Genomic DNA, 55,085 nt, shown 5'->3' with positions numbered 1-55,085 from the left:
ACGACCGCGCGGCCCTCGGCGTCCGAGGCGGCGAGGTCGATCTCCGCGCTGATGCCCCAGTCGTGGTCGCCGTTCGGGTCGTCGAAGATCTGGCGTACCCGCCAAAGGCCGTTCTGCGGCTCCTCCTTGATGACCAGCAGCTTGGGGCCGCGGGCGTCAGGACCGGTGCCGAGGTCCTCGTACTCGTCCCAGTACTTGTCCATCGCCTCGCCCCACGCCTCCGCGTCCCAGCCGGACTCGGCGTCCATCTCGCCGAGTTCCCCGACCTGGTCGAGGGCGGCGAGCTCGACCCGGCGGAACATGGCGTTGCGGACAAGGACCCGGAAGGCGCGCGCGTTGGCGGTGACCGGCTTGACCTCGTCGGCCTTCTCCTGGGCCTCCTCGGCGGTCATCTCCTCGGGGTTGGCCAGTTGCTCCCACTCGTCCAGGAGGCTGGAGTCCACCTGGCGCACCATCTCGCCGAGCCACTCGATGAGGTCCTGCAGGTCCTCGGACTTCAGGTCGTCCGGGATCGTGTGGTCCAGGGTCTTGTAGGCACTGGCGAGGTAGCGCAGCACGATGCCCTCGGTGCGGGCCAGCTCGTAGAAGGACACCAGTTCCGTGAAGGACATCGCCCGTTCGTACATGTCCCGGATCACCGACTTGGGCGACAGCGGGTGGTCGCCGACCCACGGGTGGCTCTTGCGGTAGGTGTTGTAGGCGTGGAAGAGCAGCTCTTCCAGCGGCTTCGGGTAGGTGACGTCCTGGAGGCGCTCCATGCGCTCCTCGTACTCGACGCCGTCGGCCTTCATGGCGGCGACGGCTTCGCCGCGCGCCTTGTTCTGCTGGGCGACGAGGATCTGCCGGGGGTCGTCCAGCGTGGACTCCACGACGGACACCATGTCCAGGGCGTAGGAGGGCGACTCGGGGTCGAGGAGCTCGAAAGCGGCGAGTGCGAAGGTCGACAGCGGCTGGCTGAGGGCGAAGTCCTGCTGCAGGTCGACCGTGAGCCGCACGATGCGGCCCTCGGCGTCCGGCTTGTCGAGCTTCTCCACGATCCCGCCGTCGAGCAGCGAACGGTAGATCGCGATGGCCCGCCGGATGTGCCTGAGCTGCTGCCGGCGCGGCTCGTGGTTGTCCTCGAGGAGGTGGCGCATCGCCTCGAAGGCGTTGCCTGGCCGGGCGATCACCGACAGCAGCATCGTGTGCGTCACCCGGAACCGCGAGGTCAGCGGCTCGGGTTCGGAGGCGATCAGCTTCTCGAAGGTGTTGTCCGTCCAGCCGACGAACCCCTCCGGCGCCTTCTTGCGCACCACCTTGCGGCGCTTCTTGGGGTCGTCGCCGGCCTTGGCGAGGGCCTTCTCGTTCTCGATGACGTGCTCGGGGGCCTGTGCCACGACGAGCCCGGCGGTGTCGAAACCGGCCCGGCCCGCACGGCCCGCGATCTGGTGGAACTCGCGGGCGCGCAGCGTACGCACCCGGGTGCCGTCGTACTTGGTGAGGGCCGTGAAGAGCACGGTGCGGATGGGCACGTTGACGCCCACTCCGAGCGTGTCCGTACCGCAGATGACCTTCAGCAGGCCGGCCTGCGCGAGCTTCTCCACCAGGCGCCGGTACTTGGGCAGCATGCCGGCGTGATGGACGCCGATGCCGTGCCGGACGTAGCGGGAGAGGTTGCGGCCGAACTTGGTGGTGAAGCGGAAGTTGCCGATCAGCTCGGCGATCTGGTCCTTCTCCTCGCGCGTGCACATGTTGATGCTCATCAGCGCCTGCGCCCGCTCGACGGCCTGCGCCTGGGTGAAGTGCACGATGTACACCGGCGCCTGCTGGCTCGCCAGCAGATCGGTGAGCGTCTCGGTGAGCGGGGTGAGCTGGTACTCGTAGGACAGGGGCACCGGGCGGGTGGCCGAGCGGACCACCGAGGTCGGCCGGCCGGTGCGGCGGGTGAGGTCCTTCTCGAAGAAGGACACGTCGCCCAGGGTGGCCGACATCAGGATGAACTGGGCCTGCGGGAGCTCCAGCAGAGGGATCTGCCACGCCCAGCCGCGGTCGCCCTCCGCGTAGAAGTGGAACTCGTCCATGACGACCTGGCCGACGTCCGCGTGCTTGCCGTCGCGCAGCGCGATGGAGGCCAGCACCTCTGCGGTGCAGCAGATCACCGGCGCGTCGGCGTTCACGGAGGCGTCGCCGGTCAGCATGCCGACGTTCTCGGTGCCGAAGAGCTTGCACAGCTCGAAGAACTTCTCGGACACCAGCGCCTTGATCGGCGCGGTGTAGAAGGTGACCTCGTCCCGGGCCAGCGCGGCGAAGTGGGCGCCGGCGGCGATCATGCTCTTGCCGGAGCCGGTGGGTGTCGAGACGATCACGTTCGCCCCGGAGACCACCTCGATCAGCGCCTCCTCCTGGTGGGGGTAGAGGGTGAGGCCGCGCTCCTGCGCCCACGACTCGAAGGCTTCGTACAGGGCGTCGGGGTCGGCGGTCGGCGGGAGCTGATCGATGAGGGTCACGCCCCCATCTTGCCTGGCCTTGCGCCCCAGGGGGGAATCGGCTGCCGGTACGAAGATCACTGCGGCTACGCTGTGTCGCCGACGACGCGTCACCGCACCAGGTCAACTGGACAGCGGCACACGAGAAACGGGGCGGGCAGCGGCCATGATGGGACCAGCACACTCTCTGTCGGGGGCCGCCGCCTGGCTCGGCGTCGGCGCGGCCGCCGCCGCGGCGGGACGCCCGATGCCCTGGCCCGTCCTCCTCGTCGGCGCCCTGATCTGCGCCGGCGCCGCGCTCGCCCCGGACCTCGATCACAAGGCGGCCACCATCTCCCGCGCCTTCGGGCCGGTCTCCCGCTGGATCTGCGAGATCGTGGACAAGCTCTCCTACGCCGTCTACAAGGCGACCAGGAAGAAGGGCGACGCCCGTCGCTCGGGCGGCCACCGCACGCTCACGCACACCTGGCTGTGGGCGGTCCTGATCGGCGCGGGCAGCTCCGCAGCGGCGATCACCGGGGGCCGCTGGGCGGTGCTCGGGATCCTCTTCGTGCACATGGTGCTGGCGATCGAGGGCCTGCTGTGGCGGGCGGCCCGCGGGTCCAGCAGCGACGTCCTGGTCTGGCTGCTCGCGGCGACCAGCGGGTGGATCCTCGCGGGGATACTCGACGAGCCGGGCAACGGCTCCGACTGGCTGTTCACCGACCCCGGGCAGGAGTACCTGTGGCTGGGCCTGCCGATCGTGCTCGGCGCGCTGGTGCACGACATCGGGGACGCCCTGACGGTGTCCGGCTGCCCCATCCTGTGGCCGATCCCGGTGGGCCGCAAGCGCTGGTATCCGCTCGGGCCGCCGAAGGCGCTGCGTTTCCGGGCCGGGAGCTGGGTCGAGCTGAAGGTGCTGATGCCCGCGTTCATGCTGCTGGGCGGAGCGGGCTGCGCGGCGGCGCTCAACCTGATCTGACGCGCCGCTGCCGCTTAGGCCCCGCCGGGCTCGCCCCCGCCGTACCGGCGCTCGAAGCGGGCGATACGTCCCTCGGTGTCCACCGTGCGGGCCTTGCCCGTGTAGAAGGGGTGGCTCTCGGAGGAGATCTCCACGTCGATCACCGGGTAGGTCTCGCCGTCGTCCCATTCGATGGTCTGCTCGCTGGTCGCGGTGGACCGGGTGAGGAAGGCGTATCCGGCGGCGCGGTCCCGAAAGACCACGGAGTGGTAGTCGGGGTGCTTGTCCTGCTGCATGGCGGCTCCTCACGCGGGGCGGTCGGGCAGGGGGCGTCCGGGTCAGCCGGGGGAGGTGTGCTCGTCGACGACGTGCACCGCGGCCTCCTCGGCGGAGGCTGCGGCTCCGTCGATGCCGACGTCGGTGGCGACCAGGGCGCTCTCATCGTCCTCGTGCGCGCCCTCGTCGGGGGCGACCAGGCGGCCGGAGCGGGAGGCTCCGACCTCGTTGTCGAGGGGTTCCCCGTCGGTGCCGTCGCAGTCACCGATGCCGTCACCGTCGGGCACGCCGGGTTCGGGCACTTCCTCGGCGAGCCGCTGGTCCAGGGTCTCCCCGGTCCGGGCTTCGCTCGCCGTCACTCCGGTGTGCTCCACCGCCCACGGCCGCTCGGGAGGGGACCAGCCCCGGTCGAGGGGATCGTCGACACCGTCGAAGTCCAGGGTGTCCTCGACGTCGAGCACGCCGGAGTCCTCCGGGATCTCCGAGGGATCGGGCTGGTAGACGTCATCCCCCCATCCGTCGGCGCTGTCCACGGGTACCTCCATGTGGTGAGGACGGCCTTGTGCCCCCAGCAGGGGCAGTGCGCCGTCGGCACGCCCGGCACCGGTTGCGCGACCCGGGACCCGACGGGTTCCCGGCCGACCCCCGAGCCGGTGCCGCTATCCAGCCTTCCACCCGTGTTCGCTCCCGCGCAACGCCACGGGCCGTGGCCTGGGGCGGCACACCCCGGCCGGCGCGGCCGCGACCACGGTCCGGGCGCGCCCTGCCACGCCCGCCCCGACGCGCCCGCGCGCCCGGGCGGCACCCGCCCCGGCTGCCTGGCCCCAACCTGGTCCGGCTGCCCAGACCCCGCCTGGCCCTGCTGCCCGGCCAACGCCTCGCCCTGCTGCCCGGCGACCGCCCGCCCACTCGCGCGGCGTCCCGTGACCGACCGGCCTACCGCCCGATCCCGTCGCCGGACGCCCGCCGGGGCTCCTCACGGCCGGCGGTCAGGCCTCACCGCCGCGCGCTCACCCGTGCCACGACCGCCACAGGGCCGCGTAGGCCCCGTCCGCGGCGACCAGCTCGGCGTGACTGCCCAGCTCGCTGATTCGGCCGTCCTCCACGACCGCGATCACATCGGCGTCGTGGGCGGTGTGCAGCCGGTGGGCGATCGCGACCACCGTGCGGCCGTCGAGCACCCGGGCCAGCGAGCGCTCCAGGTGCCGGGCCGCACGCGGATCGAGCAGCGAGGTGGCCTCGTCCAGGACCAGCGTGTGAGGGTCGGCCAGCACCAGCCGGGCCAGCGCGATCTGCTGGGCCTGCGCCGGGGTCAGGGCCAGCCCCCCGGAACCGACCTCGGTGTCCAAACCGTCCTCCAGCGCCCGGGCCCAGCCGTCCGCGTCGACCGCGCCCAGCGCCGCCCACAGTTCGGCGTCGGCGGCACCGGTGCGGGCCAGCAGCAGGTTGTCCCGCAGGGAACCCACGAAGACGTGGTGCTCCTGGTTGACGAGGGCGACGTGCGAGCGGACCCGTTCCGCCGGCATCCGGGACAGTTCGGCACCGCCCAGGGTGACCCGGCCGTCCCGGGGCGCGTAGATCCCGGCGAGCAGCCTGCCCAGCGTGGACTTGCCCGCGCCGGACGGGCCGACCAGGGCCAGCCGGGTGCCCGGTGCGACCTCGAGGGACACCTGGCGCAGCACGTCGACGCCCTCGCGGTAGCCGAAGCGCACCCGTTCGGCGTGCACGTCCCGGCCGCCGGGTGCCAGCGAGGCGTCGCCGGCGTCCGGCTCGATGTCCCGGACGCCGACCAGCCGGGCCAGCGACACCTGGGCCACCTGCACCTCGTCGTACCAGCGCAGGATCAGGTTCACCGGATCGACGAGCATCTGCGCCACGAGCGCCCCCGTGGTCAGCTGGCCGACCCCGATCCAGCCCCGCAGCACGAAGACCCCGCCCACCATCAGCACCGAGCCGAGCACGATGACATGGACGGCGTTGATGACGGGGAAGAGCACGGACCGCAGCCACAGGGTGTAGCGCTCCCAGGCGGTCCACTCCTTGATCCGCCGCTCGGACAGGGCGATGCGGCGGTCGCCCAGGCGGTGCGCCTCGACCGTGCGCCCCGCGTCCACGGTCTCGGCGAGCGCGGCGGCGACGGCGGCGTATCCGGCCGCCTCCGAGCGGTAGCCGGAGGGCGCCCGTCTGAAGTACCAGCGGCATCCCACGACCAGCACCGGCACCGCGAGCAGCACGGCCGCCGCGAGCGGCGGGGCCGTCACCACCAGGCCGCCGAGCAGCAGCAGCGCCCACACCACGCCGATGGCCAGTTGCGGCACCGCCTCCCGCATGGCGTTGGCGAGGCGGTCGATGTCGGTGGTGATGCGGGACAGCAGGTCACCGGTGCCCGCCCGCTCCAGCACGCCCGGCGGCAGCCCCACCGAGCGGACGAGGAAGTCCTCGCGCAGGTCGGCCAGCATCCGCTCGCCGAGCATCGCGCCCCGCAGCCGCACCTGCCGCACGAACACGGTCTGCACGAGCAGCGCGAGAACGAACAGCCCGGCCGTCAGGCCCAGATGGAGCTCCCGCGCCCCGTCCGACACCCGCTCGACGAGGCCGCCGAGCAGGTACGGGCCCACCATGGAGGCGACCACGGCCACGGTGTTGACTGCGATGAGGAGGAGGAAGGCCCGGCGGTGCCGGCGGAACAGTTCGGCCACGTAGGCGCGCACGGTCGCGGCCGCTCCCACGGGCAGGGTGGCGGCGGTCGTCGGGGCCGCCGGATCGTGGGCCGGCGGCGCAACGCCGATCATGCGCTCTCCTCGATCTCTTCCATCGTGTCGAAGGCGCCCAGGAGGGCGGCGCCCTGCCCCGGCAGGGCCGCGTCCGCCGCGGCCCGTTCGTCGTCGGTCTCCCGTGTCACCACGGCCCGGTACCGCGGCTCCGCTTCGATCAGTTCGCGGTGCGCGCCGACCGCCAGGACCTCGCCGTCGTGGACGAGGGCTACCCGGTCCGCGTGGTCGAGCAGCAGGGGCGAGGAGGTGAACACCACCGTCGTGCGTCCCGAGCGCAGCCGCCGCAGGCCCTGCGCGATCCACGCCTCGGTGTGCGAGTCGACGGCGGAGGTCGGCTCGTCCAGGACCAGTACCTCGGGGTCGGTGATGAGCGACCGGGCCAGGGCGAGCCGCTGCCGCTGGCCGCCCGAGAGGGAGCGGCCCCGCTCGGTGATACGGGAGTCCAGCGGGTCGGCGGCGTCCAGCGACCCCTGCACCAGTGCGTCCAGCACGTCCCCGCACCTGGCGGCGGCCAGCGCGTCCTCGGCCCGCACGGCGCCGGAGGCCGGGACGTCGAGCAGCTCGCGCAGCGTTCCGGACAGCAGCACCGGGTCCTTGTCCTGGACGAGGACGGCGGCGCGGGCGCTGTCGAGAGGGAGTTCGTCGAGCGGCACCCCGCCGAGCAGTACCGGAGCACCCGCCTCGGCGGGGTGGCCGCCCAGGCGTTCCGCCAGCCGTCCGGCCGCGTCCGGGTCGCCGCACACCACCGCGGTGAGCAGGCCCGCGGGCGCGAGCAGGCCGGTGGCGGGGTCGTACAGATCACCGTGCGGCACCTCGGCCCCGCGCGCTCCGCCGGCGTCCGTGGACCGCCGCAGCGACAGCACGCCGGCGGCCCGTTTGGCCGAGGGGCGCGAGAAGGAGTAGGCCATCGCGATCTCCTCGAAGTGCCGCAACGGGTAGTTGAGCACCATCACCGCGCTGTAGACGGTGACCAGTTCACCGACCGTGATCCGGCCCTGGCGGGCCAGCTGGGTACCGTGCCAGACCACCGCGATCAGCAGCAGTCCCGGCAGCAGCACCTGGATGGCGGAGATCAGCGACCACATCCGGGCGCTGCGCACAGCCGCGTGCCGTACCTCCTGGGAGGCGCGGCGGTAGCGGTCGAGGAACAGTTCCTCGCCGCCGATCCCGCGCAGCACCCGCAGACCGGCCACCGTGTCCGAGGCCAGCTCGGTGGCCCGGCCGGCCTTCTCGCGCTGCACGTCGGCGCGGCGGGTGGCCCGGGGCAGCAGCGGCAGCACGGCGAGCCCGACGACCGGCAGGCCCACCGCGACGACCCAGCCGAGGGCGGGCTGGTAGACGGCCAGGCCGACGCAGACCACGACGACGGTGAGCGCGGCGGCGGTGAAGCGGGAGACCGCTTCGACGAACCAGCCGATCTTCTCCACGTCGCCGGTGGACACGGCGACCACCTCGCCGGCCGCGACCCGCTGGGTCAGCGCGGAGCCCAGCCGGGCCGCCTTGCGGGCCAGGAGCTGCTGGACCCGGGCGGCGGCGGTGATCCAGTTGGTGACGGCGGCCCGGTGCAGGAAGGTGTCGCCGACCGCGATCGCCGCCCCGCACAGCGCCATCAGACCGCCCGCCAGGGCGAGCCGGGTGCCGGAGCGTTCGACGACCGCCTGGACGGCGAGACCGACGCAGAAGGGCAGCGCGGAGACGGCGACGAAGTGCAGCAGGCCCCAGGCGAGTGCCTTGAGCTGGCCGCCCAGTTGGTTGCGCCAGAGCCACCACAGGAGGTGAGGACCCGAACGCGTGTCCGGTACGCCCGGATCGGGATATGGAAGGTCTTGGATTCGCATGACGTCCCAGTGGCTCGTGTCAGGGAGGGCGGGATGGCGGCAGCAAGCCGAGAAAGGGTCGCGTCGCGAAGCGGGGAATTTCAACCGGATTTTCCCGGGAGCCGGCGCGATTCGCCGTGTTCCGGCGGGGGCCTGAGGCCGGTGGCGGGCGAAGGCCGTGACCCGGCAGGGTGAATGTGCGTGGGAGCGCCCGGCGGGCCGGTGGCCGATGCCAGCATGGGCCGCGTGCGGAGCGACAGTGCGCGGTGCGCGGCGTTGGTGGTGACGGCGGCCGGGATCCTGCTCGCGGCCCTGGCGTGCGGATCCCCGGGTGGCGGCGCCCCGGAACCGGACGGCCGGGCCGGGCGGTCCGGCGCGGCCGGAGGCGATCCGCACCGCGTTCCCGGGATCGGCCCCGGGCTGTGGCGGCGTGTCCCGGCCGGCTCCGGACAGGTGGTGGCCGTCTACGGCGACGGCGCCGACTCGGCCGGCTCCACGGTCGTTCTCTACGTCCGGCGAGGCGAGGCGTGGCGGCGCGTACGTGGATGGCGGGCGCACAACGGCAGGAAGGGGTGGACCACGCACCACCGCTCCGGTGACCGGCGCAGTCCCGTCGGTGTCTACACCCTCACCGACGCGGGCGGCGTACTCGGCGACCCGGGCACCCGACTGCCGTACACGCGCGACCGGTCCTTCGCCGCCCCCCGCTGGTGGGCCAGGCCGTACTGGCACGACTTCGACTACGTCATCGCCGTCGACTACAACCGCGTGCGGGGCACCCCGCCGAACGACCCGAGGCGGCCCGAGGGGGAGGACAGGGGCGGGTCCATCTGGCTGCACATGGACCACGGCAGCGGCACATCGGGCTGCGTCAGCATCTCCCGGCAGGCCATGGAGTTCCTGCTGCGCGCGTTGGACCCGGACCGGCACCCCGTCGTGGTGATGGGGGACCGGGCGCACCTGGCGGCGTGACCCGGATCGCGTCACGCCTCATTGCGGGCGGGCCCCGGTCCCCGTAGAACCGGGCCCATGAGAAGACGGATAGTCATGTCCATGCTTGCCGGAGCGACCCTCCTGGCGAGCACGCTCCTCGGCACCGGGGCGATGGCCGCCGAGACGGCGACGCAAGCCCTGGACGCACCCGCCGAGTTCGGCACCGACTGGCACGACCCCGTGACCGCGGCCCCGCCCGTCACCCGGCCGCACACCAAGTCCTGCCAGGTCACCCTGGCCGAGACCCAGTTCCGTGACTTCACCCCCTACCGGGGCGCGTACACGCCGCCGCGGGGCTGCGGCGACCGCTGGAGCAAGGTCGTCCTGCGTCTCGACGGCAAGGTGAAGGGCCGTCAGTTCGACCGTCTCGGCTACCTGCACGTCGGCGGGGCCGAGATCCTGCGCACCTCGACGCCGGAGCCGTCGCCCGACGGCATCGAATGGCACGTGGAGAAGGACGTCACCCGGTACAGCGACGTCTTCCGCGGCCCGCGGGACGTGGAGATGCTCATCGGAAACGTCGTGGACGACACCTACACCGGCGTCATCGACGTCAAGGTGACGCTCACCTTCTACCGGGGCCGCCCCGACGCGCCGGCGCCCGACCGTGTCCTCACCCTCGCCGGCACACCCGACGGCGCCACCCTCACCACTCCGCGCAACAGCGAACGCGTTGTCGCCGAGGTGTACGCGACCGGATCCGGCGGCGGCTGCGAGGAGTTCTGGTACCTGACCGTGGCCGACCCCGCCGCGTACTCCTGCAGGGCCGGCCACGGCCCGTACCGCGAGGTGCAGATCAAGGTCGACGGGCGGCTCGCCGGCATCGCCGCGCCGTACCCCCACGTGTGGACGGGCGGCTGGTCCAACCCGTTCCTCTGGTACGTCGTGCCGGCGCCGCGCGCCTTCGACGTCCGGCCCGTCGAGTACGACCTGACGCCGTTCGCCGGGATCCTCAACGACGGCCGGCCACACCGCGTCGAGGTCTCCGTCCTGGGCGTGCCCGCCGGCCAGTCCGGGTGGAGCGCCCCGGTGAACGTGCTGGTCTGGCAGGACGCGCACCGCGCCCACGTCACCGGGGCGCTCACCCGCACCGCGGCGACCGACGTCGCCGACTCCTCGGTCTACACGCCCGGCGCGGAGAACCGCGTCGACACCGAGGCCGGGCACCAGCTCACCGTCTCCGGGTACCTGAACACCTCGCACGGCCGGGTGACCACCACCGTCACCCGCACCCTCGCCAACACCTCCGCGCACCGCTGGACCGACGGCGAGAACACGGACGGACTCGACGCGTCCTGGACCGACGACGAGACCGTCGCGGCCGAGGGAGCCGGTCCCGCCCGGACGACGCACGCCCACCGGACGTACACGATGAACGGCGCCACCACCGTCGGTACGGACGACCGGCTGCGCACCGTGCTCACCCTGGGCGACCGGGCCACGGTCGTGCGCCGCGAGGGCGGCCGGCGCACCGGGTGGTCGCGGCTCGACGACACCTACAGCGGCGACGCCGCCTACACGGTCGGCGTACCGCGCGATCAGCGGCACGCGATCGGCACGTCCAGCGAGCGCTACCGCCTGTACGGCTCGGCGGGGTGCTACGACCGGTCGCTGACCACGGAGCAGGGCACGCTGACCGAGGACCGCAGCCGCTGCTGAGACCCTCGGCCGTCCCCGCTCCCGAGGCCGGCGGGGCGGGGGCGGCCGCGCGCGTTCAGCAGGGTCTGGCGGCGTCCGAGTCGACCAGGGTGTCCAGGAGCACGCCGAGCACCGCGCGCTCCTTCTCCGTCAGCGGGGCGAGTATCTCCTCGGCGGCGGACCGGCGCGCTCCGCGCACTTCGCGCAGGGTCTCCCGGCCCTCGTCCGTCAGCTCGATACGGGTCACCCGCCGGTTCGACGGGTCCGGCACCCGGCGCACCTTGCCGCTCGCCTCGAGCCCGTCGACCAGCGTCGTCACCGCGCGCGGCACCACTTCGAGGCGCTCGGCCAGGTCGGCCATGCGCGGGGGCGAGCCGTAGTGCGCGAGGGTGCGCAGCAGCCGGGACTGGGCCGGCGTGACGCCCAGTTCCCGTCGCTCCAGATGGCGTTTCTGGATGCGGTGCACCCGGCGGGTGAGCCGCAGCAACTGCTCGGCGAGCACGCCGTCGGGATCGGGGGAGGTCATGCGGGAACAATATCAGGATGCCGTTCATTGTGAGTATAGGTAACAATGAGCTACGATCCGTCAGTCGCCGGCGACCGGTCCCGGCCGCCGCCCGCCACCTCCGTAGGAGCCCATGCATCCCGAACGAGAACCCTCATGGACCCCGCCCGCCGACGCCGGGGAGCAGCCCCGGCAGGTGCGCCGCATCCTGAAGCTCTTCCGTCCCTACCGCGGGCGCCTCGCGGTCGTCGGCCTGCTGGTCGGCGCCTCGTCGCTGGTCTCCGTGGCCACACCGTTCCTGCTCAAGGAGATCCTCGACGTCGCGCTCCCCGAGCGCCGCACCGGCCTGCTGAGCCTGCTCGCGCTCGGCATGATCCTGAGCGCGGTCCTCTCCAGCGTCTTCGGCGTCCTGCAGACCCTGATCTCCACCACCGTCGGCCAGCGCGTCATGCACGACCTGCGCACCGCCGTCTACGGCCGCCTGCAGCGCATGTCGCTCGCCTTCTTCACCCGCACCCGCACCGGCGAGGTGCAATCCCGCATCGCCAACGACATCGGCGGCATGCAGGCCACCGTCACCTCCACCGCCACATCCCTGGTCTCCAACGCCACCAGCGTCGTCGCCACGATCGTCGCCATGGTGGCCCTCGACTGGCGGCTCACCGTCGTCTCCCTCCTCCTGCTGCCGGTGTTCGTGTGGATCAGCCGCCGCGTGGGCAACGAGCGCAAGAAGATCACCACGCAGCGCCAGAAGCAGATGGCCGCGATGGCCGCCACGGTCACCGAGTCGCTCTCCGTCAGCGGCATCCTGCTCGGCCGCACCATGGGGCGTTCCGACTCACTCACCGCGTCCTTCGCCGCGGAGTCCGAGCAACTGGTCGACCTCGAGGTCAGGTCCAACATGGCCGGGCGATGGCGGATGGCCGTGATCACGATCGTCATGGCCGCCATGCCGGCCGTCATCTACTGGACCGCGGGACTCGCCCTGCAGTTCGGCGGCCCGCAGGTGTCGCTCGGCACCATCGTCGCCTTCGTCTCGCTCCAGCAGGGCCTGTTCCGCCCGGCGGTGAGCCTGCTGGCCACCGGAGTGCAGGTGCAGACGTCCCTGGCGCTCTTCCAGCGCATCTTCGAGTACCTGGACCTGCCCGTCGACATCACCGAGCGCGAGCGGGCGGTCCACCTCGACGAGGTCAAGGGCGAGGTGCGCTTCGAGGGCGTCGAGTTCCGCTACGACGGCAAGGGCGCCCCGGTCCTCGACGGCCTGGACATCACCGTGCCCGCCGGCGGCAGCCTCGCCGTCGTCGGCCCCACCGGCGCCGGCAAGTCCACCCTCGGCTGCCTGGTGCCCCGGCTCTACGACGTCACCGGCGGCCGCGTCACCCTCGACGGCGTGGACGTGCGCGACCTCGACTTCGACACCCTCACGCGCGCCGTCGGCGTCGTCTCCCAGGAGACCTACCTCTTCCACGCCTCGGTCGCCGACAACCTCCGCTTCGCCAAGCCGGACGCCACCGACGAGGAGCTGTACGCGGCGGCGCGGGCCGCCCAGATCCACGACCACATAGCCGCGCTGCCCGACGGCTACGGGACCGTCGTCGGCGAACGCGGCCACCGGTTCTCCGGCGGCGAGAAGCAGCGTCTGGCGATAGCCCGCACGATCCTGCGCGACCCGCCGGTACTCATCCTGGACGAGGCGACCAGTGCCCTGGACACCCGCACGGAAGCCGCCGTGCAGCAGGCCATCGACGCCCTGTCGGCCGACCGCACCACCCTCACCATCGCGCACCGCCTGTCCACCGTCCGCGGCGCCGACCAGATCGTAGTCCTGGACGCCGGCCGGGTCGCCGAACGGGGCACGCACGAGGAGCTGCTGGAGCTGGACGGACGGTACGCGGCGCTGGTGCGCCGGGACGCCCGGCTGGAACCGGCGGGCTGACGCGGGCGACCGCCCCCGACAAGCTGACGATATGTCGGGTTTCCGGCAATATGCGTATTAACATACCCGTATGCAGATGAACATCCCGCCACGGAACACGATGCGACTGACGCACCGGGGCAAGCTCGTCCTCGTCGCGACCGGTGCCGTCCTGGCCGGCACCGCCGTGGCGGTGCCGCTGCTGAGCCTGACGAGCGGTCCCACCCAGGAGGACAGGCCCCGCACGCTGGTGGTCTCGAAGGGCGCGCGCGCGAGCCAGGTGTACGAGGCCGTCGACAAGGCACTCGAGCTGCCGCCGGGCAGCACCCTCAAGTCACTCGCCAAAGCAGACCTGAAGCTGCCCAAGGAGGCCGAGGGCAACCCGGAGGGCTACCTCTACCCGGCGGTCTACCCCGTGGCGAAGGGCACCACCCCAGAGTCCCTGCTGCGGAGCATGGTCGACACGGCCAACAAGAGGTTGGACGTCACACCGGTCACCGCCGGAGCGCAGCGCAACGCCATGAACGTCTACCAGACGGTCATCGTCGCCAGCATCGTCCAGGCCGAATCGACAGCCGAGGCCGACATGGGGAAGGTGGCGCGGGTCATCCTCAACCGGCTCCAGCAGGGCGTGCCGCTGCAGGTGGGCTCCACGCTCAACTACGCGCTGAACCGCACCGGCGGCAACGCCGGCCAGCACGCCGACTCGCCGAGCCCGTACAACTCCTACCAGCGCGTGGGACTGCCGCCCACCCCGATCGGCAACCCCGGCCCGGAGGCGATCCGTGCCGTGACCAACGCGCCGTCCGGTGACTGGCTGTACTACATCACGGTCAAGCCCGGGGACACCCGCTTCACCGCCGACTACGCCGAACACCTACGCAACGTGGCCGAGTTCAGCGCGCTGCAGCAGAGCGCCGCGCCGCAGCAGAACCCCGCGCCGCAGCAGAACCCCGCGCCGCAGCAGCCCAGCGGCAGCCCACAACAGCCCGCTCTCACCCAGCCGCCGCGCTGAACCGGGGCAACGTCACGCGGCGGCCGGTCTCAGCGGCTCACTGGCCAGCAGCCGCCGGATGTCCCGGACGGCCGCGCGCCCGGCCCGGTTCGCGCCGACCGTGCTGGCCGAGGGACCGTAGCCGACCAGATGGACGCGAGGGTCGGCCGTCGCCCGGGTTCCCTCGACCCTGATACCGCCGCCGGGCTCCCGCAGTCGCAGCGGTGCCAGGTGGTCGAGGGCCGCCCGGAAGCCGGTGGCCCACAGGATGACGTCGGCCTCAACCCGCTGTCCGTCGTCCCACTCCACTCCGTCCGGGACGATCCGGTCGAACATCGGCCGGCGGTCCAGGACCCCCTCGGCGACACCCCGCCGGACGGCGTCGTTGAGGGGCAGACCGGTGACGGAGACGACGCTCCTCGGCACCAGGCCCTGGCGTACCCGCTCGTCCACCAGCGCCACGGCCGCCCGGCCCGCCTCCTGGTCGAACGGGCCCTCACGGAAGACCGGGGGCCGCCGGGTGACCCAGGTGGTGGCGGCCGCGTACGGGGCCAGCTCCAGCAGGTGCTGGGTGCCCGAGGCGCCACCGCCCACCACCACGACGCGGCGGCCGCTGAACTCCTCGGGTCCGGCGTACTGCGCGGTGTGCAACTGCCTTCCCCGGAAGGTCTCCTGACCTGGATAGCGCGGCCAGAACGGCCGGTCCCAGGTACCGGTCGCGTTGATCAGCGCCCGTGCGGCCCAGTCGCCGTCGGAGGTCTCCACGAGCAGGCGTCCGTCGGGTCCCCCGCTTCCGGGGCGCACGGCCGACACGTCCACGGGGCGGCGTACCCGCAGGTCGAAGGCGTGCTCGTAGCGGTCGAAGTAGGCGCCGACCACCTCGGCGGACGGCCGCGCCGGATCGGCGTCCGTCAGCTCCATGCCCGGCAGGGAGTGCATCCCGTGCACCTTGCCGTAGGTCAGCGACGGCCAGCGGAACTGCCAGGCGCCGCCCGGCCCGGGGGAGTGGTCCAGGACCAGGAAGTCACGGTCCGGCTCGAAACCGGTGCGCCGCAGGTGATAGGCGCTGGACAGGCCCGCCTGTCCAGCGCCTATGACGACCACGTCGACCATGCGCGTCTCGCTCACGCCCCTGCCAACAGCGCGGCGCTCGCCGATCTTCCCGCGTCCGCCGCCTCCCTGACCCTCGCCGCCTGGCGTGTGAAACCCGGCACATGGGTCAGGATGGAGGGCATGTCAGATGCCTTCACCACGCGAATGCTGAACGTCGCCACCGGTTCCCGGGAGCGGGTCGTCGATCTCACCGGCGAATGCGAGGAGTTCCTGCGGGAGGCGGCGGCCGGCCGCGACGGCCTGCTCAACATCTTCGTCCCGCACGCCACGGCCGGCGTCGCGATCATCGAGACGGGCGCCGGCAGCGACGACGACCTCCTCGCCACCCTGCACTCCCTGCTGCCCGCCGACGACCGCTGGCAGCACCGGCACGGCAGCCCCGGCCACGGCCGCGACCACGTCCTGCCCGCCCTCGTGCCGCCGTACGCGACCCTCCCGGTCGTCGGCGGCCACCTGGAGCTGGGTACCTGGCAGTCGGTCTGCCTGGTCGACACGAACAAGGACAACCCCGAGCGCAAGGTGCGGCTGAGCTTCCTCGGCTGAGGCGGGCGACGCGGCGCCGTTCGCTCCACCCCCGCCCCCGGCTCCCATCGGCCCCGGACGGGCTGACCCGGCCCGTGCCCCGTCACCCCGCGCCTCGCCCCTCAGGCACCACCCCAGCCCGCGGCGCACAGCGCGCGGTCGACCTCGTCGGTGCAGCGGGCCGCAGCGAGCCACGCCCGGCGAACCGGTCCGGGTCCGCGGGAAGCAGCCGGCCGAAGACGTCGCGTGAGCGCTGCGCCGCGGCCGCGTGCAGTTCGTCCAGGAGTTGGCCCGCCGTCCCCAGCCCGGCACGGCCCAGCAGCCGCACGTCGGCGTCCGTGTCCCCGGGAAGGACAGCACGAGCCCGCCGTCGCGGGCGGCTCGTAGTCGCCGGCGGCCACCCACCCCGTACATGCCTCCCCGCACGCGCAGTGATCAACTGACGCGAACTGCAGGGGAGGCCACTGACAACGCCCGCGGGGCCGGGGGCGTCAGCCGGCTCAGGCGTCCGGCGCGTCCTTCTCCTTCTTGAGGCTCTTGAGCCGAGCCCCCTCCTTGCGGACCTCGGCCTGGGTGGCGCGCTCCTTCTCCAGCCACTCGGGCCGCTCCTGCTTGAGCGCCTCGATCTGCTCGGTGGTCAGCGCCTCGGTGACGCCGGCGCGCGCGAGACCCGAGACGGACACGCCGAGCTTCGCGGCGACCACCGGACGCGGGTGCGGACCGTCCGCTCGCAGCGCGCGCAGCCACTCGGGCGGGTCGGCCTGCAGCTCGTTCAGCTCGGCGCGCGTGACCACACCCTGCTGGAACTCGGCGGGGGTGGCGGGGAGGTACACACCCAGCTTCTTCGCCGCGGTCGCGGGCTTCATCGTCTGGGTGCTCTGCTGCGAACTCATGAGGTCAAGGGTATCGGCCGGGTGCGGGGCGGCCGACCACGGCCGGTAGCCTGGCCTGGTGACAGGCTCGGAGGAATCACCGTCGTTCCGGCTCGCGTACGTCCCCGGAGTGACGCCGGCCAAGTGGGTGCGGATCTGGCGGGAGCGCCTGCCCGGCGTCCCCCTCACCCTGCTCCAGGTCCCCGCCCCGGAGGCGCCCGGGCTGCTGCGGGCGGGAGAGGCGGACGCGGCCTTCGTCCGGCTGCCGGTCGACCGCACGTTCTTCAGCGCGATCCCCCTGTACACCGAGGCCACGGTGGTCGTCGTGCCCAGGGACCACCTGTTCGCGGCGGCCGACGAGGTGACCCTGGCCGACCTTGCCGACGAGGTCGTGTTCCACCCCCTGGACGACGTCTTCGACTGGGCCGCCCCGCCCGGCGAGCCCGCCTTCGAGCGCCCCGCGACGACGCCCGACGCCGTCGAGCTGGTGGCGGCCGGGGTCGGCCTGCTGATCGTCCCGCAGTCCGTGGCCCGGCTGTACCACCGCAGGGACCTCACCTACCGTCCCGTCACTGACGCGCCGCAGTCGAGCGTCGCCCTGTCCTGGCCCGAGGAGGCCACCACCGACCTGGTGGAGGACTTCATCGGCATCGTCCGCGGCCGCACGGTCAACAGCACGCGGGGCCGTCCGACGGAGAAGGCGGAGGCGGAGCAGCGGCGCGGGCGGCCCCAGCAGGGGGGCGGCCGCCAGAAGCCGGCGGCCGGGAAGTCGGCCGGCTCCAAGCCCGAGAGCCGCACCGCGCGGGGCCGGACCGGCTCCGGGGGCGGGGGCAAGCCGGCCAAGCGGGGCAAGCCGCGCCGCAAGTCGTAGCCCGCCATCACCCAGCGGGGGGGGGGGCGACTTCCGCGCGCCTCGCTCCCGTTCCCTGGCCGGTCCGGTTCTCCGTCGCCCCCGGCCGGTCCGTCTTCTCCGCGACCCGCCTCAGGACCCGGGCCGGACCGGTTCCTCCGCGCCGCCCTCCGCGGAGCCCCGCCGGACGCCGTCCGCGACCCACGCCGGGCCGGGGTGCGCCTGGCGCTCGCGCATGTCCGCGACCGCCAGGGTCAGCGCGATCATGATGATCCCGACGGCGGTGAGCAGTCCCATCTGGATGGCGGTGCCGGGCCCGCCCTCGGCCTGATGCGCGAAGTACACCGCGCCCACCACCGCGATCCCGGCCGCCGAGCCGACCCGCTGGCCCGTCTGGAGGACACCGCCGGCCGCGCCGGCCAGGTGCACGGGGACCCGGGTGAGGGTGAGGGTCGTGTTGGGGGAGACCGCCAGACCGGAGCCGATCCCGCCGACGAGCAGCGGCAGCGCCGTCGCCCAGCCCACGTTCCGCCCCGGCACCAGCTGCACCGCCACCACCACCCCGAGCAGCCCCAGCGCCACCCCGCCCAGCCCGATGACGACCAGTCTGCGGCCGAAGCGCACCACCAGCCGGCCCCCGGCGGCCGCGCCGACCGCCGAGGCCGCCGCGAACGGCAGCACGGTCAGGCCCGCCGCCAGCGCGCTGTAGCCGACGGTGTTCTGCAGGAACAGCGTGTAGACGAAGAAGACCGTGGTGAAGCCCGCGAAGTAGGTGAGGCTGATCAGGGCGCCGAGCGTGAACGACCGCAGCGCGAACAGCTCCAGGTCGACCAGCGGAGCCCGCCCGCGCCGTCCCTGCCGTCTCTCCCACGCCCAGAACGCGCCCAGCAGCAGCGCCGCCACGGGCAGCAGCGCCCACTTCAGCCGCCCGGTCCACTGCTGCTCCTGCACCAGCGGCAGCATCAGCGCGAGCACCCCGCAGCCGAGGAGCAGCACTCCGAACAGGTCGAACGTCTCCCGCTTGGCGGCGGTCGCGGGATAGCGCGGGAGCAGCCGCAGGCCGGCGGCGAGGGCGGCCACCCCGATCGGCAGGTTCACGAAGAACACCCAGCGCCAGCCCTCCTCGGTGCCCACGGCGTCGATCAGCACGCCGCCCGCCAGCGGCCCCACCGCCGTCGAGACCCCGATGACGCTGCCGAGCAGCCCGAAGGCCCTGGCCCGTTCGGAGCCTTGGAACATCTGCTGGATCAGCCCCGAGGTCTGGGGCGCGACCAGGCCCGCCGCCGCGCCCTGGATCAGCCGGAACACCACCAGCCAGGACGGCCCCGGGGCGAGTCCGCAGGCAGCCGAGGCCAGCGTGAACAGGGCCAGCCCGAGCAGGAAGGCCTGGCGCCGGCCGCGCATGTCGCCCAGCCGGCCCGCCGGGACCAGCGCGAGCCCGAAGGTCAGGGCGTACCCGGAGACCACCCAGGACTGGGCGGCCTCCGAGGCGCCCAGTCCGTGCTCCATCGAGGGCAGTGCCACGTTCACGATCGAGGTGTCGAGCAGCGAGATGAAACCCGCCGTCAGACAGACCCCGAGCGCCTTCCACCGCCGGTCGTCGGGGGTGGGCCCTGCCTGGACTGTGGTCATGGGGTCACGCTAAGCAGCCGTCCGGTCCGGCGCACCCCGGGAGCCGCTCCGCGCGCCCCGGGAAACGCCCTGACCGCCTCAGCGCGGGCCGGCGGTCTCCATGAGCCACGCGTACGCCGACTGGGCCGTGAACTCGGCCTGGCCGCCCCGCACCAGCAGCGCGGCCGTGGCGAACTCCGGCGCGTCGGCCTGTGCGGCGACGTACGGGACGGCGATGCAGCGCATCCCGGCCGCGTGCGCCGCCGCCGCGCCCGGTGCCGCGTCCTCGACGACGACGCAGCCGGCCGGAGCCACGCCGAGCCGGCGGGCGGCCTCGAGGAAGACGTCTGGGGCGGGCTTGCCGCGGGGCACCTCGTCGGCCGAGACGACGGTGCGCAGCTGGGCGGCGAGGCCGGTGCCGGCGAGGATCGCCTCGATCGCCTCCAGGGAGGAGCCGGAGGCCACGGCCGTGGGCACGCCCTCGGCGGCCAGCAGCTCCACGAACTTGCGCATCTCCGGGTACGCGCGCGTGCCCGTGCGGGCCAGCTCCAGATAGCGCCGGTTCGTCGCGTCGAACAGCTCCCGCGCCGAGGCGCGCAGGCCGTAGCGCTCCCGCCAGAGGACGGCGGACTCCCAGGTGCTGATTCCGACGTAGCCCTCGTGCTCCGTCCAGGTGAAGTCCGGCACGCCGTGCTCGGCCAGGGTCCGCCGGGCCGCCTCGTAGTAGTTCGGCTCGCTGTCCACCAGCGTTCCGTCGAGATCGAAGACGACCGCAGGGGTACCGGGCTCGCTCATGGCGTCCAGCATGCCAAGCGTCAGCCGCGGTCCGCCCGCCCGACCGACTCCACCAACGGGAGCAGCCGGTACGGCACACGCTCGCGAAGGGCCACCTCCGTGCGGGTGCGCACCACGCCCGGCAGGCTGATCAGCTTCTGGATCACGTCCTCCAAATGGGCGTTGTCCCGCCCCACCACCCGGGCGAGCAGGTCGCCGCCCCCCGTGATCGAGAAGGCCTCGACGATCTCCGGCACGGCGGCCAGCGCGTCGCCCACGTCGTCCAGGTGGCCCTGGGTGACCTCGACGTGCACGAAGGCCAGCACCGGGTGGCCGAGCGCGGCGGGGGACAGCGAGGGGCCCGTCCCGGTGATCACACCGTCGCGCTCCATACGGTCCAGCCGGGCCTGGAGGGTGCCCCGGGCGACGCCGAGGATGCGGGCGTACTCGCGCACGCTGGTGCGCGGCTGCTCCAGCAGCAGCCGCAGGATGCGGGTGTCGAGTGCGTCCACGCTCATGAGGTACGACTGTACCAATGGCTCACTCGTGAGCGGACCGCGTGTGCCGTCCGACCTGGTCTGTTGGCATTCCGGGGGCCTCTTCTGCCAGGTTCCCCGCTGGGCCATTGGACCAGTGATCCGGCCGACACTTGAGCCAGGGACCCCGGTGATGCTCTCATGGACACGTCGATGGCGCTGCGGATCCCCGCGGCGCCTTTTCTGTGCCGGTGCGCCGCCCGGCGTTCGAGGCGTTCCGGTCGTACCGGTGTGCCAGGGGGAGGGGTAAGTGCTGAAGAGGGTGTTCGTGGCCGCGGACCCGGGGCGGACGCGGCTGCGTTTCGCCGCGCGGGCCGTGCTCGGCATCGGGCTGGCGGTCGCCGTGTGCGGGCTCGTGGGGCAGCCCCTCGCCGGCCAGGTCACCGGCGGTCTCGCCGCACTGCTCGCCCTGTTCACCGTCGCCGACGCCACCGTGCGCGGGCAGGCGGTCACCACCGCGCTGCTGCCCGTGGCCGGCCTGCCCGTGCTCGCCGCCGCGGCCGCGCTGCACGACTTCCCCGTCGCGCGGGACCTGGTGTTCCTCGCCGTGGTCGGCGCCGGCGTGTACGCCCGCCGCTGGGGTCCGCGCGGCCACAGCCTCGGCGTCTTCGCCTTCATGACCTTCTTCATGGCCCAGTTCCTGCACACCACGCCCGGACAGCTGCCCGCGCTGTACGCCGCCGTCCTGCTGTCCGTGCTCAGCGCGGCCGCGGTGCGCTTCGGCCTGTGGTGCTACGAGCGCGGGCTGCCCCCGGCCGCGGCGCTTGCGCCTCCAGCGGGCGCCGGCCTGGCCCGGGTGACCACGCGGCAGGCCGTGCAGGCGACCGCGGGCGCGGGCTTCGCGCTCGTCGCCGGCCAGCTCATGTCCGGGCAGCGCTGGTACTGGGCGGTGGGCGCCACCTGGTGGGTCTTCGTGAACACCGCCTCGCGCGGCGAGACGCTGGTCCGCGGCTTCCGGCGGGTGCTCGGCACCGTCATCGGCATCGGCCTCGGCTTCCTCGCGGCCGTGCCGCTGCACGGCGCTGCCGCGCCCACCGCCGTCCTCGTCGCCGTCGCCGTCTTCGGCATCTTCTACACGGCCGCCGTCTCCTACACCTGGATGATGCTCTGGGTGACGGTGCTCGCCGCGTCGCTCTACGGCCTCCTCGGCGTCCTCACCCCCGGCCTGCTCGCCCTGCGCCTGGCCGAGACCGGGGTCGGCGCCCTCGGTGCCGGGCTCGCCGTGCTCTTCGTGCTGCCCGTGACCACGCACGCCACCACCGACGCCTGGATCCAGCGCGCCCTGCGCTGTGTGCACGCCTGCACCGCCGAGGCCGCCGCGCGGCTCGCCGGATCGCCGACGGCCGACCCGGCGCCCCACGTGGCCGAACTGGAGCAGCTGCTCGGCCGGGTGCGGCTCTCGGTCGCCCCGCTCGTGCACCCGCTCAACCCGATGCTGGGCCGCAAGCGGCGCGCCCGCCGGGTGCTGGCCCTGCTCGACGACTGCGCGCGCGAGATCCGCGGTCTGGTCGCGGTCGCGGCGGACCCCGTGGCCTCCCACGACGCACGCCTGGCCGCCGCCTGCCGGCGGGCGGAGACCGCCGTCGAGGCGCTCACCGAAGGCGGCTCCGAGCAGGTCCACCGGCCCGCCGAGGCCCCGGCCGAGCCCGCCCTGGCCCATCTGCACGGCCTGGAGCGGGCGCTCGCCGAGTTGGCCGAGCCGCTGCTGGCGCCCTCCGGCTCACGGCTCGTCGGCGCCTGAGGGGAAACGCACTCTGTTGGTCTAGACCGACGCTGACCGACTGCTACCGTCGGCACCACTCGCGCGGACCGAGAGGGGACAGCGGTGACAGCAGTCGGCAGGCGGCACAGGGCGTTCATCGGGTCGTTCACGGCCGCCGGCGGCCCCGGACTGGTCACCGCGGCGGTTCACCCGGCCACCGGCGCGCTGACCCTCACCGGGAGCCTCGGCGCCGTGCCCGACCCCGCCTACCTGGTCCTCTCACCGGACGGCGCCATGCTGTACACGGTCAGCGAGACCGCCGAGGGCGCCGTCGCCGCGTACCGCGTCGGCGGGGACAAGCCCGAACCCGCAGGCCAGCCGGTGCCGGTCGGCGCCGCCGGCCCCACCCACCTCGCCCTGCACGCCGGCCATCTGCTGACCGCCAACTACGGATCCGGCAGCGTCACCGCGGTACCCGTGCGCCCCGACGGCACCCTGGCCTCCGAACCCTCCGGACTGCTCCAGCACACCGGATCCGGCCCGCACGACCGGCGCCAGCGCGCCCCGCACGCCCACCAGGTGCAGCCCGATCCCAGCGGCCGGTGGATCGTCAGCGTCGACCTCGGCACGGACTCGGTGCGGGTCTGCACCCTCGACGGGGGCGTGCCCGCGCTGCACCGGGAGATCGCGCTGCGCCCCGGCGCAGGCCCCCGCCACCTTGCCTTCCATCCGGACGGCGAGCGCGCCTACGTGGTCAACGAGCTCACCCCGACGGTCACCGTGTGCCGCTGGGACGCGGACGGCGGCTCCCTGAGGCCCCTGGCCGAGGTCCCGGTCCTGCCGGGCGCCCCGGCCGGCGACGCCTACCCCTCGGGCGTCGTGGTCTCGCCCGACGGCCGTTTCGTGTGGACCGCGACCCGCGGCGAGGACGTCCTGTCGGCGTTCGCCGTGCAGGGGGACGGCCTGCGACCGGCCGGCACGGTGCCGTGCGGGGGGCACTGGCCCCGCGCCCTGGCCGAGCACGACGGCTTCCTCTACTGCGCCAACGAGCGCTCCGGCGACGTGACCTGGTTCGACGTGCGGGAAGGTACCGGGCTGCCCCGCTACGACGGCTCCGTCGAGGTCGCTGCGGCCTCCTGCGTCGTCTTCGGCTGAACGAACACCCGCGCTTCCCCGCGGCACGCGCAAGGGCCCGCTCCGGTCAGCGGAGCGGGCCCTTCGGCCTAAGGGTGTGCGACGCGTCAGCGGACCGGCGTGCCCTGCTGCTGCGGCGGGGCGATGCCCAGCGCGGTCGTGTACTTGGCCAGGGCGAGCTTGCCGATCGCCGGGTAGGCGCCCAGCGCCTCGGCGGTGGCGCAGCCGGCCTCCTCGGCGGCGGCGGCGAGCAGCGCCGAGTCGATCTCCGGGCCGATCAGGTACGGCGCGAGCGCGAGCTGCTGCGAACCGGAGGACCTGAGCTGCTCGGCGACCGAGGTGATCGCACCCTCCTCGTCGAGCGCCGCGGCCATGACCGGCACCGCCAGACGGGCGGCGAGCAGCATGCCGGTGATACCGGCCGCCTGCACGGCCTCCTCGCCGCCCACCGAGGCCAGGATGATGCCGTCCGCGGCCGTGGCCACGGTGAACAGGCGCGCACGGTCGGCACGGGCCAGGCCGGCCTCGGACAGACGCACGTGCAGCGCCTCGGCGAGCAGCGGGTGCGGGCCGAGGACGTCGGTCAGCTCGGCGGCGACCCGGCTGTCCATCACGGCCTGGCGGACCTGGCGCAGCAGCGCGCTGTCCGGACCGGCCAGCAGCGGGACGACGACGGCGACCGGGCCGTCGGGCTCCTTGACCTCGGCGCCGGCGGCACGGGCCTGCTCGTAGCGGGCGGTCCGCTCCTCGGCGGCGCCGGTCAGCACGGAGCTGAGGGTGGGGTAGTCGGTGTCGTCCCCGTCCAGGTAGCCGATGCGGGCGTCCAGGCCGGGCAGCTCGGAGCGGGCGATGCTCACGACCTCGTCGGCGAGGCCGCGTGAGGCGGCGCCGGGCGCGCCGGGCACCGCGAGGACGAGCGCGGGCGCGCCCTCGGGAGCCACCAGCGGTTCCGGTCGGCGGTGCCTTCCGGGCTGGCGGGGTCGCGGCATTCGTACTGGCAGGCCGGACGCGGGCCCAGTGGGGGAGCTCATGGCGCCGCATGTTACTGGCTCTTTGGGCTCCCCTGTTCGGGGAGGGTGCAGGTGAGCGGTATCCGTCCGCTTTTGTCTGATGAGTTGCGCCCGTTTGACGCGTGTTCTTGGCATGTGTCGGACAGATGACTTCAGAAGCGGGGTAATCCCCTTATCCGGTGACGATATGAAGCATGGTCGGTTCATCCGGAAGTGTGAGCCGGCCGGCCGCCAGCTCGTCCGCGATCCGCACGCACCCGTGCAGCGGGTCACCTCCGGCGGGAACCAGCCGGGCCCGCGGCAGCCGGTGCGCCAGCTCCTCGCGCACCGGCACGAGCAGCGGGTCGCCCATGTTGAACAGGCCCCCGGTGAGTGCCACTTCGGGCGCACCAGCGACAGGGCAGACGGCCGCGGCGGACTCGGCCATGGCGCGGGCCGCCGCGCGCAGGATGCCGGCGGCCACCGGGTCGTCCCCGGCGCAGGCGGCCACCCGTGGCGCGAACGAGGCGAGCAGCGCCGGGCGGTCGGAGCGCGGGTAGAGCAGGCCGGGCAGTCCGGGCAGCGGCCCGAACTGCTCCTCCGCGGCGGCCCGCAGCGGTGCGGAGCCGCCGTCGCGGCCGTCGTGGGCGCGAAGCGCCGCCTCGAGGCCGGCCCGGCCGATCCAGGCACCGCCGCCGCAGTCGCCCAGCAGGTGCCCCCAGCCGTCGGCCCGGTGCCAGCGGCGCAGGTCGGTGCCGATCGCGATCAGTCCGGTTCCCCCGGCCACCACCGCGCCCGGCCGTGGTCCCAGAGCGCCGGCGTAGGCCGTCACGGCGTCGGCCGCGAGCGCCACGGACCGCGCGCCCAGCTCACGGGCGAGCAGAGCCGGCAGCTCGGCGCGGAGGGCGTCGCCCAGGGTGGCGAACCCGGCGGCGCCGACGACGGCCGTGCCCAGCCCGCCGAGCCCGGCCCGTGTGCTCAGCTCCCGGGCCAGCGGGACGAGCTGCGCCATGAGGTGCGCCGGGTCGATGCCCCGCGCACCGGTGCGCACCGGTTCCCGCGACTCGCCCCGGGCCGACGGCGGCCGCCCCGGTACCCCGACGGCGACCCGGAGGCCGGAACCCCCGGAGTCCACGGCCAGGTAACCGGCGCCGGTCACGGCAGACGCCAGTCCACGGGCTGACCGCCCTGCTGGATCAGCAGCTCGTTGGCCCGGCTGAACGGACGCGAGCCGAAGAAGCCGCGGTCGGCCGACATGGGCGAGGGGTGCGCCGACTCCACGGCCGGCAGCCGGCCCAGCAGCGGACGCAGATTGCGGGCGTCCCGGCCCCACAGGATCGACACCAGCGGCTTGCCGCGCCCGGCCAGCGCCCGGATCGCCTGCTCGGTGACCTCCTCCCAGCCCTTGCCGCGATGGGCGGCCGGGCTGCGCGGCGCCGTGGTGAGCGCCCTGTTGAGCAGCAGCACGCCCTGCTGCGTCCAGGGGGTGAGGTCGCCGGTGGACGGCTGGGGCAGCCCCAGGTCGCTGTTCAGCTCACGGAAGATGTTGATCAGGCTCGGTGGCAGCGGACGCACCTCGGGCGCGACCGAGAACGAGAGCCCGACGGCGTGTCCCGGGGTCGGGTACGGGTCCTGACCGACGATCAGGACCCGTACGTCGTCGAAGGGTTGCTGGAAGGCGCGCAGGACGTTCGGTCCCGCGGGGAGATAGGTGCGGCCGGCGGCGATCTCCGCGCGCAGGAAGTCCCCCATCGCGGCGACGCGTCCGGCGACGGGCTCCAGGGCCTCGGCCCAGCCCGGTTCGACGATTTCATGCAAGGGTCGTGGTGCCACGGGCGTCACCCTACTGCCGGGCACCGGTTGGCGTTCAAGCCGCGGCCGGGCCGGACCGGGCCGGACCCCTGAGGGCGGCGGCCGCGGGCCGCCGCCCTCACCTCCCGCGCGGAGCGGGCCGTGTCAGCCGATCACCGCGGCCCGTACGCACAGCACGTCCGGCAGATGGGAGGCCAGTTGCCGCCAGGTGTCGCCGTCGTCGGCCGAGGCGAACACCTCGCCGTTGCGGTTGCCGAAGTAGACCCCGGCCGGATCGGCGTCGTCCGTGCAGAGCGCGTCGCGCAGCACGGTGCCGTAGTGGTCCCCGGACGGCAGCCCTTCGGACAGGGGCTCCCAGTTCTCGCCCGCGTCGTCCGTCCGGAAGACCCGGCAGCGGCGCTCGGCCGGCACCCGGTCGGCGTCGGCGTTGATCGGGAAGACGTACGCCGTCCCGCCCCGGTGCGGATGGGCGGCCACCGCGAAGCCGAACGTCGACGGCAGCCCCGCCCCGATGTCGGTCCACTTCCCGCCCGCGTCGTCGCTGCGGTACACGCCCCAGTGGTTCTGCAGGTACAGCCGGTCCGGGTCGGCCGCGTCGCGCGCGACCTTGTGCACGCACTGGCCGAACTCCGGGTCGGGATCCGGCAGGAACACCGCCGACACCCCGGAGTTGGACGGCTCCCAGCTCGCCCCGCCGTCCCGGGTGCGGAACACCCCGGCGGTGGACACGGCCACGGTCACCGCCCGCGGGTCGCGCGCGTCGGTGAGGACCGTGTGCAGCCCCTCGCCGCCGCCGCCCGGCACCCACCGGGAACGGGTCGGGTGCTCCCACAGCGGGCGCACCAGCTCGAAGCTCTCACCGCGGTCCACCGAGCGGTAGAGCGCGGCCGGTTCCGTCCCCGCGTACACCACGCCGGGCTCGGCGGCGGCCGGGTGGAGCTGCCAGACCCGCTCCAGCGAGGCGCCGGTGTCCTTGGGGAACTTGACCGCGGGCCGGGCCGGTTCGGTCCAGGTGCGGCCGAGGTCGTCGGAGTGGAACACCGACGGGCCCCAGTGCGCGCTGTCCCCGCCCGCGAGCAGCCGGGGGCGGTCGCCCCGGGTGTCGATGGCGACCGAGTAGACCGCCTGCGCGTTGAAGTAGGGAGTGTCGTCGAACTCCCAGCCGCCACCTCGCCTCCGCCCGATGAACAAGCCCTTGCGGGTGCCCACGGCGAGCAGGACCTCGGTCATGCCGGTCACCTCCGGGACGTCGTCGTCCAGGTAGTCGTCAGATATCGGCCAGTCTGCACCCCACCACTGACAGTCACCCTTGGAAACCAGGTCGCCGCAGGTCACAGCGGTGCGGTCGGCCTGTCACGCGGTTCGGCGCCGATGCGTTGCGGCATGCGCCTGCGCGGCGGGGGGCTCTCGTGCGACCGTCGGGGAGACGGTCCGCCGTGAGCAACGGGGCGGCCGCGCCCGTATGGGAGTCAGGTCCGGCCTGTCGGCGCGCTCGTGAGGAGGATGCCTTTGAAGGCGTTCCGTGGTCCCAAGGTGTGGCTGTGGCGCTGGCGGCGCAATCCGCTGCGGCGCCGGGCCGACGTGCTGGAGGCCTGGGTGGTGCTGGCCGCCTGGCTGCTGACCGTCCTCGCGGGGGTGTCGGCCGGCCTCGCCGCGGCCCGGTCGGTGGAGCACGGACTGGCCAGGGAGCGCGCAGACTGGCGACCGGCCGTGGCCCGCGTCGTGGCCCGGGCCCCCGGAAGGTCCGACTCCGAGGCGGCAGGCGGCGAGCGGGTCTGGGCGCGGGTGCGCTGGACCGCCGCCGACGGCTCCGTGCACGCCGGCCAGGCCCGGGTCGCGCCGGGCAGCGGGGCGGGCAGCCCGGTCACCGTGTGGACCGATCCGCGAGGCCATCTCGTCAGCCGCCCGGCCACCGCGTCCGAGGCCGCCTTCCGCGCCGTCCTCATGGGCGGCCTGGTCGGGATGAGCGCCGCCGCGATCCCCTTCGTCGGCGGACTCGCCCTCCGCGGCCGGCTGGAACGCCGCCGCATGGACGACTGGGACGCGGAGTGGGCCCGGTTCGGACCGCAGTGGGGGCGGATGACGTGGTGAGGCTCCCGGCCTGACGCCCCCGGCCGCTCCCGCCCGCGGCCGGGCGCGCCTGCCCGCCTCGCTCGTGCCCGGCCGTGGCTGCTCACCCCATCCGTGCCCGGCCGTGGCTGCCCACCTCACGTGCCCGGCCGTGCCCGCCCGCCCGCGCCGGGACGGCCGCCGAGAGTGTTCCGGGCGGGCGCCCCGCCTCCCGCCCACCGGCCGGACGCCGCCGGCGGAGGCCTCGGCGCCCCGCCTCCCGTTGACCGGCCGGAGGCCGCCGGCGGCGTCCCCGGCGCCCCGTCCCCGTGCGCCGGGAGGGTTCACGAGAGCCCGGTCAGCACCTCCTCGCAGGCGCTGAGCAGCGCCTCGTCCTCCGGGATCGCCCGGCCACCGTGGCCGCCTACGCGCGCCGTGTGCCGTCTCGGGGCGGCCAGTTCCGCGGCCACCAGGTCCCGCAGCGGTTCGGCCGCCGGGCCCATCGCGGCCAGGCACCGTGCCACTGGTCCCCGGCTGCCGGGGTTCTCCGACCAGGCGGCCCGGAGCACCGGCAGTACGGGGTCGGGATCGCCCCCGACGTGCCACAGTGCGGACGCGGCGGCGGTGCGCAGCCCGGCCTGCCCGGACGCCGCCGCCCGACGGAGCTCCGGCAGGGCGGCGCGGGCCGCCGGGCCCATCCTGGCCAGTTGCCGCGCGGCCAGGCGGCGGCCGCCCGGCTCGCCCTGCCTCAACTCCCTTACCAGCACGGGCAGCACGGTCCGGGCGTCACCGTCCGCCGACCACAGCGCGCCCGCCGCGGCGGCCGCGTGCCGGGTGTGCAGCAGCGCGCGCAGGGCCGGTGCCGCGCGGGTGGCGGCCCCCAGCGCGTCCAGTGTCCCGACGGCCTGTCCCGCGATCCTGTCCCGCGCGCCGAGGCCGTCCGGAGCGCCGGACAGCAGCCGCAGGACCTCCGGCACCGCGTCCGTGTCCCCGATGGACCTCAGTGCCGTCAGCAGCGGCGCGGCCAGGGTGTCCGCGGCCGGCGAGTCCAGCCGGATCCGCCCCAGCCGGTGCCGCAGCGCGGGGGCGAGGGGAGCGGCGGCCGGGCCCAGGTGCGCGATCTCGTCCCCGAGGCCGCCGGGCACGACGGGGCCGGCCAGGATCTGGGCCAGGACCGGGACGGCCCGTGGGTCGCCGCTGCGGGCGAGGGCCTTGAGCGCGCCGCCCACGGTGGGCGTGCCGCGTTCCCAGCGGTGGGTCCACAGGTCGGGCCGGGAGGCCACCAGCGCGTGCAGGTCGTCCGCCGCGGGAGCGGCCAGGCCGAACAGCTCGGACAGGACGGAGACCGCCGCGTCCCGCAACCACTCCTCCTCCGCGCCCAGTTGAGCGCCGACCAGGGCCACCGGGCCGGCGAAGCGGGCCCGCCAGCCGCGGAACAGCGCCCCCGCCATCCACACGGCGTTGCCCCGGTCCACCGGGTCCGCACTGGCCAACTGCCCGGCCAGCAGGGCCGTCCGCTCACCGGTCCGGTCGCCGAGCGCGGTGTGCAGCGTGCGCAGCAGGCGGGCGCCCTCCTCGTCCGAGGGGCGCAGCCGCCGTAATCGCCCGACCAGAGTGTCGTTGGCCGAGCGGTCCGGGACACGGGCGCGGCGGGCGGACCGCTCCCGCAGCAGCCGGACGGCCGTCGGCACCAGGTCGGCGGGGAGCCGGCCCGGGGCGCCGAGCGCGAGCTGGCCGAGCGCGGCGAGACGCAGCCCGGGGTCGTGCGGCGGGGCGCTGTGCGCGGCCAGCAGGTCCACCGCCGCTGCCCGTGCCGGGTACCGGCGCACGAACGCGCCGACGGCCTCGGTGAGGGCGAGCAGCACCCGGCCGTCCCGCTCGACCGGGATCCGCCGCCGCAACAGCCCGAGTACCCGCGCCGGGTCGTCGACGAACCGGACGACCGCGCCGGCCGCCGCCCGCCGCACCCCCGGGTCCGGATCCCCGAGCAGGGACACGAACACCTCGCCGTCCGCCCGTACGGCGTCACGCGCGCGTGCGTCCCCGCTCTCCGCCCCGATGCTGACCAGCAGTTCCACGATGCAGCCCCGCTCCGGCACCGCCTCGCGGGCCGCGAGCGAGAACAGGAAGGGAACGCATGCCAGCGTCGAGTCGTACACGTTCCCCTCGTGGTGCACCGTGCCGAACATGCCGTCCAGCGCGGTCTGCCGCTCGGCGGCGTCCGCGGACGCCAGGCCCCGCAGCCACCCGGGCACGTCCCGCGCGCTGCCGCACGCGTGTCGCAGCGACGCCCAGTCGACCTCGTCGATCCCCGAGAACACGATCCCCTCCCCAGACGAGTGGCACCCGGTCGCGAGTGTGCACCACAGCACTGACAACGTAGTGCGAGCATGCGCTGACTGTGTGCGATCCGTCGGCTCTCACCGGCCAACGCCTGGGAGGCCCGGCCCTCGCCCGGGACGGGGTCAGCTCGGGTCGGGCAGGGCCCGCTCCAGGATCGCGTCCAGGCCGGTCCCGGCGGGCAGGGTGCCGAAGGAGTGCCCCCAGTCGCCGCCCAGCCGGGTCGCGCAGAAGGCGTCCGCCACCGGGTGCGGGGCGTGCCGGACCAGCAGGGACGCCTGGAGCGCGAGCGCCATCCGCTCGACCAGCCGGCGCGCGCCCGCCTGGCCGGTCTCGGCCAACTGCGTCCGCAGCCCGGCGACGGCCGCGTCGAGCCGGGCGTCCGCCCCGCGCGCGAGGGCGAGTTCGCCGAACAGGGCCTCCGCGGTGTCCGGTTCCCGCCCCAGGGCGCGCAGCACGTCGAGCGCGTTGACGTTGCCGGAGCCCTCCCAGATGGACAGCAGCGGGGCCTCCCGGTAGTGGCGGGGCATGCCGGAGTCCTCGACGTACCCGTTGCCGCCCAGGCACTCGAGGGCCTCCGCGGTGAACGCCGGGCCGCGCTTGGTCACCCAGTACTTGCCCACGGCGGTGGCGATACGCCGGAAGGCCCGCTCCCCGGCGTCCCCGCGCACCGCCCGGTCCGCGGCGCCGGCCAGCCGCAGCGTGAGCGTGGTCGCCGCCTCCGACTCCAGCGCGAGGTCGGCCAGGACGTTGCGCATCAGCGGCTGGTCGATCAGCCGGGCGCCGAACGCGCTGCGGTGACGCGCGTGATGGCCCGCCTCGACCAGCGTCTTGCGCATCAGGGTCGCCGAGGACATCACGCAGTCCAGCCGCGTGCAGTTGACCATCTCGATGATCGTCTTCACCCCCCGGCCCTCCGGCCCGACCAGCCATGCCAGCGTCCGGTCGAACTCCGGCTCGGAGGAGGCGTTGGACCGGTTGCCGAGCTTGTCCTTCAGCCGCTGGATGCGGAAGGTGTTCCGGCTGCCGTCCGGCAGCACGCGCGGCACCAGGAAGCACGACAGGCCGCCCGGGGCCTGCGCGAGCACGAGGAACACGTCGCACATGGGCGCCGAGGTGAACCACTTGTGCCCGCGGAGCGTGTATACGCCCGCCTCGCCGGTGGGCGTGGCCACGGTGGTGTTGGTGCGGACGTCGGAGCCGCCCTGCTTCTCGGTCATGCCCATCCCGGCGAGCAGCCCGGGCTTCTCGGTGGGGACGCGCAGCCCGGGGTCGTACTCGCGGCTGGTCAGCAGCGGTTCGTAGACCTTCGCGAGGTCCGGCTGGGCGCGCAGGGCGGGCACGGCGGCGTACGTCATGGAGGTCGGGCAGCCGTGCCCGGCCTCCGTGTGCCCCCACACCAGGCCGCCCGCCGTGCGGGCCACGTGGGCGCCGGTGCGGTCGTCCGCCCAGGGGGCGCCGGCCAGGCCCTCTGCGACCGCCGTCCGCATCAGGTGGTGCCAGCTCGGGTGGAACACGACCTCGTCGACCCGGTGGCCATAGCGGTCGTGGGTGCGCAACTCCGGCTCGTGCAGATTGGCCAGCTCGCCCCACTCCTGCGCCTCCGCGCTGCCGGCCTGCCGCCCGAGCCGCCGCAGGCCGTCCTCGGCCCAGCCCGCGCCCTCCCGGCGCAGGCCCTCCAGCAGGGCCTGGTCCTCCGAGGCGTCGTACGGCGCGAGCGGTGGGGCCTGGTTGGTGACGTCGTGGGTGGCGTGCTGCGACTGCGGCTGCGCGGATGTCGAGACCATGCAGCCATGTTGCACTCTTCCTGCGGCTGTAGCAATGATGCAACAGAAGCTCTCCGTACAGTGTGTGCCCATGCGCATGAATGTGTCAGCCGAACCGGGCGGAGCCGCGCTGCGGCCGCTGTCCGCGCGGTCGGTCGTGCTGAGCCTGCTCCTGGGCGCACACCCGCCGGAGCTGCCGGTGAAGGACCTGGTCGGGCTGGTGGAGCCGTTCGGAGTGGGCGGTTCCACGCTGCGGGCCGCGCTCAGCCGGATGGTGGCGGCGGGCGACCTGCGGCGCACGGACGCCGTCTACCGGCTCAGCGACCGGCTGCTGGCCCGGCAGCGCCGTCAGGACGAGGCGCTGCGCCCCCGCACGCGCGCGTGGCACGGCGACTGGGAGATGCTGGTGATCACGGCGACGGGCCGCGGCCCCGCCGAACGGGCCGAGCTGCGCACCCGCCTCACCGCACTGCGCCTGGCCGAGCTGCGTGAGGGCGTGTGGCTGCGCCCGGCCAATCTCGGCCGGCCGCTGCCCGCCGAGCTCGCGCGCGTGACGCTGTGCTGCGCCGCGCGCCCAGACGGCGACCCGCGCGAGCTCGCCGCCGGCCTGTGGCCCCTGGACGAGTGGGCCGCCACCGCGCGCACCCTGCTCGCCAACGCGGCCGCGGCCCGCCGGCCCGCCGACCGGCTCACCGCCTTCGCGGCGTCCGTGCGCCACCTGCTCACCGACCCCGTGCTGCCGTCCGGGCTGCTGCCCGCCGGCTGGCCGGGAGAGGCCCTGCGCGCGGCCTACGCGGACTACCAGGAGGAGCTGTCCGCCTCGCTGGGACCGCGGGGCCGCGTCCGGTAGCCGCGTCCCCGCGCGCGTGGTGCCGCCGCCCCGGCGGGACGGCGGCACCCGTGTCCTTCAGGCGGTCACTTGTAGGTGATGTCCGAGGGCGAGTACTCGCAGTAGGCGCCGTCGGCGCCCGAGCCGTTCGTCGACGGCTCCTTGCCGGTGTTGTTGCCGATGTACTTCTGGCACGGGACGATCTTCTTGCCGCTGTCGCCGACGATCGTGACGTTCTTCAGGGCCGCGCTGTCGCCGTAGTTGGTGTTGATGCCGACGAGCTTGCCGCCCTTGTACGTCCTTGAAGGTGTTCCAGGAGACGGTCACGTAGTCGGACCCGTGGGTGACGTCGACCAGGCCGTCGTAGTAGTCCTTGCCGTGGTCGCGGTCCGAGGACAGGGTGTTGTGGTCGATCCACACCTTCGTCGAGGCCTGCACGGTGATCGCGTCGGTCTTGACGGCCTTGCTGAGGTTGAGGTTGCGTGACCGGGCGGCTGAGCGGCACGGGCCGCCGCCTGGCCGCCGGTTCGATGCCACCGGTGCGCGTCACGCGGGCCGGGGTCACCGCCGCCCGGACGGCGCCCGCCCGTAGCTACGCGGTGCGTGCCGCCGTCAGCAGGGCGTCCCAGTCGGCCAGTTTCACCACGCCCCGGCCCAGCCGCGCCCCCAGCTCCGCCTCGGCGCGCTCGATGGCCTGCCAGCCCCGCCACGGCACCGGCTCGATCCCGGCCGCCCGCAGCGCCGGGAGCGGGTCGCCCCGCGCCTCGCGCACGAGTGCGGGCGCGTCCGTGAGCAGGGAGGTGACCGTCTCCTTGGCGCACGGCCGGTTGGTGCCGATGACACCCGTCGGGCCGCGCTTGATCCAGCCGGCGACGTACTCGCCGGGGGACGTGGCGCCCTCGCGCAGCACACGGCCCTGCCGGTGCGGCACCGTGCCGCTCGCAGCGTCGAAGGGCAGCCCCTCCAGCGGCACCCCGCGGTAGCCGACCGACCGCAGTACCAACTCGGCCGGCACGGTCTCGAACCGGCCCGTGCCGGTCACGCCGCCGTGACCGTCCGGCGCCGTCCGCTCGAAGCGCACGGCACCCACCCGGCCGTCCCGCGCGAGCAGTTCCACCGGCCGCAGGAAGAACCGCAGCCGGATCCGGCGGGCGGGGGCCGTGGTCCGGCCGGACCGGTCCGCGGCCCAGCCGCGCAGCGCCTCCACGTTGCGGCGCTGCACGGCAGGCAGCGTCGCCGGGTCGGCGCACCCGGGATCCAGCGCCAGCTCCTCCGCTTCCACCGACACCTCGGTGCCGGGCAGGCCGCCCAGTTCGCGCAGCTCCTTGGTGGTGAATCGGGCCTGCGAGGGGCCGCGCCGGCCGACCATGTGGACCTCGGCGACCCCGCTCGTCGCCAGGGCGTCCAGTGCTGCCTGCGGCATGTCCGTCGGGCGCAGCTCGCCCGGGCCCCGCACCAGCATCCGGGTGACGTCCACGGCCACGTTGCCCACCCCGATGACCACCGCCGACCGCACCCCGCGCACGAATCCGGTGTCGGCCGCGTCCGGGTGGGCGCTGTACCAGGACACGAACTCGGTCGCCGACCAGCTGCCCGGCAGCTCCTCGCCGGGGATGCCCAGCCGGCGGTCGGCGGCGGCGCCCACGCAGTACACGACCGCGTCGTACAGCTCCCGCAGCCGCGCCACGGGCAGCCCGCCCGGGCCGCCGACCCGGACCCCGCCGAGGAACCGCACCCGCTCGTGCTCCAGCACCGCGCGCAGGCTGCCCTGCAGGGACTTGATCTTCTCGTGGTCCGGGGCGACGCCGTACCGCACCAGGCCGTAGGGGCACGGCAGCCGGTCCAGCACGTCCACCCGGACCTCGGGATCGAGCTGGACCAGGTTCTGGGCGGTGTAACACCCGCCAGGCCCGGAACCGACGACGGCGACACGCAGCACGGCGGTACTCCTTGCCCCGAAGGAGAAGAGTGTGCGGACGCCTCCAGCATGGCACCGCCCGGTGCACGGCGGCAGGGGCCGGGAGGGTGACTACTCGGCCCGCTCCCCGGTCGCGAAGAACCGCGAGAGGTCCTCGCACCGGGCCGCACCGGCCTCCGTGCCGCTCCCCGGCGGCGTGCCCAGCTCCCAGTCGAGCCGGTACCGGTCGAACAGCTCGGCCCGCAGGGTCGGGACCGGCATCGGCACCCCGGGGACCAGCGCGGCGAACACCGCCCCCATCAGCGTGGCCCGCAGCATCGGGTAGTCGGCCGTCACGTCCGCCGAGCCGTGCCGGGCGACCGTGTCGCTCAGCAGCTCCGACAGCCGCCGCTGCTCCGGGCACTGCACGAAACCCTCGGCCTGGAGCAGTCCGGCCATGTGCTGCCGCATGAGCACCGGGCGGTCGTGGGCGAGGCCCAGGATGGCGTCGATGGCCCGGGCGAGCCGCTCGGGGCCGTCCTCGGTGCGCGGCTCCCGCTCCAGTGCCTCCTCCAGCGTGCGGTGCATCAGCCGGTGCACGGCCGACTGCACGAGCTGGCGCTTGCCGGGGAAGTAGTAGGACACCAGTCCGCGCGCCGAACCCGCCCGGTCCGCGATGTCGGCCAGCGTGGTGGCCTCGAACCCGCGCTCGTCGACCAGCTCGACCGCGGCCTGCAGCAGCCGCTCCCGGGAACGCCGCCGCAACTCTTCATTGACCGAGGCGCTGCGCGGGGACATCCTGTAACTCCTGCGTTGACTGGCTGCCAGCCAACTATACTCGGGCGCAGGGGTTCCGCCGCGCGCGGAGCCTGCTCAGAGCTGCCGTCCGTCTGGGACGACGCGGGGGATCGTCTCAGACGGACGGCTTCGGCTTGTTCGGCCGGTTCGGCCGGTGACGCCTGCCGCCCCGGCCGGCGGACCGGGATCCACGGTCCACGCCAGGGGCGGGATCTTCGGCCCAGGCCGGCCCGGACGGCGACGGGGGACGGCGCGCCGGTCAGCCGATCAGGTCGAGGACCGGCAGCAGCGCGTCCGGCCGCTGCGCCACCGGCAGATGGTCCACGAAGTGCACCCGGCAGCCCAGCGCGGCCGCGCCGCCGTCGGCAGTCCTGTTGTCCCCGACCATCAGCACCTCGAGCGGGTCGGCGCCCAGTTCGGCGCAGGCGGCCGAGAACAGCCGCGGGTCCGGCTTCTGCACGCCGTGCTCGTAGGACAGCACATAGGCGTCCACATATGCGTCGAGGCCGTGTTCGCGGAAGACCGGGCGTAGGTCCCAGCCGATGTTGCTGACCACGCCCACACCGATCCCCCGCTCGCGCAGTGTGCGCAGCACATCGGCGGCGTCCTGGTACGGCGACCAGGCGGCTGGCGACATATGCCGCTCATACAGCGCGTCGTGCAGTTCGGGGCCGGGCAGCGGCACGCGTCGGGACAGCCCGGTGTAGGCGGCCCGGTGCTGCTCGGCGCTCTTGTCCCGGACGGCCCACAGCCCGGCCAGTTCCGCCGGCACCTCGACCGGGTCCGCACCGCCGGGCAGCGCGCCCGCCGCCTCCAACGCGGCCGCGGCGTCGGCGAGTTCCGGGCCGGGAAGGGTGAGGCCGGCCTCGTCCAGCACGGCCCGCAGCCAGGACTCGGTGGACTCGACGCGGAACAGGGTCCCTGAGAAATCGAAGAGCACGGCAGCCATGCGCCGGACTCTACCGGGGGCTCGGACCCGCTCGGCCGCCCCGCGGCCACTCGTACACCGCCACGGCCACCGCCACCACCAGCGCCCCCAGCAGCCACCCGCCCAGCACGTCCGAGGGCCAGTGCACGCCCAGCCACACCCGGGTCAGGCCCACACCGGCCACCGAGACGGCCGCCACGGCCACGGCCGTACGCCACAGGGCACGGCCGGCGCCGCGGCGGTGCAGCAGCCACAGCAGGAGGCCGCAGACGACGGTGGCCGTCATGGCGTGACCGGAGGGGAAGGCCGCGTAGTGCGCGTGGTCGACGGGGTCCGGCCAGGCCGGCCGGGGCCGGCCCACGGCGGTCTTCAGCCCCTGCTGCAGGAGCGTGGCCAGCGCGACGGTGACCGCCAGCCACAGCGCCGTCCACCAGGCCGCGCGGCGCCACACGAGCCACACCGCCGCGGCCACGCACACCAGACGCATGGTCAGCGGATCCCAGACCCAGTCCGTGAGGATCCGGAAGGCGTGCGTGACACCGTGGTCGCTCACCGCCCAGCGGTGGGTGGCGGTCGAGATGTCGCCGTCGAGGTCGAGCAGCGGACGCCACCGCACCACGACGAGCGCCGTCAGCAGGGCGCAGCAGGCGGCCAGTACGGCGGCCACGCGGACCGCGTCGCGGTGGGGCCCGGTACGGGCCGGGGGCTGGGTCGGCGCGGGGTGCATGCTGCGATCTTCGTGGACGGGACGGCCCGATGGCCACCGTCGTGTCCGGCAGGCAGGACGGCTCGGGGCCGTGACGTCCCTCGGCGGGCCGGACGGCTGGGCCCGTGATGTCGCCGGCGGGTGGACGGCCGGGCCCATGACGTCGCCGGCGGGCGGACGGCTGGGCCCGTGTCCCCCGGCGGCTCACATCGTCAGCAGCATGGCCACCATGCCGATCCCCATCGACAGCCGGCACGCCCGCGCCAGTTCCGGGCGGTCGCCCCAGCGCACCGCCTTCGGTCCGCCGGCCGGGACGGCCGAGGGCACCAGACGGGCGCCGGTCACCAGCACGTAACCGGCGAAGTAGAGCATGAGCAGGCCCGTCACCAGCGGCACCCCCGAACCGCCGGCCGTGTGGTGGTGCGCGGCGGGGGACGCGGCCATGGCGAGGGCCATGTAGACCATCGCCGCCGTTCCCACCAGATGGTGCAGGTGGTGCGGTCCGCCGCGCCCGGCCCACAGGCCGCGCAGCGCCGCAGCCGCGAACACGGCCGCGTACAGCGGCCACGCCCATCTCGGTGGGGTGAACACCGTGGCGGGCACTGCCATCGCGGCCATGCCGAACCCCATCAGCGCTTCCCCGCCGGCGGCGCGGCGCTGCTCCTCGACCCCGCTGCGCATCCGCAGCAGGCAGTAGGCGCCGGTGGCCGCGCACAGCACGACCAGCAGCCAGGCCGCCGACCCCGGTCCGTGCACACGCACCCCCCTGCTCGACGGTCGGTCGAGGGATGCGATGCCCACGGCACGCGGCGCGCACGCGAGCGCAAGGGTGTACGCGGGGAGCGTTCGCCGGAGCACAGCAGGCGGCCGATGTGATTTACGAGTAAAACACATGCTAAATTAGTAGTCATGAGCAGTGCGACCCGATCCCGTCTTCCCCTGGCCGGCGTGCTCCGCCTGGGGCGGCCCTCCGACATCTGGTTCAAGCCCGCCCTGAGCGTGGTGGTCGCCACCGCTCCGCCCAACCTGATCCTGCTGGCCCTCGGCCGCCTGGATCTGGCGGTGTACTCGATGGCCGGCTCGCTCTGCGCGCTCTACGGCCACAACCGGCCCTACGCCGCCCGGGCCCGTGTCCTCGCCTGGGTGGTGCTCGGCATGGTGGGCGGCCTCGCCCTGGCCCTGGTCGCGGCCTCGCTCACCACCAACGCGGTCATCCTGGTCACCGTGGGCGCCCTCATGGCGGCCGCGCAGAAGGCGGTGTGCGACGTCACCCGCATCGGGCCGCCGGGGAACGTGATCCTCGCCTTCATCAGCTCCGCCTCCCTCTTCGTGCCGCAGAGCCTCGGCCAGGTGCCCGGCCACGTCGGCCTCGCCCTGCTCGCGGGCGTCTGGGCCTGGCTGGTCGGCATGGCGCCCGGGCTGCTGCGCCCGCACGGCCCCGAGCGCCGGGCCACCGCGCAGGCCCTCACCGCGGCCGCCGCGTACGCCGAGACCGGCGGCACCGGCGAGGGCCACGTCCGCGCCCGTGCCGCCACCGCCGCGGCCGTGCACGCCGCGTGGCAGTCCCTGCTGGCCGGCGGCGCCCGGCCCGACCACACCCGGCGCGCCCTCGAACGGCTCCTGGTCCGCGCGGAGGTCGCGCTCGCCGCCCCCGCCGACACCGACGCCGGGCGACTGCGCGCCTGGGCCCGCGAACTGCGGGGCACCGGCCGGATCCCACCCGTGGAGTCCCCCCGCGAGTCGGCCGACGAACTGCTCGGCGTGGACGCCGAACTCGCCGCCCCCCGCCGCCCGCTGCGCCGGCGGCTCGCCCCGCTCGCCCCCATCGCCGCCCGCACCGCCATCGGCTGCGCCCTGGCCGGGTACGCCTCCCTGGCCCTCGGCGTCGGCCGCCCCTACTGGGCGCTGGTCACCGCGGCCTCCCTCTACCAGGCCAACGTCACCCTCACCTGGAACCGCAGCGTGCAGCGCGTCGTCGGCAACCTGCTCGGCGTCCTCGTCTTCGCCGCGGTGGCGCCCGTGGCGCACCTGCACCCGGCGGCCCTGGTGCTCATCTGCCTCGCCTTCAACTTCAGCGCCGAGGCGCTGATCACCCGCAACTACTGGCTCGGCACCGTCTGCGTCACGCCGATGGCCCTGCTCATCACCGAGTTCGCCCGCGTCCAGGACGCCGGACAGCTCATCGGCGAGCGCGTCGCCGACACCGTCGTAGGCGCGCTGGTCGGCTTCGTCGCGGCCGTCGCCGTCACCAACCGGCGCGCGGGGGACCGCCTCGAACAGACGCTGACCGGCGCGGAGCGGGCCCGCGAGAACGCCGCGCGGCTGCTCGCCGAGCCGCATCCGGCACCCCGCGCCCTGGAGACCGCGCGCCGCGCCCTGGCCGCCGCCCTGGTCGACCTGCGCGCCACGGCGGACGCCGCCTCCGGCGAGTGGTGGCAGCGCGCCCTGCCCGAGGAGCGGGTCGTGCTCGCCGAACAGTCCGGACACCGTACGCTCGCCGCGACGGTACGACGCCAGGGGCTCGCCCCACTGGCGCAGGACGCGGGCAGTACGACGGAGGACGCACGGCCATGACCCCGACGAACGGACGGCCGGCGGCCGCGCACACCCCGGCCGGCGCGCCTACGGGTACCGGGCCGGAAGGGCCGGCCGAGGCGGACGGGACCGCGCGTGCGAGCCGGCCCGCCGCGAGCGGCGACGGCGACACCGTCGCCTCCGTGGTCCGGCAGTGGCGGGCTGTGCACCCCGAGCTGAACACCGGGCCCATGGAGGTCATCGGCCGGATCAACCGGTGCGCCGCCCTCCTCCAGCAGGCCGAGGACGCCCCGCTGCGCCGGGCGGGACTCAGCCGCCCGGAGTTCGACCTGCTCGGCGCGCTGCGCCGCACCGGCCACGAGCTGACCCCCGGTGAGCTGGCCCGGGAGACCTTCTCCTCCGGAGCCGCCGTCACCAAGCGGCTCAAGCAGCTCACCGAGCGGGGACTGATCGAGCGGCGCGGCGACACCCGTGACCGCCGGGTCGCCCACCTCCGCCTGACCGACGCCGGCCGGGACCTCGTGGACGGCATCCTCCCCGAGCAGCTCGCCTACGAGACCGCCGTGCTGTCCGTCCTCGGCCCCGGGGAACAGGACGACCTGGCCGCGCTCCTGGGCGACCTGCTGAGCCGCCTGGAAGGCCGGATGGGCGCGCTGCGCGCCTGAGCGCACGGAATCCTGGGCCATGCCCCGGTCGCCGGTCCGGGTGCGGGCCGGGGCAGGCCCGCCGCCCGCGCAATTCGCTTGCCGCCCCCGGCGGCCGTCGGCCAGGGTGCTGGGCATGGACGCCGACGAGACGACAGCGGCGGGGCCTCCCGCGCTCGCCGAGGAGATCGCGGAGTACTACGGCCGGGACGGTGAGGACGGGAGGCTGCGCTCGGGCGCCGGGCGCCTGGAGCTGTGGCGCACCCAGGACGTGCTGCGCCGCCTGCTGCCGCCCGCTCCGGCGCGCGTCCTGGACGTCGGGGGCGGCAGCGGCGTGCACGCGCAGTGGCTCGCCGCCGACGGCTACGCGGTCGAGCTGGTCGACCCGGTCCCCCTGCACGTCGCGCGGGCGGCCCGGCTGCCCGGGGTGACCGCCCGCCTCGGCGACGCCCGTGCCCTGGACGCGCCCGACGCGTCCGCGGACGTGGTCCTGCTCCTCGGGCCCCTCTACCACCTGCCCGAACGCGCGGACCGGGTCCGGGCCCTCACCGAGGCCCACCGTGTGCTGCGCCCCGGCGGACTGATCGTGGCCGCCACCATCAACCGGTTCGCGGGAGTGCACGACAACCTCGCCACCGGCCTGTACTTCGACCCGGACCTGCGGCCGCAGATCGAGGCTTCGGCCCGGGACGGCCGGATGCGGCCCGTGGACGGGGAGAAGTCCCTGTTCACGACGGCCTACTTCCACGAGCCCGCGGACGTGCCCGATGAGTTCGCCGCCGCGGGCCTCACCGCGCAGGGGCAGTACGGCCTGGAGGGCGCCGCCTGGCTGATGGCCGGCATCTCCGAACGGCTCGACGACCCCGGGGACCGGGAGCTGCTCCTGGAGGCGCTCCGGCGGACCGAGTCCGTGCCCTCGCTGCTGGGGGTAAGCGGTCACCTGCTCACGGCGGGCCGCAAGGGCCAGGGCCCGTTGCGCAGGCGGCCTGGTCGCCGGAAGGAGGCCGCGCGGCGTCCGGCCTCCGGCGGAGGTCTCGTCAGCAACAGGGCCTAGATGCCCGGCCGGTGGCGCAGCGGATGGTCCGCGGGGATCTCCACCAGCACGATCGGCGTGCCGTCCGGGTCGGCGATCCACATCTCGACCAGGCCCCACGGCTCCTTCACCGGGGGTCGTACGATCTCGACGCCCTTGGCCAGCAGCTCCTCGTGCGCCGCGGCCACGTCCGCGACCTGCAGCCACAGCCGCACGTCCGGCGGCGCCGGGGTCTCGGAGCGTCCGGAGACCTCCAGGAAGCCGCCGCCGAGGAAGTACACGGTCCCGCGTTCGGGGCCCGTGCCGAACTCGCGGTAGACGGCCAGGCCCAGCCGCTCCCCGTAGAAGGCGCGGGAGCGCTCGGGGTCGGCGGGGCGCAGAAGTGTCCGGCTGCTGAGTACATGCACCATGCGTCCGGAGCTTAGTGGCAGGGTTACCCTCGTCCTGTTTCAGCAGCGCCCGAGATCGGAGACCGCCCCCATGGAGACCGCCGCCACCGAACTGACGTTCCGCGACGCCGGTGACGCCGACGTCGACGCGCTGGTCGCGCTGATCGAGTCGGCGTACCGGGGCGACGCCAGCCGGGCCGGGTGGACCACCGAGGCGGACATCCTCCAGGGGCAGCGGACCGACCCCGAGGGCGTGCTGGAGGTCGTCAAGGATCCCGGCAGCCGGCTGCTGACCGTGGAACAGGGCGGCCGGATCGTCGCCTGCTGCCAGCTGGAGCACCGCGGTGACGCCGCCTACTTCGGCATGTTCGCGGTCAGCCCCGCCCTCCAGGGGGCGGGCCTCGGCAAGGCCGTCATCGCCGAGGCGGAGCGCCAGGCGCGGGCCACCTGGGGCGTCACCGAGATGCACATGACGGTGATCTCGGTCCGTGAGGACCTCATCGCCTGGTACGAGCGCCGCGGCTACCGCCGTACGGGAAGGATGACCCCGTTCCCGTACGGCGACGAGCGTTTCGGCATCCCGCAGCGCGACGACCTGCAGTTCGAGCTGCTGGTCAAGCCGCTGGTGTGACGACCGCGCGGGAGAGGGCGCGCCGGTTCACGCGGTGAAGCGGCCGGTGCGCTTGATCTCCGGGTAGTCCGTGGTAGCCCCGTCAAGCCCGAGCGCCCGGACGAGCCGCAGGTGGTCCTGGGTGTTGACCACCCAGCCGATGATCCTCAGATCGGCCGCCCGCGCCTGCTCGACGATCTCCAGGGTCAGCCGCCGGATGTTGAGGCACACCGTCGCGGCCCCCACCGTCCTGGCACGCTCCACCACATCGGTGCCGTAGCGGCTCGCGACGAGCGCGGTCCGCACGCCCGGCACCAGCCGGGCGATCTCGGCGACGGCCTCGTCGTGGAACGAGGACACCTCCACCCGCGAGACCAGGTCCCGCCGGTGCATCACCTCCGCCAGCGCCCGGGCCGCCGCCACGTCCTTGATCTCCGCCTGCAGCGGCGACCTCACCGCGTCCAGGACCTCCTCGAAGACCGGCACGCGCTCCCCGCGGCCCGCGTCCAGGGCGCGCAGCTCCGCGAGCGTCTTCTCGGCGATGGGCCCCGTGCCGTCGGTCGTGCGGTCCACCTCCGTGTCGTGCATGACGACCAGCGCGCCGTCCTTGCTCAGGTGCAGATCGAGTTCGATCAGGTCGAGGCCGGCCTGCTGCGCGGCGACGAAGGAACGGAGGGTGTTCTCGGGCTCCACGCCCATGACCCCGCGGTGACCGATGGTAAGGAAGTTCAAGGTTCAACTCGCTTCCGTCGACGGCGGCTCGGCGCGCCCGTGGACCCGAAGGGGCCTCGCTGTCCACACGGCAGAGTCGCAGCCTAACGGCCGGGTCCCGCGATGACCCCGCATCTGCGCGGGGGATCGGAGTGCGCGGCGTGCGGCGACTGGCTCGTATCCGTCCCCGCCGTCACCCTGGCGTGGGCGCGTCCCCCGGGAGTTGACCGTCCGGAACCGAGCGGTGTCGCAGGCTCGTCGTGGTGTGGCGGTCCTCGATGAAGTGACCGCCATCACGGTTTGGGGCAGGAAAAACAGCGGTGACCATGAGGTCGTGCAGAATAATTTCCTGAGATGCCTCTTGCTGGGAGAAACGGGGTATGCATACGGTGTCCATACGCGAGGTTCTCCCGTGGAGGATGGGACATGACGGAAATTCTTGTGCAGGCGGCTACGGAGGAGCAGGTTCCTTCGCTGACCAGGGTGGTTGAGCACCCGGCCTGGCCCGTGCTCAAGGATGCCGTGGAGCAGATCCGGCCATGGCAGTGCAAGGACGGGTCGATCGACTTCGAGGCTGAAGGCGCCCCGGAGCGCGCCGACGCCGAGGCCGCCGTGCGCCGTGTCGTCGAGTCGGTCGAGCGGCTGTCCCCGCTGCTCCCGCACGACGCGGCCTACCACGAGGCGCTCACGGCCGACCTGCGCCGCTGGGCGGAGGAGGGCTTCGCGGTACCGGACTTCCTGGACTCCCTGCTGGCGTTCCAGCCCGCGGCGGGCCGGGCCGACGGCCTGCAGCACCTGGTCGTCTTCCCGATGTACACCCAGAACGGCAACCCCGACCGCAACCTCGAGGCGGTCGTGCTGCGCATGGTCTGGCCCGAGTGGCTGGCCGAACTGGAGCGCACCCGGTACGACAACCCGCTCTTCTGCGGCATCAAGTTCGAGGACTTCACGGCCGGCTACGACACCAACTCCGCCGTTCTCTTCCCGGAGACCATCGCCGTGCGCGAGGCGCCGGAACGATTCTCCTGGGGCGGCATCTTCTGCGACCGCGAGGCGGCCCGCTTCCGCCGGGTCACCGACGCCGCCGTGGACATCCTGGGCCTGGAGCTGCCCGAGGACATCGCCGCGATGGTGCACGACCAGAAGCGCTGCGAAGAGGCCTTCGTGCTGTGGGACATGGTCCACGACCGGACCCACAGCCACGGCGACCTGCCGTTCGACCCGTTCATGATCAAGCAGCGCCAGCCGTTCTGGATGTACGGCCTGGAGGAGCTGCGCTGCGACCTCACCGCCTTCAAGGAGGCCGTGAAGCTCGAGGGGGACGGCGTCCCGCAGGCCCGTGACGTGCAGTACGCGGTGCTCTTCGACCGCATGTTCCGCTTCCCGGTCACCGGCGACCGCAACCGCAACTACGACGGCCTCGGCGGCCAGCTCCTCTTCGCCTACCTGCACAAGCACGACGTCGTCCGCTGGACCGACAACAAGCTCTCCATCGACTGGGAGCGCGCCCCGCAGGTGACCAACCAGCTCTGCGCCGAGATCGAGAAGCTGTACAAGGACGGCATCGACCGCCCCAAGCTGGTGCACTGGTTCGCCGGCTACGAGCTGGTCGCCGCCTACCTGGCCCCGCACCCCGGCTCCAAGTGGGCCAAGGGCCCCGACGCACTGGACCTGACCCTGCCGCCGCGCAAGCTCGTGGACGACGTGCTTCCCGACGAGTTTCCGCTGAGCATGTTCTATGAGGCCCTGTCCAAGAAGCTGAAGAACGTGATCGCATCCACCCGGGGCATCACCGCGGACGGCGCCGAGCGGATCGCCGCGTGAGCGACCGCCTGAACGACACTGCTCAAGAGGGGAAGAACATGGTGGGGAACGGGTCTCTCAGTGGTGCGGTGATCGCGGTGGCCGGCGCGGGCGGCCCCGCCGGGCACGCCGCGATGGTCCGGCTCGCCGAGGCGGGCGCGATCGTCGTCGGCGCCGACAACAATCCCGAGCGCCTCGCGGAGGCCGTGGACGCGGCCCGCTACGCGGGCGGCGGCGCCACGGTCACGGGCGAGACGGTCGACCTGCTCGACCTGGGCTCCACCCGTTCCTGGGCCGACCGCACCGAGAAGGAGTTCGGCCGTGTCGACGGCCTGGTCCACCTCGTCGGCGGCTGGCGCGGCAGCGCCACCTTCGCCGAGACCGACCTCGCCGACTGGGACCTGCTGGAGAAGCTGCTGGTCCGCACCGTCCAGCACACCTCGCTCGCCTTCTACGACGTCCTGCAGCGCAGCGACCGCGGCCGCTACCTGCTGATCAGTGCCGCCGGCGCGTCGAAGCCCACCGCCGGCAACGCCGCGTACTCCGCCGCCAAGGCCGCGGCGGAGGCCTGGACGCTCGCCATGGCCGACGGCTTCCGCAAGGCGGGGGGCGAGGCCGGGCCGCGCTCGGCGGCTGCCATCCTGGTGGTGAAGGCGCTGGTGCACGACGCGATGCGCGCCGAACGCCCCAACGCGAAGTTCGCGGGCTTCACGGACGTCAAGGACCTGGCCGAGGCCATCGAGGGCGTCTGGAGCAAGACCGCCGCCGAAGTGAACGGAAACCGTCTGTGGCTGACCGAGAAGCCGTGAACCCTCCCAGGACCGACGCGCGTCGTCATCACGACCCCGAGGTCCGCGGTTTCGCCAGTGACAACTACGCCGGCGTCCACCCGGAGGTGCTGGCCGCCGTCGCCCTGGCCAACGGCGGCCACCAGGTGGCCTACGGCGAGGACGACTACACCGGGAACCTCCAGCGGATCGTCCGCGGCCACTTCGGCCCCACGGCGGAGGCCTTCCCGGTCTTCAACGGCACCGGCGCGAACGTCGTCGCGCTCCAGGCGGTCACCGACCGCTGGGGCGCGGTGATCTGCGCCGAGAGCGCGCACATCAACGTCGACGAGGGCGGCGCCCCCGAGCGGATGGGCGGCCTGAAGCTGCTCACCGTGCCCACGCCCGACGGCAAGCTGACCCCCGAGCTGATCGACCGGCAGGCCTTCGGCTGGGAGGACGAGCACCGGGCCATGCCGCAGGTCGTGTCGATCACCCAGAGCACGGAGCTGGGCACGCTCTACACGCCCGCCGAGATCCGCGCGATCTGCGAGCACGCCCACGCGCACGGCATGAAGGTGCACCTGGACGGGTCGCGGATAGCCAACGCTGCGGCGTCCCTGGACGTACCGATGCGGACCTTCACCAACGCGGCCGGCGTGGACATCCTCTCGCTCGGCGGCACGAAGAACGGCGCCCTGTTCGGCGAGGCGGTCGTGGTCATCAACCAGGACGCGGTCTCGCACATGAAGCACATCCGGAAGATGAGCATGCAGCTCGCGTCCAAGATGCGCTTCGTGTCGGTGCAGCTCGAGGCGCTGCTCGCCAAGGACCTGTGGCTGCGCAACGCGCGCCACGCCAACGAGATGGCCCAGCGGCTCGCCGAGGGCGTCCGTGCGGTCCACGGGGTGGAGATCCTCTATCCGGTGCAGGCCAACGGCGTCTTCGCCAGGCTTCCGCACGAGGTGAGCGTGCGCCTGCAGAAGCGGTTCCGGTTCTACTTCTGGGACGAGGCCGCCGGCGACGTGCGCTGGATGTGCTCCTTCGACACCACGGAGGAGGACGTCGACCTCTTCGTGGCGGCGCTCAAGGAGGAGATGGCGCGGTAACCCCGGCCTATGCATAGGTATGCGGCCACCTGGAAATTCATTGACTGTCAGGTGGCCGCATACCTATGCTCGGCGGCCATGGAGCCGATCCAGGAGACCGCCGATCTGTCCGCCTACCTGGCCGCCGACGAAGTCATCGACCATCACCACCCGGTCGTTCGGGAGACGGCCGCCCGCCTCGCCGAGGATGTCGCGGACTCGTACGATTATGCGAAAGCCGCCTATGAGTTCGTCCGTGACCGCGTCCCGCACTCCGCCGACGCCGGCGACCCGCGCGTCACCTGGCGGGCCTCCGACGTGCTGGCGCTGCGCACGGGCATCTGCCACGCCAAGGCGCACGCCCTGGCGGCGCTGCTGCGTGCCGAGGACATCCCGACGGCGCTGTGCTACCAGCGGCTGACGCACGACGACGGCAGCGGATACGTCCTGCACGGTCTGGTGGCCGTGCGTTTCCGCGGTGCGTGGCACCGGCAGGACCCGCGCGGCGGCAAGCCCGGTGTGGCCGCCCGGTTCTCCCTGGACGGCGAGCGGCTGGCCTGTGTGCCGGACCCCGCCTCCGGCGAGGCGGACCACCCGGTCCTGTACGCCGCGCCGCACCCCGCCGTCGTCGGCGCGATGAAGGCCGCCCCGGACCGCCCGCACCTGTGGCGGACGCTTCCGGACGCCCCGTAGAGAGCCGTGGCCGGCGGCGGACTCCCGCGTCGTTCGCGGGAGTCCGGTGCGCCGCGGGTCAGTGGGCCTCGGCCGCGCGGAGCTGCTCCACCGTCGGGGCCGAGCCGCCCAGGTGGGCCGGCAGCCACCAGGAGTCCTCGGCGTTCCTGGGGCGGGCGGGGTAGGCGCGCTGGGCGGCGTCCAGCAGCTCCTGGACGCGCTCGCGCAGGCGGCGGGTGATGGCGCCCGCGTACTGGTCGCGCGGGGCCTCGACGGGCTCGCCGACCCGGATGGTGACCGGGGTGTGGCTGCGCCGGAAGTTGCGCGGGTACCCCTTGGTCCACAGCCGCTGGGTGCCCCACACGGCCATCGGGACGAGCGGCACGCCCGCCTCCTGCGCCAGCCGCGCGGCGCCCGACTTGAAGCTCTTCAGGGTGAACGACTGCGAGATCGTGGCCTCCGGGAACACCCCGATGACCTCACCCGAGCGCAGCGAGTCCAGGGCGTGCGCGTAGGCCGCCTCACCCTGCTTGCGGTCCACCGGGATGTGCTTCATCCCGCGCATCAGCGGACCGGACACCTTGTGCCGGAAGACCGACTCCTTCGCCATGAAACGCACCAGGCGCTTCTGCGGCAGGGCGGCCAGGCCGTTGAAGATGAAGTCCAGGTAGCTGATGTGATTGCTCACCAGCACCGCACCGCCCGAGCGCGGGATGTTCTCCGACCCCTTGCAGTCGATCTTCAGGTCCCAGACCTTGAACATCGTCTTGGCGAAACCGATGACGGGACGGTAGACCAGCTCTGCCATGGGCGGGGCGGACCCTTTCTGCTCTGCTCGGGAAAGGGGGATCCCGGCGGGAAAGTTACGCAGCCGTAGGTTTACGGCGTCTCGCAGATCGTGCCCGAAGAACGGACGGGTAGCCAGCCCTTGTGCCCGGTGGCGGCGAGATTCTCGTCACTACGGCCGCACCGCGGGCCCCGCCGTCACGCGGCCGCGGCCGGTACCGGGCTCCGCGAGGACGGATGCCACGGCGGACGGGAATCTCCACGGTCCCGTGGACGCTTGTGCTGACACTGACCTGAGGGAGGGTGCGCGCGGCGGCGCTCGTCGCCGCGGGCGCCCACGGAGTGCCGCGCGGGCGGCGGAGCGGGAGAGTACGGGTGCGCGGGCGGGACGAGGACAGGCGGCTCGGTGCGGCGGAGCTGGGCGGCGAACTGGGCGCGCGGGCCACGCTGGTTCAGTTCTCCACCGCCTTCTGCGCCCCATGCCGGGCCACCCGGCGCGTGCTCGGAGAGGTCGCGGGCATGGTGCCGGGTGTCGCCCACGTCGAGATCGACGCGGAGGCCCGCCTGGACCTCGTACGGGAACTGGGCATCCTCCGGACCCCGACCGTCCTGGTCCTCGACGCCGCCGGAAGAGTGGTGCGGCAGGCCGCGGGACAGCCCCGCAGGGCCGATGTGATCGCGGCGCTCGGGGAGGCGGTGTGAGGCCCCCGGAGGCCCGGTGAGCCCCTGCCCGCGACCCGGAAGGAACTTGACTGTGTGTGCCATCTGTCGTCAGCCTGAACCCGTGCCGACCGAACTCCTTCTCTTCGCGCGGGTGCACGTCGACCTGGCCCGCACCGCGAGCGCGCGCTGTCCGGGCTGTTGACCCGCCCCGGCCCCGCTCGACACCCCTCGCAGAAGGACAACTCCATGACGGCCACGCCCGAACTCGGCGCCCACCGGATCGCCTCTCCCGACCTGCTGCGCGCCACCTTCCGCCGGCACGCCGCCGGTGTGGCGGTGATCACCGCCCGCGGTCCGGCCGGACCGGCCGGCTTCACCGCCACCTCCCTCACCTCCGTCTCCGCCGAGCCGCCGCTCGTCTCCTTCGGCATCGGCACCGGCGCGTCGAGCTGGCCAGCCGTGGCGGCGGCCGAACACGTCGGCGTCCACATACTCGGCGAGCACCAGAGCGACCTGGCGGCCACCTTCGCCCGCAGCGGGGCCGACCGGTTCGGCGCGCCCACGGCCTGGCGCGAGGGTCCCCAGGGCGTCCCCGTGCTGGACGACGTGCTCGCCTGGCTGGTCTGCCGCGTGGTGGGCCGGGTCCCGGCCGGCGACCACCGGATCGTGCTGGCGGAGGTGGTCCTCGGCGACTCCACGGGCGCCGGCCGCCCCCTGCTGTACCACCAGGGCCGGTTCAGCGGACTGAGGGACTGAGCCCACCCGGGCCGGGCTGCGCGGTCGTCGGATTCCGGTTACGCTGCGTTGCGAAGGTCACAGTTCAAAGCGCTTGCTTAGCGGGCAGGAACTGGGTGTACTGACGAGTAATATTTCGGTCGGAGCGCGCGGACGCCCTGGCCGGGATCGGCCGCTCGAGGCGCCTATGCTGCCTCCGAGAGGCAGCCCGGAAATGACGATGCAGTAGGAGAGCCGGCGTGAGCTTGAGGATCGTTGTCACTGTTAAGTACGTGCCCGACGCCACTGGCGACCGGCACTTCGCCGATGACCTGACCGTCGACCGCGACGACGTGGACGGTCTGCTCTCCGAGCTGGACGAGTACGCGGTCGAGCAGGCGCTGCAGATCGCGGAGGACGCGGACGACGCCGAGGTCACCGTGCTGACCATCGGTCCCGAGGACGCCAAGGACGCGCTCCGCAAGGCCCTGTCGATGGGCGCCGACAAGGCCGTCCACGTCGAGGACGACGACCTGCACGGCACCGACGCCATCGGCACCTCCCTGGTGCTGGCCAAGGCGATCGAGAAGGCCGGCTACGACCTCGTGATCTCCGGCATGGCCTCCACCGACGGCACCATGGGCGTCGTCCCGGCGCTGGTCGCCGAGCGTCTCGGCGTCCCGCAGGTCACGCTGCTCTCCGAGGTCTCGGTCGAGGACGGCACGGTCAAGGGCCGCCGCGACGGCGACGCCGCCAGCGAGCAGCTCGAGGCCTCCCTTCCGGCCGTCGTGTCCGTCACCGACCAGTCGGGCGAGGCGCGCTACCCGTCCTTCAAGGGCATCATGGCGGCGAAGAAGAAGCCGGTGGAGTCCTGGGACCTGTCCGACCTGGACATCGAGGCCGAGGAGGTCGGCCTGGAGGGTGCCTGGACCAAGGTCGAGGCCGCCAACGAGCGTCCGGCCCGCACGGCCGGCACCATCGTCAAGGACGAGGGCGAGGGCGGCAAGCAGCTCGCCGAGTACCTCGCGAGCCAGAAGTTCATCTAAGGGCTCGCCCCGCTGACCGCCCCTCAACTTCGTTACGCAGGAGTGCAATCCCATGGCTGAAGTCCTCGTCTACGTCGACCACGTGGACGGTGCCGTCCGCAAGCCCACCCTGGAGCTGCTGACCCTGGCCCGCCGCATCGGCGAGCCCGTCGCCGTCGCGCTGGGCAACGGCGCCGCCGACACCGCCGCCGCCCTCGCCGAGCACGGCGCGGTGAAGGTCCTCACCCACGACGCGTCCGAGTACGCCGACTACCTGGTCGTCCCGAAGGTGGACGCCCTGCAGGCCGCGGTCGAGGCCGTCTCCCCGGCCGCCGTGCTGGTCCCGTCCTCCGCCGAGGGCAAGGAGATCGCCGCCCGTCTGGCGCTGCGCATCGGCTCCGGCATCATCACCGACGCCGTCGACATCGAGGCCGGCGACGAGGGCCCGGTGGCCACCCAGTCGGTGTTCGCCGCGTCCTTCACCACCAAGTCCCGTGTCTCCAAGGGCACCCCGGTCATCACGGTCAAGCCGAACTCGGCCGCCGTGGAGGCCGCCCCGGCCGCGGGCGCGGTCGAGGCCCTGTCCGTGTCCTTCTCGGACAAGGCCACCGGCACCAAGGTCACCGGCCGTACGCCGCGTGAGTCGACGGGCCGCCCGGAGCTGACCGAGGCCGCGATCGTGGTCTCCGGCGGCCGCGGCGTCAACGGCGCCGAGAACTTCTCGATCATCGAGGCGCTCGCCGACTCCCTCGGCGCGGCCGTCGGCGCCTCGCGCGCCGCGGTGGACGCGGGCTGGTACCCGCACACCAACCAGGTCGGCCAGACCGGCAAGTCGGTCTCGCCCCAGCTCTACATCGCCAACGGCATCTCCGGTGCGATCCAGCACCGCGCCGGCATGCAGACCTCGAAGACGATCGTGGCCGTCAACAAGGACGCCGAGGCCCCGATCTTCGACCTGGTCGACTACGGCGTGGTCGGCGACCTCTTCGACGTCGTCCCGCAGCTCACCGAGGAGATCAAGACCCGCAAGGGCTGAGTTCCCCTCGCTCCACGAGGCCCCTGTGACCGGCGCGGTCACGGGGGCCTCGGTGCATGCTGGAAGCGCTCGGACCGGTGCCGGACGGCCTCGCGGGGTGTTGACCGGCGGGAAGCACCCCGGATAACTTCGTTCTACGGATTGTTGATTCCGTAGAGCGGAAAATTGGAGGGTGTGGGATGGGTCAGCAGGAGAAGGTGGCCACGAGCCTCGCGGGCGCCGTCAGCGAGGAGGTCAGCGCCTCCCTCGCGGCGGTCGACGCGGAACTGGCGCGCCGCTACCCGGGTGACCCCGGTACCCGGCAGCCCGTCCACACGGTGTACGTCCCCGGTGACGTCTTCGATGCCGGCACCATCCGCTCCTGGGGCGACCGGGCCCTCGCGGGGCTCGACGAACACGCCCCCGACGCCGCATCCTTCGCCGCGGTGCTGGGGCTGTCCGACGAACTCGCCGAGCCGGTGTACTCCCGTGTCCGCGCCAAGCTGGAGCGAGAGCCGGTGGAGGACCTGCGCGTCGACTTCGAGGACGGCTACGGCCCCCGCCCGGACGACGAGGAGGACGAGGCCGCCGCGCGCGCGGCCCGCCTGATCGCGCAGGCCTACCGCGACGGAACGGCCGCCCCGTACATGGGCATCCGCATGAAGTGCATGGAGGCCGCGGTGCGCGACCGGGGCATCCGCACCCTCGACGTGTTCCTCACCGGGCTGATGGAGCACGGCGGGCTCCCCGACGGGCTCGTGCTGACCCTGCCCAAGGTGACGTACGCCGAGCAGGTCGGCGCGTTCGCGCGTCTGCTGGAGGCCTTCGAGAAGGCCCACGGACTGGCGGCCGGCCGCCTCGGTTTCGAGATCCAGATCGAGACCAGCCAGTCCATCCTCGCCGCCGACGGCACCGCCACCGTGGCCCGGATGATCCAGGCCGCCGGGGGCCGGGCCACCGGGCTGCACTACGGCACCTTCGACTACAGCGCCTGCCTCGGCGTCTCCGCCGCCCACCAGGCGAGTGACCACCCCGCCGCCGACCACGCCAAGGCGGTGATGCAGGTCGCGGCCGCGGGCACCGGGGTGCGCGTCTCGGACGGCTCCACCAACGTGCTCCCGGTCGGCCCGACCGAGAAGGTCCACGACGCCTGGCGCCTGCACTACGGTCTCACCCGGCGCGCCCTGGCCCGCGCCTACTACCAGGGCTGGGACATGCACCCGGGTCACATCCCGACCCGTTACGCCGCCGTCTTCGCCTTCTACCGGGAGGGCTTCGAGCAGGCGGCGGCCCGCCTCGCCCGCTACGCCGACCGGGCCGGCGGCGACGTCATGGACGAGCCCGCCACCGCCAAGGCCCTCAGCGGCTACCTCCTGCGCGGCCTGGACTGCGGCGCCCTCGACGTCGCGGAGGTGTCCCGGCTCAGCGGACTGACCCGGGCCGCTCTTGAGGGCTTCGCGACGCCCCGCCGCGGTGACCTCACGGCTTCGGCCTCGTAGCGGGGTCCCGCGCCCGCGGCGCCGCGCCGGCCCGGCTCAGCGGGCCGGCGGCAGCTCGCCGGAGCCGCGGGTGATCAGCCGGGTCGGCAGCTCGATGCGGTCCGGCGCGACGAGGGAGCCGTCGAGCTGGCGGAAGAGGCGCTCGGCGGCGGTCCGGCCGAGCGCGGCCGCGTCCTGGGCGACCACCGTCACGCCCGGCTGGAGCAGGTCGGCCAGCTCGATGTCGTCGAATCCGACGAGGGCGACCGGGCGGATCCGCCCGGCGAGGACCCGGATCACGGTGACCGTCACCCGGTTGTTGCCGGTGAATATCGCGGTGACGGGGGAGGGGCCGGAGAGCATCTCCTCGGCCGCCCGGCGCACCCGCTCCGGATCGGTGGCGCCGAGGGACATCCAGGTGTCCTCGACGGGTATCCCGGCGTCCTCCATGGCCGCCCGGTAACCGCGCAGCCGCTCCGCCGCCGTGTGGATGCGGGGCATGTCGCCGATGAAGCCGATCCGGCGGTGGCCGTGCGCGATCAGGTGGGCCACGCCGTCCCGGGCGCCGCCGTGGTTGTCGGAGAGAACGACGTCGGCGTCGATCTTCCCGGCCGGCCGGTCCACGAACACGGTCGCCACACCCGCCCGCAGCTCCGGTTCCAGATAGCGGTGGTCGTCCCCGGCAGGGATGATCACGAGGCCGTCCACCCGGCGCGCGCACAACGCCAGCGCCAGCTCCTGCTCGCGCTCCGGGTCCTCGGCGCTCGAGCCGTTGATCAGCAGGGCGCCGTGGGCGCGGGCCACTTCCTCGACGGCACGGCTCAGCGGCCCGTAGAAGGGGTCGGCGAGGTCCTCCAGGATCAGGCCGATGCTGGCGGTGCGGCCCTTGCGCAGCACGCGCGCGCTGTCGTTGCGGCGGAAACCGAGCGCCTCGATCGCCTCCTGCACCCGGCGCTCGGTGTCCGGGGTGACGCCGGGCTCGCCGTTGACCACGCGGGACACCGTCTTCAGGCCCACCCCGGCCCGGGCCGCCACGTCCTTCATCGTCGGGCGGTTGCCGTAACGGTTCCCGGGGATGCGGTCTGCGCGGCGGGTGGTCTCGGGCACGATGCGGTGTCCTGTCCTGGGTCCGGGGGGTTTGCGGTAGGGCGGCTGCGGCGTTCGAAGGTCTGTATGAGGATGTGGCGTCGAGCATAGAGCCTGGACAACGTTGTCAGATGCGCGAGAGACTGTCCATCGCTGTCTGCCGGTCCGCGCCCCCACCGCCCGTCCGGCCTGCGTCTGTCTGGTTGTCGAGCATCAACGGGGAGATCTGACTCTGATGTACACCGACCTCGTGGCGGCCCTGGACATCGGCGGCACCAAGATCGCCGGCGCGCTGGTGGACGGTCAGGGACGGATCCAGGCGCGTTCCCAGCGCGCGACTCCGGCCCAGCAGGACGGAGAAACGGTCATGCGGGCCGTCGAGGGAGTCCTCGGCGATCTCACCGGCTCCCCGCTGTGGGGACGGGCCGGCTCGGTCGGCATCGGCAGCGCGGGCCCGGTGGACGCCTCGGCGGGCACCGTGAGTCCGGTGAACGTGCCGGGCTGGCGTGACTTCCCGCTGG

The 55,085-nt window shown here is 73.8% G+C and carries 51 protein-coding genes and 2 pseudogenes (2 of these 53 cut by a window edge); 25 read left to right on the top strand and 28 right to left on the bottom strand.

All coding sequences use genetic code 11. The annotated features are described in order from the left end of the window. Positions 1-2,486, bottom strand: partial view of a DEAD/DEAH box helicase gene (locus ACFQ9Z_RS02715; protein WP_383009890.1) — the 5' portion only. Its footprint begins 28 nt before the window's first position; the window shows 2,486 of its 2,514 coding nt (coding positions 1-2,486); its start codon is at positions 2,484-2,486; its stop codon lies off the left edge, out of view. A 145-nt stretch (positions 2,487-2,631) separates the two neighbouring features. Here ACFQ9Z_RS02715 and ACFQ9Z_RS02710 point away from each other — a divergent pair, with 145 nt between their 5' ends. Continuing rightward, positions 2,632-3,426: a metal-dependent hydrolase gene (locus ACFQ9Z_RS02710; protein WP_383009888.1), complete on the top strand. Its 795-nt coding sequence runs from the start codon at positions 2,632-2,634 to the stop codon at positions 3,424-3,426. Between the two features lie 14 nt (positions 3,427-3,440). Here the strand turns inward: ACFQ9Z_RS02710 and ACFQ9Z_RS02705 are convergent, their stop codons facing one another. The 4 genes from ACFQ9Z_RS02705 to ACFQ9Z_RS02690 form a co-directional block, all read right to left on the bottom strand. Then, on the bottom strand, positions 3,441-3,701 hold the full coding sequence (locus tag ACFQ9Z_RS02705; protein WP_383009886.1) for a type B 50S ribosomal protein L31: 261 nt from the start codon (positions 3,699-3,701) through the stop codon (positions 3,441-3,443). Positions 3,702-3,743: 42 nt separating this feature from the next. Continuing rightward, on the bottom strand, positions 3,744-4,214 hold the full coding sequence (locus ACFQ9Z_RS02700) for a DUF5709 domain-containing protein (protein ID WP_383010308.1): 471 nt from the start codon (positions 4,212-4,214) through the stop codon (positions 3,744-3,746). A gap of 477 nt (positions 4,215-4,691) precedes the next feature. Continuing rightward, positions 4,692-6,473, bottom strand: coding sequence for an ABC transporter ATP-binding protein (locus tag ACFQ9Z_RS02695; protein ID WP_383009884.1), 1,782 nt, complete (start codon positions 6,471-6,473; stop codon positions 4,692-4,694). After that, positions 6,470-8,293, bottom strand: a complete 1,824-nt coding sequence (locus ACFQ9Z_RS02690) for an ABC transporter ATP-binding protein (protein ID WP_383009882.1) — start codon at positions 8,291-8,293, stop codon at positions 6,470-6,472. The genes ACFQ9Z_RS02695 and ACFQ9Z_RS02690 overlap by 4 nt, the downstream gene beginning before the upstream one ends. A 225-nt stretch (positions 8,294-8,518) precedes the next feature. On the opposite strand from ACFQ9Z_RS02690, the gene ACFQ9Z_RS02685 reads away from it, so the two are divergent. Together ACFQ9Z_RS02685 and ACFQ9Z_RS02680 are read left to right on the top strand one after the other, a co-directional pair. Further along, positions 8,519-9,244: a L,D-transpeptidase family protein gene (locus tag ACFQ9Z_RS02685; protein ID WP_383009880.1), complete on the top strand. Its 726-nt coding sequence runs from the start codon at positions 8,519-8,521 to the stop codon at positions 9,242-9,244. A gap of 57 nt (positions 9,245-9,301) precedes the next feature. Further along, a complete protein-coding gene (locus ACFQ9Z_RS02680) occupies positions 9,302-10,924 on the top strand; it encodes a peptide-N4-asparagine amidase (protein WP_383009878.1) in 1,623 nt (540 codons plus the stop codon). A gap of 55 nt (positions 10,925-10,979) precedes the next feature. Here the strand turns inward: ACFQ9Z_RS02680 and ACFQ9Z_RS02675 are convergent, their stop codons facing one another. After that, complete coding sequence (locus ACFQ9Z_RS02675; RefSeq protein ID WP_383009876.1) at positions 10,980-11,429, bottom strand: MarR family winged helix-turn-helix transcriptional regulator; 450 nt, start codon at positions 11,427-11,429, stop codon at positions 10,980-10,982. 112 nt (positions 11,430-11,541) lie between these two features. Between ACFQ9Z_RS02675 and ACFQ9Z_RS02670 the strand changes: the two genes are divergently transcribed. Then, on the top strand, positions 11,542-13,344 hold the full coding sequence (locus tag ACFQ9Z_RS02670; protein ID WP_383009874.1) for an ABC transporter ATP-binding protein: 1,803 nt from the start codon (positions 11,542-11,544) through the stop codon (positions 13,342-13,344). Positions 13,345-13,414: 70 nt separating this feature from the next. Continuing rightward, positions 13,415-14,338 carry an endolytic transglycosylase MltG gene (gene mltG / locus ACFQ9Z_RS02665; protein ID WP_383009872.1) on the top strand — a complete coding sequence of 308 codons (924 nt, stop codon included), beginning with the start codon at positions 13,415-13,417 and terminating at the stop codon, positions 14,336-14,338. 12 nt (positions 14,339-14,350) lie between these two features. Here mltG and ACFQ9Z_RS02660 read toward each other — a convergent pair whose 3' ends face one another. Further along, positions 14,351-15,430, bottom strand: coding sequence for an NAD(P)-binding domain-containing protein (locus tag ACFQ9Z_RS02660; RefSeq protein WP_383010306.1), 1,080 nt, complete (start codon positions 15,428-15,430; stop codon positions 14,351-14,353). 120 nt (positions 15,431-15,550) lie between these two features. Here ACFQ9Z_RS02660 and ACFQ9Z_RS02655 point away from each other — a divergent pair, with 120 nt between their 5' ends. Next, positions 15,551-15,973, top strand: coding sequence for a secondary thiamine-phosphate synthase enzyme YjbQ (locus ACFQ9Z_RS02655; RefSeq protein WP_383009870.1), 423 nt, complete (start codon positions 15,551-15,553; stop codon positions 15,971-15,973). Between the two features lie 479 nt (positions 15,974-16,452). Here the strand turns inward: ACFQ9Z_RS02655 and ACFQ9Z_RS02650 are convergent, their stop codons facing one another. After that, a complete protein-coding gene (locus ACFQ9Z_RS02650; RefSeq protein WP_383009868.1) occupies positions 16,453-16,845 on the bottom strand; it encodes a DUF5997 family protein in 393 nt (130 codons plus the stop codon). A 58-nt stretch (positions 16,846-16,903) separates the two neighbouring features. Here ACFQ9Z_RS02650 and ACFQ9Z_RS02645 point away from each other — a divergent pair, with 58 nt between their 5' ends. Further along, a complete protein-coding gene (locus ACFQ9Z_RS02645; protein WP_383009866.1) occupies positions 16,904-17,695 on the top strand; it encodes a LysR family substrate-binding domain-containing protein in 792 nt (263 codons plus the stop codon). 111 nt (positions 17,696-17,806) lie between these two features. Here ACFQ9Z_RS02645 and ACFQ9Z_RS02640 read toward each other — a convergent pair whose 3' ends face one another. From ACFQ9Z_RS02640 to ACFQ9Z_RS02630, 3 genes are all read right to left on the bottom strand, one after another. Further along, positions 17,807-19,306, bottom strand: coding sequence for an MFS transporter (locus ACFQ9Z_RS02640; protein ID WP_383009864.1), 1,500 nt, complete (start codon positions 19,304-19,306; stop codon positions 17,807-17,809). 78 nt (positions 19,307-19,384) lie between these two features. Beyond that, a complete protein-coding gene (locus ACFQ9Z_RS02635; RefSeq protein WP_383009862.1) occupies positions 19,385-20,080 on the bottom strand; it encodes an HAD family hydrolase in 696 nt (231 codons plus the stop codon). Between the two features lie 20 nt (positions 20,081-20,100). Then, the gene (locus ACFQ9Z_RS02630; RefSeq protein ID WP_143628957.1) at positions 20,101-20,577 is read right to left on the bottom strand and encodes an Lrp/AsnC family transcriptional regulator; all 477 of its coding nucleotides are present in this window, start codon (positions 20,575-20,577) and stop codon (positions 20,101-20,103) included. 268 nt (positions 20,578-20,845) lie between these two features. Between ACFQ9Z_RS02630 and ACFQ9Z_RS02625 the strand changes: the two genes are divergently transcribed. Further along, positions 20,846-22,336 carry an FUSC family protein gene (locus tag ACFQ9Z_RS02625; RefSeq protein WP_383009859.1) on the top strand — a complete coding sequence of 497 codons (1,491 nt, stop codon included), beginning with the start codon at positions 20,846-20,848 and terminating at the stop codon, positions 22,334-22,336. 84 nt (positions 22,337-22,420) lie between these two features. After that, entirely contained in the window at positions 22,421-23,452 is a 1,032-nt protein-coding gene (locus ACFQ9Z_RS02620) for a lactonase family protein (RefSeq protein WP_383009857.1), read from the top strand. 86 nt (positions 23,453-23,538) lie between these two features. Here the strand turns inward: ACFQ9Z_RS02620 and ACFQ9Z_RS02615 are convergent, their stop codons facing one another. The 4 genes from ACFQ9Z_RS02615 to ACFQ9Z_RS02600 all read right to left on the bottom strand — a co-directional run bounded on the left by ACFQ9Z_RS02615 (position 23,539) and on the right by ACFQ9Z_RS02600 (position 27,462). Then, positions 23,539-24,462: a sirohydrochlorin chelatase gene (locus ACFQ9Z_RS02615; protein ID WP_383009855.1), complete on the bottom strand. Its 924-nt coding sequence runs from the start codon at positions 24,460-24,462 to the stop codon at positions 23,539-23,541. A gap of 151 nt (positions 24,463-24,613) precedes the next feature. Next, positions 24,614-25,579, bottom strand: a complete 966-nt coding sequence (locus ACFQ9Z_RS02610) for an N-acetylglucosamine kinase (protein ID WP_383009853.1) — start codon at positions 25,577-25,579, stop codon at positions 24,614-24,616. Then, positions 25,576-26,253, bottom strand: a complete 678-nt coding sequence (locus tag ACFQ9Z_RS02605; protein ID WP_143628947.1) for a uracil-DNA glycosylase — start codon at positions 26,251-26,253, stop codon at positions 25,576-25,578. The genes ACFQ9Z_RS02610 and ACFQ9Z_RS02605 overlap by 4 nt, the downstream gene beginning before the upstream one ends. A 123-nt stretch (positions 26,254-26,376) precedes the next feature. Continuing rightward, positions 26,377-27,462 carry a WD40/YVTN/BNR-like repeat-containing protein gene (locus ACFQ9Z_RS02600; protein WP_383009851.1) on the bottom strand — a complete coding sequence of 362 codons (1,086 nt, stop codon included), beginning with the start codon at positions 27,460-27,462 and terminating at the stop codon, positions 26,377-26,379. 273 nt (positions 27,463-27,735) lie between these two features. Between ACFQ9Z_RS02600 and ACFQ9Z_RS02595 the strand changes: the two genes are divergently transcribed. Continuing rightward, positions 27,736-28,323, top strand: coding sequence for a hypothetical protein (locus ACFQ9Z_RS02595; protein WP_383009849.1), 588 nt, complete (start codon positions 27,736-27,738; stop codon positions 28,321-28,323). 302 nt (positions 28,324-28,625) lie between these two features. Here the strand turns inward: ACFQ9Z_RS02595 and ACFQ9Z_RS02590 are convergent, their stop codons facing one another. Further along, positions 28,626-30,602: a HEAT repeat domain-containing protein gene (locus tag ACFQ9Z_RS02590; protein WP_383009847.1), complete on the bottom strand. Its 1,977-nt coding sequence runs from the start codon at positions 30,600-30,602 to the stop codon at positions 28,626-28,628. A gap of 144 nt (positions 30,603-30,746) precedes the next feature. Next, the gene (locus tag ACFQ9Z_RS02585) at positions 30,747-32,408 is read right to left on the bottom strand and encodes a DNA alkylation response protein (RefSeq protein ID WP_383009845.1); all 1,662 of its coding nucleotides are present in this window, start codon (positions 32,406-32,408) and stop codon (positions 30,747-30,749) included. Positions 32,409-32,478: 70 nt separating this feature from the next. Here ACFQ9Z_RS02585 and ACFQ9Z_RS02580 point away from each other — a divergent pair, with 70 nt between their 5' ends. Next, positions 32,479-33,237, top strand: a complete 759-nt coding sequence (locus ACFQ9Z_RS02580; RefSeq protein WP_383009843.1) for a PaaX family transcriptional regulator C-terminal domain-containing protein — start codon at positions 32,479-32,481, stop codon at positions 33,235-33,237. Between the two features lie 65 nt (positions 33,238-33,302). On the opposite strand, the pseudogene ACFQ9Z_RS02575 reads toward ACFQ9Z_RS02580, so the two are convergent. The 7 genes and pseudogenes from ACFQ9Z_RS02575 to ACFQ9Z_RS02545 all read right to left on the bottom strand — a co-directional run. Continuing rightward, positions 33,303-33,515 (bottom strand): annotated as a pseudogene (locus ACFQ9Z_RS02575) (pectate lyase); the annotation flags it as partial. Further along, positions 33,514-33,699, bottom strand: a pseudogene (locus ACFQ9Z_RS02570) (pectate lyase); the annotation flags it as partial. The pseudogenes ACFQ9Z_RS02575 and ACFQ9Z_RS02570, both read right to left, overlap by 2 nt. A 109-nt stretch (positions 33,700-33,808) precedes the next feature. After that, the gene (locus ACFQ9Z_RS02565; RefSeq protein ID WP_383009841.1) at positions 33,809-35,155 is read right to left on the bottom strand and encodes an FAD-dependent oxidoreductase; all 1,347 of its coding nucleotides are present in this window, start codon (positions 35,153-35,155) and stop codon (positions 33,809-33,811) included. A 90-nt stretch (positions 35,156-35,245) separates the two neighbouring features. Next, complete coding sequence (locus ACFQ9Z_RS02560; protein ID WP_383009838.1) at positions 35,246-35,911, bottom strand: TetR/AcrR family transcriptional regulator; 666 nt, start codon at positions 35,909-35,911, stop codon at positions 35,246-35,248. Positions 35,912-36,170: 259 nt separating this feature from the next. Then, a complete protein-coding gene (locus ACFQ9Z_RS02555; RefSeq protein WP_383009836.1) occupies positions 36,171-36,860 on the bottom strand; it encodes an HAD family hydrolase in 690 nt (229 codons plus the stop codon). Between the two features lie 10 nt (positions 36,861-36,870). Then, positions 36,871-37,566, bottom strand: coding sequence for a phosphatase PAP2 family protein (locus ACFQ9Z_RS02550; protein WP_383009834.1), 696 nt, complete (start codon positions 37,564-37,566; stop codon positions 36,871-36,873). A 183-nt stretch (positions 37,567-37,749) separates the two neighbouring features. Then, the gene (locus ACFQ9Z_RS02545) at positions 37,750-38,301 is read right to left on the bottom strand and encodes a DUF5134 domain-containing protein (RefSeq protein ID WP_383009832.1); all 552 of its coding nucleotides are present in this window, start codon (positions 38,299-38,301) and stop codon (positions 37,750-37,752) included. A 153-nt stretch (positions 38,302-38,454) separates the two neighbouring features. Here ACFQ9Z_RS02545 and ACFQ9Z_RS02540 point away from each other — a divergent pair, with 153 nt between their 5' ends. From ACFQ9Z_RS02540 to ACFQ9Z_RS02530, 3 genes are all read left to right on the top strand, one after another. Beyond that, positions 38,455-40,119, top strand: a complete 1,665-nt coding sequence (locus ACFQ9Z_RS02540) for an FUSC family protein (RefSeq protein ID WP_383009830.1) — start codon at positions 38,455-38,457, stop codon at positions 40,117-40,119. Further along, the gene (locus ACFQ9Z_RS02535) at positions 40,116-40,745 is read left to right on the top strand and encodes a MarR family winged helix-turn-helix transcriptional regulator (protein ID WP_383009828.1); all 630 of its coding nucleotides are present in this window, start codon (positions 40,116-40,118) and stop codon (positions 40,743-40,745) included. Before ACFQ9Z_RS02540 ends, ACFQ9Z_RS02535 begins: the two co-directional genes overlap by 4 nt. Positions 40,746-40,860: 115 nt before the next feature. Further along, a complete protein-coding gene (locus ACFQ9Z_RS02530) occupies positions 40,861-41,778 on the top strand; it encodes a class I SAM-dependent methyltransferase (protein WP_383009826.1) in 918 nt (305 codons plus the stop codon). Here the strand turns inward: ACFQ9Z_RS02530 and ACFQ9Z_RS02525 are convergent. Further along, complete coding sequence (locus tag ACFQ9Z_RS02525) at positions 41,775-42,167, bottom strand: VOC family protein (protein ID WP_383009823.1); 393 nt, start codon at positions 42,165-42,167, stop codon at positions 41,775-41,777. The two genes, ACFQ9Z_RS02530 and ACFQ9Z_RS02525, sit on opposite strands and share 4 nt — an antisense overlap. Positions 42,168-42,237: 70 nt before the next feature. Between ACFQ9Z_RS02525 and ACFQ9Z_RS02520 the strand changes: the two genes are divergently transcribed. Beyond that, on the top strand, positions 42,238-42,777 hold the full coding sequence (locus ACFQ9Z_RS02520; RefSeq protein ID WP_383009821.1) for a GNAT family N-acetyltransferase: 540 nt from the start codon (positions 42,238-42,240) through the stop codon (positions 42,775-42,777). Between the two features lie 27 nt (positions 42,778-42,804). On the opposite strand, the gene ACFQ9Z_RS02515 is transcribed toward ACFQ9Z_RS02520, so the two are convergent. Then, positions 42,805-43,488 (bottom strand): glycerophosphodiester phosphodiesterase, encoded by a 684-nt coding sequence (locus ACFQ9Z_RS02515; RefSeq protein ID WP_383009819.1) that lies wholly within the window; start codon positions 43,486-43,488, stop codon positions 42,805-42,807. Positions 43,489-43,893: 405 nt separating this feature from the next. On the opposite strand from ACFQ9Z_RS02515, the gene ACFQ9Z_RS02510 reads away from it, so the two are divergent. The 4 genes from ACFQ9Z_RS02510 to ACFQ9Z_RS02495 all read left to right on the top strand — a co-directional run bounded on the left by ACFQ9Z_RS02510 (position 43,894) and on the right by ACFQ9Z_RS02495 (position 47,818). Further along, on the top strand, positions 43,894-45,291 hold the full coding sequence (locus ACFQ9Z_RS02510) for a DUF6421 family protein (RefSeq protein WP_383009817.1): 1,398 nt from the start codon (positions 43,894-43,896) through the stop codon (positions 45,289-45,291). 38 nt (positions 45,292-45,329) lie between these two features. Next, complete coding sequence (locus ACFQ9Z_RS02505; RefSeq protein ID WP_383010304.1) at positions 45,330-46,079, top strand: SDR family NAD(P)-dependent oxidoreductase; 750 nt, start codon at positions 45,330-45,332, stop codon at positions 46,077-46,079. Beyond that, positions 46,076-47,146, top strand: a complete 1,071-nt coding sequence (locus ACFQ9Z_RS02500; protein ID WP_383009815.1) for a threonine aldolase family protein — start codon at positions 46,076-46,078, stop codon at positions 47,144-47,146. Before ACFQ9Z_RS02505 ends, ACFQ9Z_RS02500 begins: the two co-directional genes overlap by 4 nt. A gap of 78 nt (positions 47,147-47,224) precedes the next feature. Continuing rightward, positions 47,225-47,818: a transglutaminase domain-containing protein gene (locus tag ACFQ9Z_RS02495; RefSeq protein WP_383009813.1), complete on the top strand. Its 594-nt coding sequence runs from the start codon at positions 47,225-47,227 to the stop codon at positions 47,816-47,818. Positions 47,819-47,876: 58 nt separating this feature from the next. Here ACFQ9Z_RS02495 and ACFQ9Z_RS02490 read toward each other — a convergent pair whose 3' ends face one another. Continuing rightward, positions 47,877-48,605 (bottom strand): lysophospholipid acyltransferase family protein, encoded by a 729-nt coding sequence (locus ACFQ9Z_RS02490; RefSeq protein WP_383009811.1) that lies wholly within the window; start codon positions 48,603-48,605, stop codon positions 47,877-47,879. A gap of 281 nt (positions 48,606-48,886) precedes the next feature. Between ACFQ9Z_RS02490 and ACFQ9Z_RS02485 the strand changes: the two genes are divergently transcribed. From ACFQ9Z_RS02485 to ACFQ9Z_RS02465, 5 genes are all read left to right on the top strand, one after another. Beyond that, positions 48,887-49,285 (top strand): TlpA family protein disulfide reductase, encoded by a 399-nt coding sequence (locus ACFQ9Z_RS02485; RefSeq protein WP_383009809.1) that lies wholly within the window; start codon positions 48,887-48,889, stop codon positions 49,283-49,285. A 207-nt stretch (positions 49,286-49,492) separates the two neighbouring features. Continuing rightward, entirely contained in the window at positions 49,493-50,002 is a 510-nt protein-coding gene (locus tag ACFQ9Z_RS02480; protein WP_383009807.1) for a flavin reductase family protein, read from the top strand. A 218-nt stretch (positions 50,003-50,220) separates the two neighbouring features. Further along, the gene (locus ACFQ9Z_RS02475; protein WP_143628890.1) at positions 50,221-51,006 is read left to right on the top strand and encodes an electron transfer flavoprotein subunit beta/FixA family protein; all 786 of its coding nucleotides are present in this window, start codon (positions 50,221-50,223) and stop codon (positions 51,004-51,006) included. A gap of 52 nt (positions 51,007-51,058) precedes the next feature. After that, positions 51,059-52,021 carry an electron transfer flavoprotein subunit alpha/FixB family protein gene (locus tag ACFQ9Z_RS02470; protein WP_383009804.1) on the top strand — a complete coding sequence of 321 codons (963 nt, stop codon included), beginning with the start codon at positions 51,059-51,061 and terminating at the stop codon, positions 52,019-52,021. Positions 52,022-52,200: 179 nt separating this feature from the next. Then, the gene (locus tag ACFQ9Z_RS02465) at positions 52,201-53,499 is read left to right on the top strand and encodes a DUF6986 family protein (protein ID WP_383009802.1); all 1,299 of its coding nucleotides are present in this window, start codon (positions 52,201-52,203) and stop codon (positions 53,497-53,499) included. Positions 53,500-53,535: 36 nt separating this feature from the next. Here ACFQ9Z_RS02465 and ACFQ9Z_RS02460 read toward each other — a convergent pair whose 3' ends face one another. Further along, positions 53,536-54,585, bottom strand: a complete 1,050-nt coding sequence (locus ACFQ9Z_RS02460) for a LacI family DNA-binding transcriptional regulator (protein ID WP_383009800.1) — start codon at positions 54,583-54,585, stop codon at positions 53,536-53,538. A gap of 214 nt (positions 54,586-54,799) precedes the next feature. Between ACFQ9Z_RS02460 and ACFQ9Z_RS02455 the strand changes: the two genes are divergently transcribed. Beyond that, positions 54,800-55,085: the 5' portion of an ROK family protein gene (locus ACFQ9Z_RS02455; RefSeq protein WP_383009798.1), read on the top strand. The gene runs 668 nt beyond the window's last position; only the first 286 of its 954 coding nucleotides appear in the window; its start codon is at positions 54,800-54,802; its stop codon lies beyond the right edge, outside the window.

The organism is Streptomyces sp. NPDC056580 (genome assembly GCF_042793175.1).
GTDB lineage: Bacteria > Actinomycetota > Actinomycetes > Streptomycetales > Streptomycetaceae > Streptomyces.
The sequence above is the reverse complement of the archived record's forward strand: the minus strand, read 5'-3'. Positions and strand labels throughout refer to the sequence as shown.

Coding starts and splice junctions, on each gene's coding strand:
- ACFQ9Z_RS02710 (WP_383009888.1), top strand. CDS start 2,632: ATGATGGGACCAGCACACTCTCTGTCGGGGGCCGCCGCCTGGCTCGGC.
- ACFQ9Z_RS02705 (WP_383009886.1), bottom strand. CDS start 3,701: ATGCAGCAGGACAAGCACCCCGACTACCACTCCGTGGTCTTTCGGGAC.
- ACFQ9Z_RS02695 (WP_383009884.1), bottom strand. CDS start 6,473: ATGATCGGCGTTGCGCCGCCGGCCCACGATCCGGCGGCCCCGACGACC.
- ACFQ9Z_RS02690 (WP_383009882.1), bottom strand. CDS start 8,293: ATGCGAATCCAAGACCTTCCATATCCCGATCCGGGCGTACCGGACACG.
- ACFQ9Z_RS02680 (WP_383009878.1), top strand. CDS start 9,302: ATGAGAAGACGGATAGTCATGTCCATGCTTGCCGGAGCGACCCTCCTG.
- ACFQ9Z_RS02675 (WP_383009876.1), bottom strand. CDS start 11,429: ATGACCTCCCCCGATCCCGACGGCGTGCTCGCCGAGCAGTTGCTGCGG.
- ACFQ9Z_RS02670 (WP_383009874.1), top strand. CDS start 11,542: ATGCATCCCGAACGAGAACCCTCATGGACCCCGCCCGCCGACGCCGGG.
- mltG (WP_383009872.1), top strand. CDS start 13,415: ATGCAGATGAACATCCCGCCACGGAACACGATGCGACTGACGCACCGG.
- ACFQ9Z_RS02660 (WP_383010306.1), bottom strand. CDS start 15,430: ATGGTCGACGTGGTCGTCATAGGCGCTGGACAGGCGGGCCTGTCCAGC.
- ACFQ9Z_RS02655 (WP_383009870.1), top strand. CDS start 15,551: ATGTCAGATGCCTTCACCACGCGAATGCTGAACGTCGCCACCGGTTCC.
- ACFQ9Z_RS02650 (WP_383009868.1), bottom strand. CDS start 16,845: ATGAGTTCGCAGCAGAGCACCCAGACGATGAAGCCCGCGACCGCGGCG.
- ACFQ9Z_RS02640 (WP_383009864.1), bottom strand. CDS start 19,306: ATGACCACAGTCCAGGCAGGGCCCACCCCCGACGACCGGCGGTGGAAG.
- ACFQ9Z_RS02635 (WP_383009862.1), bottom strand. CDS start 20,080: ATGAGCGAGCCCGGTACCCCTGCGGTCGTCTTCGATCTCGACGGAACG.
- ACFQ9Z_RS02630 (WP_143628957.1), bottom strand. CDS start 20,577: ATGAGCGTGGACGCACTCGACACCCGCATCCTGCGGCTGCTGCTGGAG.
- ACFQ9Z_RS02615 (WP_383009855.1), bottom strand. CDS start 24,462: ATGAGCTCCCCCACTGGGCCCGCGTCCGGCCTGCCAGTACGAATGCCG.
- ACFQ9Z_RS02600 (WP_383009851.1), bottom strand. CDS start 27,462: ATGACCGAGGTCCTGCTCGCCGTGGGCACCCGCAAGGGCTTGTTCATC.
- ACFQ9Z_RS02595 (WP_383009849.1), top strand. CDS start 27,736: ATGCCTTTGAAGGCGTTCCGTGGTCCCAAGGTGTGGCTGTGGCGCTGG.
- ACFQ9Z_RS02585 (WP_383009845.1), bottom strand. CDS start 32,408: ATGGTCTCGACATCCGCGCAGCCGCAGTCGCAGCACGCCACCCACGAC.
- ACFQ9Z_RS02580 (WP_383009843.1), top strand. CDS start 32,479: ATGCGCATGAATGTGTCAGCCGAACCGGGCGGAGCCGCGCTGCGGCCG.
- ACFQ9Z_RS02560 (WP_383009838.1), bottom strand. CDS start 35,911: ATGTCCCCGCGCAGCGCCTCGGTCAATGAAGAGTTGCGGCGGCGTTCC.
- ACFQ9Z_RS02555 (WP_383009836.1), bottom strand. CDS start 36,860: ATGGCTGCCGTGCTCTTCGATTTCTCAGGGACCCTGTTCCGCGTCGAG.
- ACFQ9Z_RS02550 (WP_383009834.1), bottom strand. CDS start 37,566: ATGCACCCCGCGCCGACCCAGCCCCCGGCCCGTACCGGGCCCCACCGC.
- ACFQ9Z_RS02540 (WP_383009830.1), top strand. CDS start 38,455: ATGAGCAGTGCGACCCGATCCCGTCTTCCCCTGGCCGGCGTGCTCCGC.
- ACFQ9Z_RS02535 (WP_383009828.1), top strand. CDS start 40,116: ATGACCCCGACGAACGGACGGCCGGCGGCCGCGCACACCCCGGCCGGC.
- ACFQ9Z_RS02530 (WP_383009826.1), top strand. CDS start 40,861: ATGGACGCCGACGAGACGACAGCGGCGGGGCCTCCCGCGCTCGCCGAG.
- ACFQ9Z_RS02525 (WP_383009823.1), bottom strand. CDS start 42,167: ATGGTGCATGTACTCAGCAGCCGGACACTTCTGCGCCCCGCCGACCCC.
- ACFQ9Z_RS02520 (WP_383009821.1), top strand. CDS start 42,238: ATGGAGACCGCCGCCACCGAACTGACGTTCCGCGACGCCGGTGACGCC.
- ACFQ9Z_RS02510 (WP_383009817.1), top strand. CDS start 43,894: ATGACGGAAATTCTTGTGCAGGCGGCTACGGAGGAGCAGGTTCCTTCG.
- ACFQ9Z_RS02505 (WP_383010304.1), top strand. CDS start 45,330: ATGGTGGGGAACGGGTCTCTCAGTGGTGCGGTGATCGCGGTGGCCGGC.
- ACFQ9Z_RS02495 (WP_383009813.1), top strand. CDS start 47,225: ATGGAGCCGATCCAGGAGACCGCCGATCTGTCCGCCTACCTGGCCGCC.
- ACFQ9Z_RS02490 (WP_383009811.1), bottom strand. CDS start 48,605: ATGGCAGAGCTGGTCTACCGTCCCGTCATCGGTTTCGCCAAGACGATG.
- ACFQ9Z_RS02480 (WP_383009807.1), top strand. CDS start 49,493: ATGACGGCCACGCCCGAACTCGGCGCCCACCGGATCGCCTCTCCCGAC.
- ACFQ9Z_RS02470 (WP_383009804.1), top strand. CDS start 51,059: ATGGCTGAAGTCCTCGTCTACGTCGACCACGTGGACGGTGCCGTCCGC.
- ACFQ9Z_RS02465 (WP_383009802.1), top strand. CDS start 52,201: ATGGGTCAGCAGGAGAAGGTGGCCACGAGCCTCGCGGGCGCCGTCAGC.